Here is a 54,475-nt window from a genome sequence, read left to right on the forward strand (position 1 = left end):
CGCGGTGGGCGGGGCCCCCGGCCCCGCCACCGAAAGGGGTGAACCGGCGTAACTTTCCCGGCGGAACAGCGTTCTGTCGCGCCGGGGAGACCGAGGGTTACTCGGCGACGGGGTGGACCCAGGGGTTCGGGCGGCATTTGATGCCGTCGAGGTCCAGCGTCTTCGTCTGCTGCTGCATGACCGGCGCGAGCGTGCCCTCCGTGCGGCAGCTCTCGTGGTTGTGGCCGAGCCGGTGGCCGACCTCGTGGTTGATGAGCATCTGCCGGTACGAGAACAGCTTGTCCGGTCCGAAGGTGGCCGAACCCTGCGCCCAGCGGTAGGCGTTGATCATCACGCGCTCGGTGGCGGCCGAGTCGCAGGAGACGTTGTCCTCCATGGTGTCCAGGCCGGACTTGGCGCACCACTTGCCGGTGGTGCCGGGGCTGGCCAGCGTGATGACGAAGTCCGGGTCTCCCTCGGAGATCCGTTCGAAGGTCATGTCGCCGTCGTGCGCCCAGCTCCGGTCGTCGTTGAGGGTCTTCTGGACGGCCTGGGCGAACAACTGGGCGTCGAGCCCGAGGCCCTTCTCCACGTCGATCCGGTAGCGGTGGAGCGTTCCCTTGCCGGGCGCCCTGGCCGAGCCGGGCACGGTCTCGAACTCCCCCGAGCCGGTCAGCGCCGGCGACAGCGGATAGGGCTTGGCCATTTTCTGTTCATACGTAAGGGGCTTGACGGCCGCCGCCCCGGGCGAGGGGGTCGTACGGCTGTCCGAGCGGGAGGCGTCGTCCGCGTCGTCCCGGTCGACCCCCGCGGCCCGCGCGGCGCCGGTCCCCGAGGCGCTGTCGTGGGCGACCTGCCCGGCCACGGCGACCGCGAGCACGGCGGTCACCGCGGCCGCCGCGATCCCGGTCAGGGTGCGGCCCTTGCCGCCCCTGGCCGGGGCCGCCTCCTCGTCGCGCCGGGACTCCGGCTCACGGGGGTCCCGGTCGGTGACGGAGCGGTACGGGTCGTCGGCCACCGGTTCGGGCCGGGGCGGGGCGGGCGGTGCCGGCGGGCCGTCGAAGGCTTCGACGAACTCGCGCCGCGGGCCCGGTATCAGCGGCCGGGCGCCCGTGGCCTGCTGCTGGTGGTGCGGGGGGCGCGGGGCGCCGGGGCGCGCGCCGGACGCGGGCGCCTTGACGCCGGAGCCGACCGGGGCGCGCATGGGGCCCGCGCCCCAGCCGCCGCCCGGTTCGCGCTGCTCGGGGTGGCCGCCGCGCACCTCGGGCGCCCCCGCGAAGGGCGTGGGCCCCTCCTGCCGTCTGCGCCGTCCGGTGCCCGCGACGGGCCGGGCCGCCTCGCGCCCCGCTTCGTCCGGCTCCGCCTGCCCGGTCCCGGGCGCGCTGGGCGCAGGGCCCCTCCGGCTGTGTCGTCCCACGCCCTGGATCAGCTCCCGCCGCATTCGTCGAGCAATTCCCGGAACGCCTGGGCGACCGCCTCCGGGTACTCCATCATCGCCACGTGCCCGGCATCGGGCAGTGTCAGCAGGCGCGCGTCGCGGAAGGCCGCGGACGCCCTGCGGGCCATCCGGAACGAGACGAGCCGGTCCCGTCCGCCGTACACCAGCTGGGTCGGCGCGAGCACCCGCTCGGCCTGGCGCCACAGCCCGTGCTGTCCGCCCAGCGTGTACGCGTCGACGATGCCACGGGCGGAACGCGCCATGGCGTCCCAGAAGTACGGCAGCTCCAGCCGGCGCTCCATTTCGGCCACCGCGTCGCGGAAGCCGGCCTCGGAGACCCGTGCCGGATCGCCGTAACAGAGTGCCATGACTCCGCGGGTGCGGTCCTCCGCGGTCCAGTCCCGGGAGAGCCGGGCGAACAGGGAGGCGACGCCCGGCAGTGCGAGCAGCGCGGTCGGGGCGGCCGTGCGCTGGACCCGGATCTCCGGGAGCGCGGGCGAGATCAGCGTGAGCGTACGCACCAGGTCGGGGCGGACCGCGGCGACCCGGGTGGCGATCGCGCCGCCCATCGAGTTGCCGAACAGGTGGACGGGGCCGCGCTCCTGGGCGTCCAGCAGACGGATGACCGCCCGGGCGTGTCCGGTGACCGAGTAGTTCCCGTCGTCCGGGGGCGGCGAGTCGCCGAAGCCGGGCAGGTCGACCGCCTCGCAGTCGGCCAGGTCCTCCAGCAGCGGCATCAGGGCCGACCAGTTCTGCGAGGAGCCGCCGAGGCCGTGCACGAAGAGGGCGGGCGGCAGCCCGGGCCCCCGGGACGGCCGGGAACGGACGGTGAGCGTCAGCCCGGGCAGCTCGACGGAGCGAAGCCGCTCCCCCTCCGCGACCCTGACGGCGCTCACCGTGGGTGACACCGCTGCGGCGGCGGCGCGGACTCCCGGCAGCTCGGTCGAAGACATGCGGCAATGTTACGAGATGATCACACCGGGGTTCATGTGTTCGCCGTCACACGATCACATAGCGGCTTCCCGGGGTACCTCATAGGCTCGAACCGAGGAAGGGAGTCCACCATGACGGCCGACCCGAGGGACCCGGAGACCTTCGAGGGCGTCCAGCCGGACGAGCCCGACCAGGAGACGCCCGAGGCGGACGCCGCCGAGCAGCACGCCGACCTCCGCCCGGAGAGCGACGAACCGCTCACCGGCCTCGACCGCGACGGCGCCAGCGAAGCGGACGCGGCGGACCAGGCCCGCGTGGTGCCACAGGATGAGGACGATTACCGCTGATACGTCCCGCTCTGCCCACCCGGGCGGACACTCCGCGGGTTCCGCAGCCGTCCGGTCCGTGAAATTCTGCGTCCGCGCCGCGCATACCGGGGTTACCCAAAAGTACGATGTCGGTATGGCGCGGCACGTACGGAACGGCTGTGTCGGACCACGAATTTGGGAGGCGGCGTGACAGCCATCGAGCAGACCGAGGCGGCGCGCCCGCGGGGCACTCGCCTGCCCCGCCGCGCCCGACGCAATCAGCTGCTGGGAGCCGCGCAGGAGGTCTTCGTCGCGCAGGGCTACCACTCCGCGGCGATGGACGACATCGCGGAGCGCGCCGGGGTCAGCAAGCCGGTGCTCTACCAGCACTTCCCCGGCAAGCTGGAGCTCTACCTGGCCCTCCTCGACCAGCACTGCGAGTCGCTGCTCCAGTCCGTGCGTACGGCGCTGGCGTCGACCACGGACAACAAGCTGCGCGTGGCCGCGACGATGGACGCGTACTTCGCGTACGTGGAGGACGAGGGCGGCGCCTTCCGGCTGGTCTTCGAGTCCGACCTGACCAACGAGCCCGCCGTGCGCGAGCGCGTGGACCGGGTCTCGCTCCAGTGCGCCGAGGCGATCTCCGACGTGATCGCGGGCGACACGGGCCTGTCCAAGGACGAGTCCATGCTCCTCGCGGTGGGCCTCGGCGGGGTGTCCCAGGTGGTCGCCCGCTACTGGCTGTCGAGCCGGTCGGGCATTCCGCGCGACACCGCGGTCCAGCTGCTCACCTCGCTGGCCTGGCGCGGCATCGCCGGCTTCCCCCTGCACGGCATCGATCAGCACTGACCGGCCGGCGGCCCCCGTGTTCGCTGCGGGCGTGGCCGGGGGCGCCTGACGAATCCCTTCAGCGGGCTAATGTGTGCTGCGTACGGCGCGGTTCGCCGCGCAGGGACTGACCGTCGGAGGGACATAGCCGTGGAGGTCAAGATCGGGGTGCAGCACACGCCCCGGGAGATCGTTCTGGAGAGCGGGCTTTCCGCCGAAGAGGTCGAGAGCACGGTGTCCGAGGCTCTCGCCGGCAAGGCGCAGCTGCTCAGCCTCACGGACGAGAAGGGCCGCAAGGTCCTGGTGCCGGCCGACCGGATCGCCTACGTGGAGATCGGCGAGCCCAGCACCCGACGGGTGGGGTTCGGCGCGCTGTAAGGCGTACGAACGCGAGGAGCGGCCCGGCGGGACATCCCGCCGGGCCGCTCCTCATTCGGCGCCCGTCCGCGGCGTCCGCTGTGCGGCGGCTGGGCGAAGCCTGTGCGCGGGAGGGTTGTGAACGGTCGCTCACGGGTAGTACGAGCAGGACCGGAGCGCCCGTTCCGAATATCTGCGAGGTGATCGTCCGTGATCCTGGAGACCTTCAGCGCCGTCGTGCTCGGAGTGGCCCTCTCCTGGGCGGCGCTGCGCTCACTCCCCGGCCGGCTCCCGGCCCGTCGGGCCGTGTTCGGCACGGGGGCCCTCGGCGGCCTGTTCGGCGCGTCCCTGATGCACTCGGTGCTCGGCCCGGGCCACGCGGCGGCCGTCGTGGTGGGCGCCGTGCTGATCGCCGCGGTGACGGTGTCCCTGCTGATCCGGCCCCGCAGCCGCCGGCTGCGCCGGTCGGCCGCCGCCTGACCCTCCGGCCTCTTACGCGGCCAGGCCCAGGGCGGCCATGCGCTTGGTGTGCGCCTCGGTGATCCGGGAGAACATCCGGCCCACCTCCGCCAGGTCGAAGCCGTCCGCGACCCCGCCGACCAGCATGGTCGACAGCGCGTCGCGGTCCGCGACCACGCGCTGCGCCTGCGACAGCGCCTCGCCCATCAGCCGCCGCGCCCACAGCGCCAGCCGGCCGCCGACCCTCGGGTCCGCCTCGATCGCCGCGCGCACCTTCTCGACGGCGAAGTTGCCGTGGCCCGTGTCGTCCAGCACGGCCAGCACGAGCGACCGGGTGTCGGAGTCCAGCCGGACCGCGACCTCCCGGTAGAAGTCGCTGGCGATCGAGTCGCCGACGTACGCCTTGACCAGGCCCTCCAGCCAGTCCGAGGGGGCGGTCTGGCGGTGGAAGTCGTCCAGCGCCCGGGCGAAGGGCTCCATGGCGGCGGTCGGCTCGACCTCGATGGCGGTCAGCCGCTCCGTCAGCCGCTCGAAGTGGTGGAACTCGGCGGACGCCATCTTCGCCAGCTCCGCCTTGTCGGCCAGCGTCGGCGCCAGCTTGGCGTCCTCGGCCAGCCGCTCGAAGGCCGCGAGCTCCCCGTAGGCGAGGGCCCCCAGCAGGTCCACGACGGCGGCCCGGTACTGCGGCTGCGCGGACGCGGTGGCCCAGTCCTGGTCGGCGATTCTGGTCGTCGCGGGGGCTTCGTTGGCGTTGTCAGGCGTCTCCATGCAGCGCAGAATAGCCCGCCCGAGCGGCGGCGGAAGGGCCCGCCCGACGACCGACGTCACACCGTTCCGACGAATTCGCCCAACACAGATGCGCCGATCCGGGGTACAGTGGTAATGCGCTTACTGAGCACTTTGCATCTGCTCGTGGCGCGAAATTGAATGAGGATGCCCGGTCGGTGGCCCGATCGGCTCCGACCCGACAGCCCTCCACGCGGTGTGTGCACACGTACGACCGCAGATGAGGGGCCCCCTCAGCGGCACGAGCGCTCGAGCGACGGCAGTGGTCCCGCGCCACCCGGCCCATCCGCCGGATGACCAACCCCGGCACGGTACGACCCCCTTCGTTCGCCTCGGACCGCGTCTCACAGAAGAGGCAGCACCCTGACTACGTTCCGAGACCTCGGGATTCTCTCCGAGACCGCCGAGGCCCTTGAGGCCGTCGGCATCACGTCCCCCTTTCCCATCCAGGAGCTGACGCTCCCGGTCGCCCTCTCCGGCTCCGACGTCATCGGCCAGGCCAAGACCGGCACCGGCAAGACGCTCGGCTTCGGCCTCCCGCTCCTCGAGCGCGTCACCGTCCTCGCCGACGTCGAGGCGGGCCGCGCGAAGCCGGAGGAGCTGACCGACTCCCCGCAGGCCCTCATCGTCGTGCCCACCCGCGAGCTGTGCCAGCAGGTCACCAACGACCTGCTCACCGCCGGCAAGGTGCGCAACGTGCGGGTCCTCGCGATCTACGGCGGCCGGGCCTACGAGCCCCAGGTCGAGGCCCTGAAGAAGGGCGTCGACGTGATCGTCGGCACCCCCGGCCGGCTGCTCGACCTCGCGGGCCAGCGCAAGCTGGACCTGTCGAAGGTCCGCGCGCTCGTCCTCGACGAGGCCGACGAGATGCTGGACCTGGGCTTCCTGCCCGACGTCGAGCGCATCATCACGATGCTGCCGGCGAAGCGCCAGACCATGCTGTTCTCGGCCACCATGCCGGGCGCGGTGATCTCGCTCGCCCGCCGCTACATGTCCCAGCCGACGCACATCAACGCCACCTCGCCCGATGACGAGGGCACGACCGTCAAGAACACGGCGCAGTACGTCTACCGCGCCCACTCGATGGACAAGCCCGAGATGGTCGCGCGCATCCTGCAGGCCGAGGGCCGCGGGCTCGCGATGATCTTCTGCCGCACCAAGCGCACCGCGGCGGACATCGCCGAGCAGCTGGAGCGGCGCGGCTTCGCCTCCGGCGCGGTCCACGGCGACCTCGGCCAGGGCGCCCGCGAGCAGGCCCTGCGCGCCTTCCGCAACGGCAAGGTCGACGTGCTGGTCTGCACCGACGTCGCCGCCCGCGGTATCGACGTCGAGGGCGTGACGCACGTCATCAACTACCAGTCCCCCGAGGACGAGAAGACCTACCTGCACCGCATCGGCCGCACCGGCCGCGCCGGCGCCAAGGGCATCGCGATCACGCTGGTCGACTGGGACGACATCCCGCGCTGGCAGCTGATCAACAAGACCCTGGACCTCAGCTTCCCGGACCCGGTCGAGACGTACTCCACCTCCCCGCACCTCTACGAGGACCTGGACATCCCGGCCGGCACCAAGGGTGTCCTGCCGCGCGCCGAGCGCACCCGCGCCGGTCTCGGGGCCGAGGAGATCGAGGACCTGGGCGAGACCGGCGGCCGGGGCCGCAGGTCCGCCGCGCCGGCCGCCCGCGAGGAGCGGGCCCCGCGCACCCCGCGTCAGCGCCGTCGCACCCGTGGTGGCGCGTCGGTCGCCGAGGGCGCCGCGACCGTGCCCGCGCCGGCCGCCGAGGCCGAGGCGCCGGCCGACGCCCCGCGCACCCCGCGCCGCCGCCGGCGTACCCGTGTCAACGCGGCGGAGGCCGTCGCCGCCGAGGCCGCGGTCGCCGTGGCCGAGGCGCCCGCAGCCGAGGTGCCCGCGGCCGTGGTGGCCGAGCCGGAGGCCCCGGCCGCGCCGAAGAAGCGCACCCGGACCCGGGCCGCGAAGCCGAAGACGGAGGCGGTCGCCGCCGAGGTCGTCGCGGAGACCGCGGCCACCGAGGGCGAGGCCGCACCGCGTCGCCGCCGGGCCCGGGTGGCCAAGCCGGCGACCGAGGAGGCCACGGTCCAGAGCGCGCCGGTGGCCGAGCCGGAGGCGCCCGCCGTCACCCGGCCGCGCCGCCGTCGGGTGATCAAGCCGGTCGAGGACGAGGTCGACTTCCAGATCGCCCCGATCTCGGAGCCCGAGCCGGTGCGTCGTCGTACGCGCACGGCGTCCAAGCCGAAGACGGAGGCCGTGGCGGAGGCCACGACCGCCGAGGGCGAGGCCAAGCCGCGCCGGCGCCGGGCGCCGCGCGCCACCGCGAAGGCCGAGGGCTGAGCGGACCACGCATCACCTGACGGGCGGCCCCGGGGGATTTTCCCCCGGGGCCGCCCGCCGTACGCGGACGGGACCGGGCCGCCGTCTTACACGGACGAGATCAGGCCGCCCGTCGTACACGGAGTGGACAGGTCGCCCGTCGTACGCGGACGAGACAGGGCCACCCGTCGTACGCGGACAGGACCGGGCCGCCGTCTTACGCGGACGAGATCAGGCCGCCCCTCCTACGCGGACGAGACAGGGCCACCCCTCGTACACGGACAGGACCGGGCCGCCGTCTTACGCGGACGAGATCAGGCCGCCCCTCCTACGCGGACGAGACAGGACCGCCCCTCCTACGCGGACGAGACAGGGCCACCCCTCGTACACGGACAGGACGGGGCCGCCCCTCGTACGCGGACAGGACCGGGCCGCCCCTCCTACGCGGACGAGATAGGACCGCCCCTCCTACGCGGACGAGACAGGGCCACCTGTCGTACGCGGGCGGGCGGGACGTTTTAACCTCGTCCCATGAGCAGGCCACCCACGTTCACCCCGCCCTCCTGTGCCCGTGCCCGTGCGCTGCCCACCGCGCGCGGCGACTTCGCCGTGCTGGACGCGGCCCCCGCCGGGGCCCCGCGCGGCACCGCCCTGCTGGTGCCCGGGTACACCGGCAGCAAGGAGGACTTCATCGCGCTCCTCGAACCGCTCGCGGAGGCCGGATACCGTGCCGTCGCCATCGACGGGCGCGGGCAGTTCGAGAGCCCGGGGACGGACGGCCTCCAGGAGTACGCGCAGGAGGAGCTGGCCCGTGACGTGCTCGCGCAGACGGCCGCGCTCGGCGCCGGCGAGGGCGAGGTGCACCTGCTGGGGCACTCGCTCGGCGGGCAGCTCTGCCGGGCCGCGGTCCTGCTGGACGCGTCGCCGTTCCGCTCGCTGACCCTGATGTCCTCGGGGCCCGCCGAGGTGGTCGAGGCGCAACAGGTCAAGCTGAAGATCCTCGGTGACGCGCTGGCCACCATGACCATGAGCGACGTCTGGGACGCGATGCGCGCCTTCGACCCGCCGGCCGAGGCGGAGACGGGCGGCGAGGACCTGCGGCGGCGCTGGCTGCTCCACCGTCCGGCCCAGCTGATCGCGACGGGCCGTCAGCTGGCCGCCGAGCCGGACCGGGTGGCCGAACTCGCCGCGACCGGGCTGCCCGTCCACGTCATCTCCGGTGAGGTGGACGACGTCTGGCCGGTGCCGGTGCTGGACGAGATGGCGGTACGCCTGGGGGCGCGCCGGACCCGGATCGAGGGCGCCGAGCACTCCCCCAACACGGCCCGGCCGGAGGCGACCGCCGCCGCGCTCGCCTCCTTCTGGGACGGCCTGTAGCTCGTCGCCGTACCGGCGGGTCTCAGTACTGGGACTGGAGGTGCTGCCAGAAGCCGTCGCGCAGCGCCCGCCGCAGCGGGGGGTGGCCGCGCAGCGAGCGCTGGAGGAGGCGTTCGGCCTCGTGCAGCAGGTCCTGGTCGACCGAGCCCGGCAGGAAGGGGTGGCCGGGCAGCAGGTCGGCCAGGGATTCACGGCCGCGCGCGGCGAGCCAGGCCGCCGCGATCTGCGCGCCGACGAAGTGGACGTCCTCGCGCGAGGGTGCGGGGGCGTCCTCGTCGTACGTGGTGACGGGGCGTCTGGTCACGTACGGGCGGCAGAAGTCCAGGTCGAAGGTGCGCTGGCTGTCCACCTCCCAGAGCAGCGGCTCCGCCTGGTTGCGCCCCTCGCCCGCCTCGATGCCCCACAGGTGGACCCGGGCGCCGTAGCCCTGCGCGGCCTCGACGGCCGAGACCAGGTCCTCGTCGCCGCCGACGAGCGCGGCGTCGCTGATGGCCCGGTGGCGGGCGAGCGACTCCAGGTCGGTGCGGATGAGGGAGTCGACGCCCTTCTGCTGGTTGTTGGCGTTGAGGTTGCCGAGTCTGACCTTGACGTCCGGCAGTTCGGCGATGGTCTGCTGCTCGGTGGTGTGGATGCGGCGCCTGGCCCCGTCGTACCAGTACACGCGCAGCAGCCGGCTGTCCGCGAAGATGGTGCGGGCCTTGTCGATGAACGCCTCGATCAGCCCCTCGGCGTCGAGGTCGAAGGAGCGCCGGTCCTCGGTACCGGTGACGAGCAGCCCGGCGGCGGCGTACACGTATCCCGCGTCCACGAAGATCGCGTGGGTCGACGGTGTCTTCGAAACCTCGGCGAGTACGCGTTCGAGCAGGGCGTTGGTGCGGTCCAGCCGCTCGCCGATCTCCGCGTCGTTCATGCGCGTCCCGTCGCGCCCGTACGCCTGATTACCAACCGGTATTTAGACATCCGAAAAATTTCCTTAGCGTAGGGAATGATTGCAGGGGGCAAGTCGTTGTACCCGGTGTGGGGCGCTCGACAGACATGCCTGGCGCTCCTCATCCTTGCGGACGGGACACCGTCCTCCCAGTAGTTCTCCAGCAGGAGGATCAGACGAAGGGAAGCCCTATGCGCTTCGAGATCATGCGACTCGACGATGTCGACGGTACCGCCGTGGACAGCACCGTCGTGGACGCCGCCTCCGTCAAGCGGATCGTGCAGCAGGCCGCGGCCACGGGCCAGCGCATCTACATCCGCCCGGCCGAAAGTCCGGCTTCGTAACACCTTGCCGATGTGAGTTGCCGTCGTAACGAAGACGAAGCGCCCCCGCACGGAACGACCGTGCGGGGGCGCTGTTGCGTCCGGGTCCGGGTCAGGCGCCCTGGATGACCTGGGTGACGCCGTTGATGATCTGCTGCACGGCGATGGCCGACAGCATCATGCCGGCCAGCCTGGTGACGAGCACGACGCCGCCGTCCTTGATGACGCGGATGATCAGCAGCGAGTAGCGCATGGTCAGCCAGAGCACGACGTGCATGACGAGGATCGCCGACCAGACGGAGATCTGGCTCGCGACGCTGTCGGCGTGCTGCACGGCGAGGATCACCGAGACGATCGCGCCCGGACCGGCGAGCAGCGGCATGCCGAGCGGTACGAGGGCGACGTTGACGTCCTTGGTCTGTGTCGGCTCGTCGGTCTTGCCGGTGAGCAGATCGAGCGCGATGAGCAGCAGGAGCAGCCCGCCGGCGATCATCAGCGCCGGCACGGAGACGTGCAGGTAGTCCAGGATCTGCTGGCCGAGCACGCCGAAGACGGCGATGACGCCGAAGGCGACGGCGACCGCCTGGAGCGCCATCCGGCGCTGCGTCTTGGCGGGGCGGCCGGCGGTCAGGGCGAGGAAGATCGGGGTGATTCCGGGCGGATCCATAATCACAAAAAGGGTGAGAAAAAGGGATCCGAAGACAGCGACGTCGAACACGGGTGAGCCTTGTGGGGAGTGAGCGGGTGTGCGGCGGGTGGCCGCGGGGAAGTGACGCGCCCCGGGGCAGCCGGGCAGGCCGGACGGCGGGCGGGGTGCGGTGAAGGGGTTGAGCGGGGTACGCGGCGTCGTTACGCGGTGGCGCGTCCGCCGGCGCCCGGCACCGGGAAGGCTCCCGTGGCGCGCCGGGTGATCTCGCCGTAGATCTCGGGGTCGGTGGTGTACGCGCCGAGCTCCACGGTCTTGCGGCTGCCGTGGTAGTCGCTGGAGCCGGTCGTCAGCAGCCCGAGCTCGCGGGCGAGTGCGCGCAGCCGGGTCCGGGTCGGCTCGTCGTGGTCCATGTGGTCGACCTCGATGCCGTCGAGCCCGGCGGCGGCCAGCTCGGCGATCCGCGCCTCGGGCACCGTACGCCCGCGCTTGACGGCGGCCGGGTGGGCGAAGACGGTGACGCCCCCCGCGGCCTTGACGAGCCGGATCGCGTCGAAGGGGTCCAGCTCGTGCTTCTCCGCGTACGCGCGCCCGCCGTCACCGAGCCAGTCGGGCGTGAAGGCGTCGGACACGGTCGGGACGACGCCCAGCTCGACGAGGGCGGTGGCGACGTGCGGCCGGCCCACGGAGCCGTCGCCGGCGATGCGGGCGACCTGCTCCCAGGTGACGGGGACGCCCAGCTCCTGGAGTTTGCGGACCATGGCCCGGGCGCGCGGCACCCGGTCGTCGCGCACCAGCTCGCGCTCGCGGGCGAACTCCGGCTCGTCCGGGTCGAAGAGGTACGCCAGCATGTGCAGGCCCACGCCGTCGACGCGGCAGGACAGCTCGGCGCCCGGGACCAGCGTGAGCCCTTCGGGGAGCGCGGCGGCGGCCTCGGCGTGGCCGCGCACGGTGTCGTGGTCGGTGAGGGCGACGACGTCCAGGCCCGCGGCGGCGGCGTTGCGCACCAGCTCGGCGGGGGTGTCCGTGCCGTCCGACGCGGTGGAGTGGGTGTGCAGATCGATGCGCACGACGCAGACTCCAGTGCTCTCGGCCGGACGGGGGGACACTCCAGGGTAACCGGCGCGCGAGCTTGATCCGGCCGCCCGCCGTGGAGAACCGGCCGGAGGTCCGGCCGAAGGGCCGAAGGCGGTCAGGGGCCCGTCAGCAGGCGGGGGGTCAGGGCGCCGCAGGGCACCAGGTCGACCTCTCCCCCGGCGTCGCGCAGGTCGGTGAGCACCAGCTCGTCGTACATGAGCAGTCCGGACTGCTCGGGCCAGACGATGGCCCACAGCCACAGGCCGCGCGCCTCGCCCGCGAAGACGGCGCGGTCGGCGGGAGCGTGCCTGACGTGCCAGAGGGGGGTGGGGCGTCCGGCGGCGAGCACCTTGCAGTCCGGGGGGCCGTCCACGCGCAGCAGGGGCCCGGGGTCCGGTCCGTCGATGCCCGCGTATCGCGCGCCGAGCCCGACGCCCAGCTCCTCGGCGACGAGCAGCAGCTCACCCATGCCGCCGAGCGGCCCCGGTCCGGAGCAGGCGACGGCGGTGGCGCGTCCGCCGGTGCGGTCGTCGCCGGCGGACGCGACGCCGGTGAACAGCCAGCCGACCGGAAGCGGCCAGGGCATCCACACGGGGACCCGCGCCCGGTGCACCACCACGCCGAGCGCCTCGACGCTCGGCGGGACGACCGGCTGGAGCGGGTGCACGCTGCCGTGGACGTCGCACTGCCAGGTGTCGGCGAAGAGTCCGGGCGCCCTGACCCGGCCTCCGCACTTCGGGCAACTTGGTTCGCCCCTCATACCTTCCCACGGTCCTCTCCGGCCGCCGCCGCGTCAAGGACGATCACCCTTGCGCGCCGCGCCCAGGCCCCTCTACCCCCGTGCGCCCCGCGGCCACCGGGCCGCGACCCGGAATTTTAGATGTAACTTGCACTCATTAGCTTCTCTAACTTATTCTGTGCATAACACATCGAATCAATGGAGCCAGCGGAGAGGAAGAAGCCCATGCCGTCAGAGGCAGTAACGGGGGACGATCCGTTCAACCAGGAGCCGGTCAGCATCCTGCGCCAGCCCAAGGCGGTCTGGGCCACGGCGGGCGCGTCCGTCGTCGCCTTCATGGGCATCGGCCTGGTGGACCCGATCCTGCCGTCCATCGCCAAGGGGCTGGATGCGACACCCAGCCAGGTGTCCCTGCTCTTCACCTCTTACTTCCTGATCACCGCCGTCGCGATGCTGGTGACCGGTTTCGTCTCCAGCCGCATCGGCGGGCGCAAGACGCTGCTCGCCGGGCTGGCGCTCGTGGTGGTCTTCGCCGCGCTCTCCGGGACCTCCACGTCGGTCGGGGAGCTGGTCGGCTTCCGGGCCGGCTGGGGCCTGGGCAACGCGCTGTTCGTCTCGACCGCGCTCGCCGTCATCGTCGGCGCCGCGGCCGGCGGCAGCTCGGCGGCGATCCTGCTGTACGAGTCGGCGCTCGGCCTCGGCATGGCGTGCGGGCCGCTGCTCGGCGCCCTGCTCGGTGACGCCAGCTGGCGCTACCCGTTCTTCGGGACGGCCGCGCTGATGGCGATCGGCTTCGTCTGCATCACCGCCTTCCTGAAGGAGCAGCCCAAGCCGGCCCGTAAGACCTCACTGCTCGACCCGGTCAAGGCGCTCGGCCACGGCGGGCTCGCCTCCGTCGCGGCGTCCGCCTTCTTCTACAACTACGCGTTCTTCACGATCCTGGCGTTCACCCCGTTCGTGCTGAACATGACGCCGTACAAGTCCGGTGCCGTCTTCTTCGCCTGGGGCCTGCTGCTCGCGGTCTTCTCGGTGCTCGTCGCGCCCCGGCTGCAGCAGCGGTTCGGCTCGCTCAAGGTGCTCGGCGCCTCGCTGGTGCTGCTCGCCGCCGACCTGGTGGTCCTCGGCTACGGCAGCCACACCACGGCCATCGTCTGCACCATCGTGTCCGGCGCCCTGATCGGCATGAACAACACCGTGTACACCGAGCTGGCGCTCGGCGTCTCGGACGCGCCGCGCCCGGTGGCCAGCGCGGGCTACAACTTCGTCCGCTGGTTCGCCGCCGCCGCCGCGCCCTACCTGGCCCCGAAGATCGAGGAGTGGAGCAACATCCACATTCCGTTCGTGGTCGCCGCCGTCGCCGCGGTGTTCGGCGCGATCGTGGTCTGGGTACGCCGCTCCGCGCTCACCCACGAGGCGGAGGAGCTGGAGCCGAAGCACGCCACGGAGGACGGCGTCACGGTCTTCGCCGGCTGAGCCGTCAGTCCAGAGTCACGGAAGGTCGCAGGGGATCGCGCAGGTCGGTCCCCTGCGACAGCCATTTCTCCTGGAGCTCCTGCGCACCCCGGACCCGCTTCCAGGCGGCCTCGTTGGGGGTCATCGGCAGCAGCGGCAGAAAGCGCACCGGCTCCAAGGGGGCATCCAGTTCCAGATCCGCCACCAGCCCCCCGCTCTCCGCGACGAGCACCGAGGTGAACGGCGCGCCCGGCCACAGCGGTTCGCCGACGTCGAGCGAGGCTCCGGGCGCCACGACCAGGCCCTCCACCTGGGGCGAGGCCGCGAGCACCGCGAGCTTGCGCAGCACCTGGTCGGTGTCGGCCAGGCCGCCGCGTACCGACAGGACCAGCTCGGCGCGCGGGCCCTTCAGCGGATCGGCCACGACGGCCGTCGGGTCGGACATCGGCTGGGCGGACATGCCGAGCGTGGCGTACCGCACGATGTCGCCGTCGATGAACCTGAGCACCTCGATCCGGTCCGTCCCGAGAAACGTCACTGCCGCACGCGCGTCCGGTTCACCCAGGGCCGTCCGCAGACGCGCCTCGACCAGAGCAAGAATTTCTGCCATGCCGCGAGCATAGGTCGCGTATGGAACGGGCAAAGTAAGGGATTGGCCCTGTACCGGCTGCTAGCCTGGGGTGTCGGCCGGGACAGCACGCTGAAGCGTCGCTCTCAGTCCCGGCGCTACGTCATCCCCCACGGGGGACCGGCAGGAGGAGGTGGGGCTGCGGTGGATCCGAGTCGATCGTGCAGTACCAACCGCTCTTCCGCCGGACGCCCCTCCGTGTGATCTGACACCCGGTCGGGGCCCTGGCATGTCGCACGACGGAAGAGCACGTCTTTTTGCCTGTCTGTAGCGAACGCCGTCGTCGTGCCGCCGCGGTGCCGCCCGCTTTGCGGATGTGAGTCCACGTCCCCATTCCGGGCTGTTCCACGCCCCCCGACGACGGCCCTCCGTGAAGGAGCCAGCCATGTCGATGATCCGTGACCTGCGCGCCGTCGTGCGCCCCTCCCTTCGCAAGACCACCCCCCTGCACAACAGCTACGACGCCACCCGCGACCCGTCCGCCTCCAGCGCGGTGGTCGACTGCGCGGTCTACCGCGACGGCCGCCGGCTCGCCGAGGCGGACGGCACCTGCCGCACCGCCCGCGAGGCGATGCTCCGGGTCCGGGAGAAGGGCGGCTTCGCCTGGATCGGGCTGCACGAGCCGACCGAGGAGGAATTCGCGGGCATCGCCCGGGAGTTCGGGCTGCACCCGCTGGCCGTGGAGGACGCGGTCCACGCCCACCAGCGCCCGAAGCTGGAGCGCTACGACGACACGCTGTTCACCGTCTTCAAGACCATCCACTACGTCGAGCACGCCGAACTGACCGCGACCAGCGAGGTCGTGGAGACCGGCGAGGTCATGTGCTTCACCGGCCGGGACTTCGTCATCACCGTGCGGCACGGCGGCCACGGCTCGCTGCGCGCCCTGCGCCACCGCCTGGAGGACGACCCCGAGCTGCTGGCCAAGGGCCCCTCCGCCGTGCTGCACTCCATCGCCGACCACGTGGTCGACGGCTACATCGCGGTGGCGGGCGCGGTGCAGGACGACATCGACGAGGTGGAGATCGAGGTGTTCTCCACGCCGGACAAGGGAAGCGCGCGCGGCTCGGACGCCGGGCGTATCTACCAGCTCAAGCGCGAGGTGCTGGAGTTCAAGCGGGCCGTCTCCCCGCTGCTGCGCCCGATGCAGCTGCTGAGCGAACGGCCCATGCGGCTGATCGACCCCGACATCCAGAAGTACTTCCGGGACGTCGCCGACCACCTGGTGCGGGTCCAGGAAGAGGTCATCGGCTTCGACGAACTGCTGAACTCCATCCTCCAGGCCAACCTGGCGCAGGCGACCGTCGCGCAGAACGAGGACATGCGCAAGATCACGTCCTGGGCGGCGATCGTCGCCGTGCCGACGATGATCTGCGGGGTCTACGGCATGAACTTCAAGCACATGCCGGAGCTGGGCTGGACGTACGGCTATCCGATGGTCATGGGCTTCATCGGCGTGGTCTGCTTCTCCATCCACCGCATGCTCAAGCGCAACGGCTGGCTCTGAGCTTCCCCGTACGCCGACGTTCTAAGCTTCGGCCCATGACTGCTGCTGACACGCTGCTCGGGACGGCCCTCGTCGAGGAGGCCACGAAGAAGTCGGGCCTCGTCTGGGTGCGTGGCACCGGCGCGGCGCGGGCGCTGTGGCACGTGTGGCACGAGGGCGCCGCCCACCTCGTCGGCGACGGCCCCGGCGAGCAGCCGCTCCCGGCCGGGCTCACCGAGGGCGCCACGGCCGAGGTCACCGTCCGCAGCAAGGACAAGGGCGGTCGCATCGTCGCCTGGCCGGCCGCGGTCACCGTGCTCGCCCCGCGCTCCGAGGAGTGGGAGGCCGCCGTCGCCGAGCTGAAGGGCAAGCGGCTGAACGCGCCGGACGCGGAGCGGATGACGGAGCGCTGGGCGCGCGAGTGCCGGGTCGTCCGGCTCACGCCCCTCGGCGCGCGCACCGAGCTGCCGCAGACCTCCGGGGCGGCGGCGCCGCTGCCGACGACGGCGACGACCCGGCGGCCGGTCCCGGCGGGCCTGCCGCGCCTGCTGAAGCGCTCACTGCGCGCGTAGGCGCCTGCTAGGACGCGGTCGTCGGGAGCTGCTTGCCGTAGTCGACGGTCTCGTCCTTCGCGGGGGCCTTCAGCGCGAAGTCCTTGCCCCAGTCGGCGAGCGTGATCACGCCCCCGCCGCCGCCCCGGGCGAAGCGCAGCGGATACGGCTTGCCCTCCAGCGCCACGTCGAGCGCGCCGCCCGCGCCCTCACCGCCCATGATCCGGACCGTGCGCACCCCGGCGACCTCGTCGCGGTCGCCCTTGGTGAGCTCGCCGTGCAGCGTGAGCATCCCGTCGAGCAGCACCTTCTTGTCGGTGAAGCCGCTCAGCTGCTTGTACGTGGGATCGCCCTCGGGGACCTTGACGTACTTGCCCTCCAGCTTGCCGGCCGCCGCCGCGCCGTCCTCGCCGGTGTCCGCCTCGCCCTTCTCGTCGTGGCTCCAGAAGCCGGCGTCCGCCTTGAGGTAGAGCTCGTCACCGATCCGCAGCAGCGTGAAGGTGCTGTTCTTCGAGGTGACCGAGCCCGCGCCGCCCTTGTTCTTGAGCCGCATGTCGATCTTGTAGGTGCCGCCCTTGCTGACCAGCGTCCCGGCGAGCCGCACCGCGTCGGCGGAGTCCGCCGCGGCCTGTGCCTTCTTCTCGATCTCCGGCGCGGAGAGCTTCCCGGCGCCGTTGGTCCCCTCGTCCGGGTCCTCGCTCCCGCACGCGGTCAGCGCCGCGGTCAGCCCCGCGCAGAGCGCGACGGCGAGGGAGGCGTTCCGGCGGCGTGCCCGTACGGCCGGGGCGGAAGAGGTCACAGGCGCACTGCCTCTCGTATCCATGGTGGGGGGTGGCAGACGGCAGCGTACCCGGGTGGCCTACGCCATCGGACCCGGAGCCGTACGGACGGCCAGCCGGGGCGGTCCGCGAGCGTACGGGCTAGCCTGATCACGTCATAACAGGGCGATAACTGTCGGAAGCGGGCGGCCACGGGCGGCCCGGAGGCGAGCGAGGAGGTGCGGGGATGACACCGGTGACGCCCCGGGTGTTCGTCTCGCACCTGTCGGGTGTGCCGGTCTTCGACCCCAACGGCGACCAGGTGGGGCGCGTCCGCGACCTGGTCGCGATGCTCCGCGTCGGCGGCCGTCCGCCCCGGCTGCTCGGCATGGTGGTCGAGGTGGTGAGCCGGCGGCGGATCTTCCTGCCGATGACCCGGGTGACGGGCGTGGAGTCGGGGCAGGTGATCACCACGGGCGTGGTCAACATGCGGCGCTTCGAACAGCGGCCCACCGAACGCCTGGTGCTCGGTGAGTTCCTCGACCGCCGGGTGCGCCTGGTGGAGACGGACGAGGAGGTCACCATCCTGGACGTGGCCATCCAGCAGCTGCCCGCCCGCCGGGACTGGGAGATCGACAAGTACTTCGTCCGCAAGGGCCGGGGCGGGGCGCTGCGCCGCAAGGGCGAGACGCTGACCGTCGAGTGGTCGGCGGTGAAAGGTTTCTCGCTGGAGGAACACGGGCAGGGCGCCGAGTCCCTGGTGGCCACCTTCGAGCGGCTGCGCCCCGCCGACGTCGCCAACGCGCTGCACCACCTGACGCCGAAGCGCCGGGCGGAGGTCGCGGCCGCGCTGGACGACGACCGGCTCGCCGACGTCCTGGAGGAGCTGCCCGAGGACGACCAGGTGGAGATCATCGGGAAGCTCCAGGAGGAGCGCGCCGCGGACGTCCTGGAGGCGATGGACCCGGACGACGCGGCCGACCTGCTCTCCGAGCTGCCCGAGGAGGACAAGGAGCGGCTGCTGACGCTGATGCGCCCGGGCGACGCGGCGGACGTGCGGCGGCTGATGTCGTACGAGGAGCGCACCGCGGGCGGCCTCATGACGACGGAGCCGGTCATCCTGCGCCCGGACGCCACGGTCGCCGACGCGCTCGCCCGGGTGCGCCAGTCGGACCTGTCACCGGCGCTCGCCGCGCAGGTGTACGTGTGCCGGTCGCCGGACGAGACGCCGACGGGCAAGTACCTGGGCACCGTGCACTTCCAGCGGCTGCTGCGCGACCCGCCGTTCACCCTGGTCAGCTCGCTCCTGGACAGCGACCTGGTGCCGCTGCCGCCGGACACCCCGCTGTCGGTGGTGACCAGCTATCTGGCGGCGTACAACCTGGTGTCGGTGCCGGTGGTGGACGAGAGCGGTTCGCTGCTGGGCGCGGTGACCGTGGACGACGTGCTGGACCACCTGCTGCCCGACGACTGGCGGGAGACGGACTTCCAGGGCCGTGAGGGGGTGCTCCGTGACCGGTGACGACCGCGCCCGCGCGTCGAACGGCTCGACGGCGCTGACCCGTACGCCGAGGAACCGGCTCGATCAGCCGAAGGCCCCGCGCCGGCGGCTGCTGCCGGAGTACGACCCCGAGGCGTTCGGCCGGTTCTCGGAGCGCATCGCACGCTTCCTGGGGACCGGCCGGTTCATCGTCTGGATGACGCTGATCATCATCGTGTGGGTGGCGTGGAACATCTTCGCGCCCCCGCACCTGAGGTTCGACGAGTATCCGTTCATCTTCCTGACCCTGATGCTCTCGCTCCAGGCGTCGTACGCGGCTCCGCTCATCCTGCTCGCGCAGAACCGGCAGGACGACCGGGACCGGGTCACGCACGAACAGGACCGCAAGCAGAACGAGCGCTCCATCGCCGACACCGAGTACCTGACCAGGGAGATCGCGGCCCTGCGGATGGGCCTCGGCGAGGTCGCCACCCGGGACTGGATCCGCTCCGAGCTGGAGGACCTGGTGAAGGACCTGGACGACCGCCGGGCGCTGCTCACGGCCGAGAGTGACGAAGACCGCTGAGAATGTTACTCACGTGTAGGTACGCACCGCCGTAACATCGTCCGTATGGCTACGGAAGACGCGGTGCTTGAGGCACTGGCGACAGTGAACGACCCCGAGATCCACCGCCCGATCACCGAGCTCGGCATGGTGAAATCGGTCGACATCGACGCTGACGGTGTGGTCGCTGTCACGGTGTACCTCACCGTCTCCGGCTGTCCGATGCGCGAGACGATCACCCGTAACGTCACCGACGCGGTGGCCGGTGTCGAGGGCGTCTCGCGGGTCGAGGTCACCCTCGACGTGATGAGCGACGAGCAGCGCAAGGACCTCGCAGCCTCGCTGCGCGGCGGCACGGCGGAGCGCGAGGTGCCGTTCGCGAAGCCCGGCTCGCTGACCCGGGTGTACGCGGTCGCCTCCGGCAAGGGCGGCGTCGGAAAGTCCTCGGTGACGGTGAACCTGGCCGCCGCGATGGCGGCCGAAGGGCTCAAGGTCGGCGTCGTGGACGCGGACATCTACGGTCACAGCGTCCCCCGGATGCTCGGCGTGGACGGCAGTCCGACCCAGGTCGAGAACATGATCATGCCGCCGTCCTCGCACGGTGTGAAGGTCATCTCCATCGGCATGTTCACCCCGGGCAACGCACCGGTGGTCTGGCGCGGCCCGATGCTGCACCGCGCCCTCCAGCAGTTCCTGGCCGACGTCTTCTGGGGCGACCTGGACGTCCTGCTGCTCGACCTGCCGCCGGGCACCGGTGACATCGCGATCTCGGTCGCACAGCTCGTGCCGAACGCGGAGATCCTGGTCGTCACGACCCCGCAGCAGGCCGCCGCCGAGGTGGCCGAGCGGGCCGGTTCGATCGCCGTGCAGACCCACCAGAAGATCGTCGGCGTCGTCGAGAACATGTCCGGCATGCCGTGCCCGCACTGCGACGAGATGGTCGACGTCTTCGGCTCGGGCGGCGGCGCCAAGGTCGCCGAGGGGCTGACGAAGACGATCGGCGCCGAGGTGCCGGTGCTGGGCGCGATCCCGATCGACGTGCGGCTGCGTGAGGGCGGCGACGAGGGCAAGCCCGTCGTGCTCTCCGACCCCGACTCCCCCGCCGGCAAGGCGCTGCGCACCATCGCGGGCAAGCTGAGCGGCCGTCAGCGCGGCCTGTCCGGCATGTCGCTGGGCATCACCCCGCGCAACAAGTTCTGACACCGGGCGGGACGAGGGGAAGGCCGGGGCCCGAGGGCCCCGGCCTTCCCCTTCGTCGCATGCGTTACGCGTACGCCTCGATGTCCTTGACCACCGAGAAGCCCAGCCCGTACGCGCTCATCCCGCGCCCGTAGGCGCCGATGTGCACCCCGCCGGGCGCGGAACCGGCCAGCACCCAGCCGAATTCGGACTCGCGGTAGTGGAAGGGGACCGGGACGCCGTCGACCGGCAGGGACAGCGCCGACCAGGCGGGGCCCTCCAGATCGTCGGCGAGCTCGAACGCCGTCTCCGTCTGCTGGTCCAGCCAGTCGTCGCGCAGGCTGTGGTCGAGCTGCGGGGGCCAGGTGCAGGACAGCAGCCCGGAGCCGGCCAGCCAGGCCGCGGAGGACACCGTCGTCGCCTCCAGGACCCCGGTGCCGTCACCACTGCGCCGTACGGGGCTGCTGGCGACGGTGACCACGACCGCGAAGCGCTGCTTCTCGGCGCCCGAGTCACCCCGGACCAGCGGCTCGTCGCCGTGCCCGATGGAGCCGTGCTGCACCTCGCCGTCGGCGGCGGTGCCCAGCGGCATCAGCCGGCGCGGACCGGTGAACGCCTCGTCCAGCGCGTACCAGGGGAACGGGGCCTTCAGATAGCCGTCGGCCAACACGAGCCGGGCCGCCGGGACCGCCTCCACCGTCTCCGGCGCGTCCTGTGCGCCCACCCGACTCGTCGTCTCCATCAGCCCGGCCGCCTCCTCGATCCGTAGGGTCCGGAGCGGCCCGCCCCCCGCGGGCGTCCTCACAACCGGACAGATGGAGAATAGCCATACCGTCCGGACGACCCGGGATTGGCAGCCCTCAGGTGGCGTCCGCGTCGAACGGCGGCGGGGTGTCCTTCGGCGGCTGCTCGCTCTTCTTGAGCAGGTCCGGAGCGCTCTTCGAGCCATTCGCGGCCGTGACCGATGCACCGCCCGACACGCCGGACTTCGCCTCGACGGACGCGGCGGAGCGCCCGTTCACCGCGTCGGTGACCTCGGTGATCTCCTTGCGCAGGTCGAAGCTCTCGCGGATCTCCTTCAGCCCCAGGTCGTCGTTGCCGTCCATCAGCTGCTTGCGGACGAACGTCTTGGGGTTGAGGTCCTCGAACTCGAAGTCCTTGAACTCCGGGCCCAGCTCCGTGCGGATGTCCTCCTTGGCGCTCTCGGAGAACTCACGGATCTTGCGGATGAAGCGGGAGGCGTCCTGGACGACCTTGGGGAGCTTGTCCGGGCCGAAGACGAGCACGCCGAGAATCGCGAGCGTCAGCAGCTCGAGTGCACCTATGTCGTTGAACACCTTGCGGCTCCTCGTATTCTCCGCGACCAGCTCGGATGAGGTCCGGACATCCAACACGGTACCCGCCGAATCTGTCCGGACGGTAGCTTCCCGTGGCGGTCACGTGCCGGTTGCCGAGCCCAGCGTCAAAGTTATGGACAGGTCTTTACCACCGCGGGACACGGTCAGCTCCAGCCGGTCGCCGGGCCGGTGCGAGCGGATCTTGACGATGAGCTCCTCACCGCTGTGCACCCGCTTGCCGTCCACCTCGGTGATGACGTCGTCCGCCTCGATGCCGGCCTTGTCGGCCGGGCCGCCCGCCGTGACGGGCGAGGAGCCCTGCACGCTCCCGCCGACCTTGGCCCCGTCGCCGTTGTACTTCATGTCGAGCGTGACACCGATCACGGGGTGGGTCGCCCTGCCGGTGTTGATCAGCTGCTCGGCGACGAGCTTGCCCTGGTTGATCGGGATGGCGAAACCGAGCCCGATGGACCCGGCCTGGCCGCCCTCGCCGGCCGAGCCGCTGTCGGCGGCGCGGATGGCGCTGTTGATGCCGATGACATGGGCGTCGGTGTCCACCAGCGGACCGCCGGAGTTGCCCGGGTTGATCGGGGCGTCGGTCTGGAGGGCGTTGACGTAGCTGACGTCGCTGCCGTCGCCCTTCTCGCCGCCCGCGGTGATCGGCCGGTCCTTGGCGCTGATGATGCCGGAGGTGACGGTGTTGGACAGGTCGAACGGGGCGCCGATGGCGACGACCGGGTCGCCGACCCGGACGTTGTCGGAGTTGCCCAGCGGCAGCGGCTTCAGCCCGGAGACGCCGCTGACCTTCACCACGGCCAGGTCGTAGCCGCTGTCCTTGCCGACGACCTCGGCGGTCGCGGTCTCGCCCCCGCTGAACGTGACGGTGATCTCGCCGGACGAACCGGCCGGGGCGACCACGTGGTTGTTGGTGAGGATGTGGCCCCGGTCGTCGAGGACGAAGCCGGTGCCGGTGCCGGACTCGGTGGCGCCGCTGACGTGCAGGGTGACCACGCTGGGCAGGGCGCTGGCCGCGATCCCGGCCACGCTGTCCGGGGCCCGGCCGCCGCCGTCCCGCTCGTCCTGGGGCAGTTCGACGCTGGTGAGGCCGCCGTTGCGTTCTATGTACGCGCCTATGCCGCCGCCGATGCCGCCGGCGACCAGGGCGAGGAGCAGCGCGCCGATCAGCGTCGCGCCGCGCCGGTTCCTCCGGCGGCCGTCCGGGAGCGGGGGCCCCGGCTGGGTGATGAGCGGCTGCCGGGGCGCGCCCCAGGGGTCGTAGCTCTGCCACTGCGGAGCCGGGGGGTGGGCGGCCGGCGGCTGCGGGAGCGGGAACCCGGCATCCTCTCCGCCCGGCATCCCCGCGCCGTTCGTCCCCGCGTACGGCGGGGGTACGGGGGTGCCGTGCGCGGGCGTCGGGCGCTGTACGGGAGGGGCGGGCGCCCATGGGCCGGGGCCACCGTAGGGCGGGGTGCCGTACGGGTCCGGCTCGTGCAGGGGCCGGGGTGCGGGGGCGTCGTGGGGTGCGGGGGCGTCGTGCGGTGCGTCGGGCACCGCGGGCGCCTCGGGGGCTTCGTGGGCACCGGGCGTCACGGCTGTGCCGTGGGCTTCGTGGGCACCGGGCGTCACGGCTGTGTCGTGGGCTTCGTGGGCACTTGGTGTCCCGCCGGGCTCGTGGGCCTCGGGCGCCCCGGGTGTTGCCGGGGGCGCGGTCGCCGTGGGCGGCTCAGCCGGCACGGGCGCCTGGGTCTGCCCGGCCGGCTGGGCAGGCGCGGGTCCCGTGGCCTCGCCGGCCGTGGCCGGCCCCGGCGTGGGCCGGCTCCACCACTTCGCCTTGGGCTCGGTCGGCTTCCCGTCGTCCATGTTCTCCCCGCAACTGCCGCAACCGGCCCTCCGCACGCCCCCGCGGGGGCGTCCCTCCCGAAATCCTGCCGGAATTCAACCAGGTTTGGGCCGGGGCCGCTCAGCCCGTACGGGGCGCGGGATCAGCGACGGGGTGAGAGGGGCAGTCCGTGGTCGGCGGAAGCCGGTTTCGCGGCGGCGGAGGTGGGCGGCAGGGAGGGCTGCGGGGCGGGGGCGGGCGGGACCGGAGCGAGCCCGCCGCCCAGGGTGCGGCCCAGCGGCGAACCGGCCCCGCCGGGGCGTATCGCGGAGCTGTGGGCGCCGAGGCCCAGCCCGTACGGACTGCCGGAGAGGCGGCCGGTGCCCAGCAGCGACGGGACGGCGAACCCGGCCGATACGGCGTTGACCGCGAGGGCGGACGGGCGGTCCGCCTGGCCGGACGTGGTGCGCGCGCCCTGGCCCGGGCCGTTGCGCCGGCCCGACAGGAAGGAGCCGCCGGTCCGGGCGTCGGCGCCGACCGGGGCCACGCTGTTGCCCGAGCCGGAGGCGCGGGCCGGGGTCTCGCCGGTGGTGGTCGGGAGGGCGCCACCGAGCGCGATGGCGGCCAGCGAGACGGCGCTGGCGGCGGCGAAGGCGAACCTGCGGCCCCGCCACGGCGAGCGGTCGCCCTCGCGCCCCACCTCGTGGATGCGGAAGCCCGCTCCGGCCGAGGGCAGCGCGGCGGCCCCGCCGTGCGCGGCGGGGAGGTAGCCGAAGCCGTCCAGGGGGCCGGGGGCGGTGGTGAGGTCCGCCCGGCCGCCCGGTGGGCGCGTCCCCGGGAAGAGTCCGTCACCGAACCGCCCGGACGCGCCCTCGGGTCTTCCCTGCCGGTCGTCGTCCCCTCTGGGCGTTCCGCCCGGAAGTCCTTGGAGGCGGGCGAGGAAGCCTTCGGAGGGCGAGGGCTGGGCGGCCTGCGCGAACACGCTCTTCAGTCGGCGCTGGGCCGCCGCCTCGGCCGCGCACTTGGCGCAGGTGGCGAGATGGGCGAGCACCCGGTCACGGGCGTCATGCTTCAGCTCGCCGTCGACGAGCGCGGCGAGGCGGTCCCCCAGGTGTTGTTCCGCGGGGGTCGGATCCGTACCACTCACGCCGTGCCGCCCTCCCCTGCCAGGAGGACGCCGGCACCCGCCAGCGAGCGCTGCTCGGCGCGCGCCTCGGGCGAGCGGTGGCGCAGCGCCTTGCGCAGGTGGGAGCGCCCGCGGTGGATGCGGCTGCGCACGGTGCCCAGCTTCACGCCGAGCGTCGCCGCGATCTCCTCGTACGAAAGGCCCTCGATGTCGCAGAGGACGACGGCGGCCCGGAATTCGGGCGCGAGGGTGTCCAGCGCCTGCTGGACGTCGGCGTCGAAGTGGGTGTCGTTGAAGACCTGCTGGGGCGAGGGCTCACGGCTGGGCAGCCGCTCGGCCGCGTCGTCCCCCAGGGAGTCGAAGCGGATGCGCTGCTTGCGGCGGACCATGTCCAGGAAGAGGTTGGTCGTGATGCGGTGCAGCCAGCCCTCGAAGGTGCCGGGCGTGTAGGTCGACAGCGAACGGAAGACCCGGACGAAGACCTCCTGCGTGAGGTCCTCCGCGTCGTGCTGGTTTCCCGTCAGCCGGTAGGCGAGGCGGTAGACGCGGCCGCTGTGCGTGCTGACGATCTCTTCCCATGTGGGCGGGGTCCACGCCTGGGATTCCGCATCGGAGGCGAAGGTCGCGGTCGGTGCGGAGTCTTTGGAAGAACGGTCAGCGATGTCGGTCACGGATTTCGGCTCACCCGCCGACCTGAGAAAGCGCCGCAGCACTCCTCCCCGATCCACAGGCGCAGCCGCACCTCCCCTATCGGCTCTGGTGGTGTCCAGTGGAGCCCCTACCATAACCACCTCGCCCGTTAGCTCCGGATAAGCCTTTTTCCAGCTGGGGCCGGGGATGTCCCCGGAAGCTCACCCGTGCCACGGACCCGTCCGGCGGGCCTCGTTCCCGGGCTTCTCCCCACCTTTGGACAACGCCCGGTCCCATCTGCGGGTTCCCGGGTCCAGCGGATACAGTCACCGTTGCGCCAACTAAGGGGACAGGAGAGGGTCATTACCGCCAACCGGCAGACGAGCTGGGCGTTCGCCGACGCCTTTGTCGCCGAGGACGAAGCACTGCGCTGGGCCCGGGACCGGGCCCGCGAGGCAGGGCTCCGCTCGGTCTCGCCAGGCACCGGGGCCGCCCTGCGCCTGCTCGCTGCCACCACGGACGCCAAGGCCGTGGCGGAAATCGGTACGGGCACCGGCGTGTCCGGTATCTATCTGCTGCACGGGATGCGGCCCGACGGGGTGCTGACCACGGTCGACCCGGAGCCCGAGCGCCAGCAGTTCGCCCGGGAGGCGTTCCGCGCGGCCGGCTTCGCGGCCAACCGGTCCCGCTTCATCCCCGGGCGCGCCCTCGATGTCCTCCCCCGCCTCGCGGACGGCGGCTACGACCTCGTGTTCTGCGACGGCGACCGGATGGAGAGCCTGGACTGTCTCGCTGAATCGTTGCGCCTGCTGCGACCCGGCGGTCTCGTCTGCTTCGAGGGCGTCTTCGCGGACGGCCGTACGGTCGACTCGGCGGCCCAGCCCGCGGAGGTGCTGCGCGTACGGGAGCTGCTGCGCGCGGTCCGCGAGAGCCAGGAGCTGATGGCGACGCTGCTGCCGGTGGGCGACGGCCTGCTCTGCGCTGTCCGGCGCGGCTGAGTGGCGTACGCGCCCCGGCTCCGGACGCACCGCTGCCCCGGCACGGGAACCATGCCGGGGCAGCGGTGAAGTTATGAGCGTCTGCTCAGCCGACGACCTGCTTGAGGGCGTCACCGAGGGCATCCGCCTCGTCCGGCGTCAGCTCCACGACAAGCCGACCGCCGCCTTCGAGCGGAACTCGCATGACGATGCCCCGCCCCTCCTTTGTCACCTCGAGCGGGCCGTCGCCCGTCCGCGGCTTCATGGCCGCCATGCTCGTTCCCCTTCCTGAAACCAGCTCATCGCAACCGGCGGCCCCATGACAGGCGCTGCCTCACCGGCATCGAACACAGTGCTTCCACGCCATTATCCCGCATCACTGACCCCGATGACCAACATCGCTCTGCATCTCTTGGGCAACGCGCTCGCTCAAAACCACCCAATTCGGGGACCTCACTGGGATACTCCGGCCCCCTGGGCCTCTCCTCGGCGTGGAAATGTTTGACGCAGGTCACATGTCCGCCTCCGGCGAAGTCGGCCATGCTTGCCTGGACACGCAGGTGCACGACACACAAAGGGGACCCCTCTCATGGCCGATCACAACGACGTGGTGCGGTACGGCGTCAGCGACGGGCTCGCGACCATCACGATCAACCGCCCCGACGCGATGAACGCCATGAACACCGCCGCGAAGGCCGCCCTGCGCGACGCCCTGCGGTCCGCCGCCGCCGACACCGGTGTACGGGCGGTGCTGCTCACCGCGGCCGGCGAGCGCGCCTTCTGTGTCGGGCAGGACCTCAAGGAGCACCTGTCGAAGCTGGCGGAGACCGAGGCGGCGGGCGAGGGCAACGCGCTCAGCACCGTGCGGGAGCACTACAACCCCATCGTGCGGGCGCTCACGGAGATGCCGAAGCCGGTCGTGGCCGGGATCAACGGCGCCGCGGCCGGCGCGGGCTTCGGCTTCGCGCTCGCCTGCGACTACCGGGTGGCGGCCGACACCGCCTCCTTCAACACCTCGTTCGCCGGGGTCGCCCTCACCGCCGACTCGGGCGTCTCCTGGACGCTGCCCCGGCTCATCGGCCAGAGCCGCGCCGCCGACCTGCTGCTCTTCCCGCGCTCGATCTCCGCGCGGGAAGCCCACGAGCTGGGCATCGTCAACAAGCTGGTGCCCGCCGCCGAATTGGCCGCCGAGGCGGCGGCCGTGGCCCGCGCCCTGGCGGACGGGCCGACCGTCGCCTACGCGGCGATCAAGGAGTCGCTCGCCTTCGGCGCCGGTCACACCCTGGCCGAGGCCCTGGAGAAGGAGGACGAACTCCAGACGAAGGCGGGGGTGTCCGAGGACCACGGGATCGCGGTGCGGGCCTTCCTCGCGAAGGAGAAGCCGGAGTATCTGGGGCGGTAGGGCGGCAGGCCCCGGGGGCTACGGCGGGGTGGGGCGGGAGACGCAGTCGGCGAGGTGGTCGTCCACCAGGCCGCACGCCTGCATCAGGGCGTAGGCCGTGGTCGGTCCGATGAACCGCAGCCCCCGCTTCTTCAGCTCCTTGGCCAGGGCCGTGGACTCGGGGGTGACCGCAGGCACGTCCCCGAGGGTCTTCGGGGCCGGGCGGCTCAGCGGATCGGGGGCGTACGACCAGATCAGCTCGTCCAGCTCGCCGGCGCCCCAGCCGGCCAGCACCCGGGCGTTGGCCATGGTCGCGTCGACCTTCGCGCGGTTGCGGATGATCCCCTCGTCGGCCAGCAGCCGCTCGCGGTCCGCGTCCGTGAACTCCGCGACCGCCGGAATGCTGAACGCGGCGAACGCGCTGCGGAAGCCCTCACGGCGACGCAGGATCGTCAGCCAGGAGAGGCCCGACTGGAACGCCTCCAGGGACAGCCGCTCGAACAGCGCGTCGTCCCCGTGGACCGGACGGCCCCACTCCGTGTCGTGGTACCAGAGGTAGTCCTCGGTGGACAGGCCCCAGGGGCAGCGCAGTCCGCCGTCCGCCGCCGCCACGGCTCCGCCGGTCATCGGCCGGTCTCCTCGTCGTCGCGGGCCGGCCGTTCGTCCGCCGGGGCGGCGGTCTCGGGCGCCTGCCAGGGACGGGGCGGCGCGCCGTCCCCCTCCTTGAGCAGGTCGGGGCCGCCCGTCCTGGTCGCCTGCGCGCCGGCGAGCGCCGACTCCAGCTCGGCGATCCGCGCGTCCCGCTCGGCGAGCTCGGCGTCGAGCCGGCCGAGGGCGTCGTCCACATCCGCCATCCGGTAGCCCCGGAGGCCCACGGGGAGCCGCAGCGCCTCGACGTCCGCCCGGCCGACCGGGCGCGACGCGGGCAGCGGGTCCGTCAGCTGCTCGGGCGCCACGTCCTGCAGGACGGCGCTCCTGCCTCCACCGACCACCGCGAGGGTGACCGCGGCAACCACCACCACCATCGCCAGCAGCAAGAACAAGAACACGCGTATCTCCCCGGGAGCGGAATTCGTCCGGGTCCGATCGTGCCATGCGGCACTGACGGCCGGGGGCGTCCCGTCGGTCAGGGCCGGAAAGACCGCGGCGTCCGGTGCGGTGCGCGGCAAGGCGGGGAAGGCCCTCGTCGCGGAGCGATTAGGGTGTTCCGGCAACGCGGCGGGGGCTGGGATCTCCCCTGCTCGCACGCGGTTGCGGGCTCGGGGAAGTGCCGGGCGTCGCGGGCCCGGCCCTGACCGACGGGGCGCCCCGGGCCGGCTGTCGGTCCGGCAGGTGCCTGCCTGGCGGATTCACAGGAAGGGACACGGATGGCAAGCGGTGTGCTCCGGCTGGGGCGGCGTGAATTCGGGCCGCACGAGCAGGTGATCATGGCGATCGTGAACCGCACCCCGGACTCCTTCTACGACCGGGGCGCCACCTTCCAGGACGAGCCGGCACTCGCGCGGGTCGAGCGGGCCGTGGCCGACGGCGCGGCGATCATCGACATCGGCGGCGTCAAGGCCGGCCCCGGCGAGGAGGTCACCGCCGAGGAGGAGGCCCGCCGCACGGTCGGGTTCGTCGCGGAGGTGCGCCGGCGCCACCCGGACGTGGTCATCAGCGTCGACACCTGGCGCCACGAGGTCGGCCAGGCGGTCTGCGAGGCGGGGGCGGATCTCCTGAACGACGCGTGGGGCGGGGTGGACCCGAAGCTCGCGGAGGTCGCCGCGCGCTACGGGGCGGGGCTGGTCTGCACCCACGCGGGCGGGGCGGAGCCCCGGACCCGGCCGCACCGGGTGGGGTACGAGGACGTCATGGCCGACATCCTGCGGGTGACCGGGGGGCTGGCCGAGCGGGCGGTGTCCCTGGGGGTCCGGCGCGACGGGATCATGATCGACCCCGGTCACGACTTCGGGAAGAACACCCGGCACTCGCTGGAGGCGACGCGCCGGCTCGGCGAGATGGCGGAGACGGGGTGGCCGGTGCTGGTCTCGCTCTCCAACAAGGACTTCGTGGGCGAGACGCTGGACCGGCCGGTGAAGGAGCGGTTGCTGGGGACACTGGCGACGACGGCGGTGTCGGCGTGGCTGGGGGCGCGGGTGTACCGGGTGCACGAGGTGGCCGAGACGCGGGATGTCCTCGACATGGTGGCGTCCATCGCCGGGTGGCGGCGGCCGGCGGTCGCGCGGCGGGGGCTGGCGTAGGGAACCGGCCCCTCCGGCCGGCCCCTCCGGCGACCGGGGCGCGGGGGTACGGGGGCAGCGCGCCCGTGGGTCAGCGCCCCCCGTGGGGCAACACCCCCGTGGGTCAGCGCCCCCGTTGGGCAACACCCCCGCGGGCCAGCTCCCCCGCGGGTCAGCGCCCCACTTCCTTCGTCACCAACGCCACCGCCTCGTCCACGTCGTCGGTGACGTGGAACAGCAGGAGGTCCGTCTCCGAGGCCTTGCCCTGCGCCACCACCGTGTCCCGGAGCCAGTCCACCAGGCCGCCCCAGTAGGCCGAGCCGAAGAGGACGATGGGGAAGCGGGTGACCTTGCCCGTCTGGACCAGGGTCAGGGCCTCGAAGAGTTCGTCCAGGGTGCCCAGGCCGCCGGGCAGGACGACGAAGCCCTGGGCGTACTTGACGAACATCGTCTTGCGGACGAAGAAATAGCGGAAGTTGACGCCGATGTCGACGTGCGGGTTCAGTCCGGACTCGAAGGGCAGCTCGATGCCGAGCCCGACCGAGATGCCGCTCGCCTCGCGCGCGCCCCGGTTCGCCGCCTCCATGGCGCCCGGGCCGCCCCCGGTGATGACCGCGAAGCCCGCGTCGACCAGCGCCCGGCCGATCCGTACGCCCGCCTCGTACTCCGGCGCACCGGCGGGCGTGCGGGCCGAGCCGAAGACGCTGATGGCGCTCGGCAGTTCGGCGAGCGCGCCGAAGCCCTCGACGAACTCCGACTGGATGCGCATCACCCGCCACGGGTCGGTGTGCACCCACTCGGAGTCGTCCTCGGAGTCCAGCAGCCGCTGATCGGTCGTGCCGGGCTGCACCTGGTCCCTGCGGCGCAGTACGGGCCCGAGGCGCTGCTCCTCGGGCCGCACCGCGCCCTCCGGGATTTCCGCCCCCTCGGGAATGCGCGCGTCCTCGCGGTTGCCCATGACCTGCTCCCTCCGCCGACGTCGGGGGCGCCCTGCGACGCCCCCGTCCCCCGCCAGCGTAGATCGCCACGGGTTACGGACAGGGGAATCCGGGAGGTCAGGTCGTGGGTCAGGCGGTGAGCCAGGAGCGCAGGCGCTCCTCGCAGTGGGTGATGCGCTCGGTCCTGACGTGCTCGTCGCGCTTGTGGGCGAGGACCGGGTCGCCGGGGCCGTAGTTGACCGCGGGGACGCCGAGAGGGCCGAAGCGGGCCACGTCCGTCCAGCCGAACTTCGGCCGGGCGACGCCGCCGACCGCGTCCATGAACGCCTTGGCCGCCGGGTGCGAGAGGCCGGGCATCGCCGCGCCGGAGTGGTCGTCGACCGTGAACTCCGCGACACCGCAGTCCGCGAAGACCTCGCGGACGTGGGCCAGGGCCTCTTCCTGGCCGAGGTCGGGGGCGTAGCGGTAGTTGACGACGACCGTGCAGGCGTCGGGGATGACGTTGTTGGCGACGCCGCCCTCGATGCGCACCGCGTTGAGGCCCTCGTGGTATTCGAGGCCGTCGATCACCGGCCGCCGGGGCTCGTACGCGGCGAGGCGGGCGAGGACCGGGGCGGCGGCGTGGATGGCGTTGGACCCCATCCAGCTGCGCGCGGAGTGGGCCCGCTCGCCCTCCAGGTGGAGGAAGACCCGCAGGGTGCCCTGGCAGCCGCCCTCGACCTCGCCGTTCGAGCCCTCCAGCAGGATGGCGAAGTCGCCCTTCAGCCAGTCCGGGCGGGCCTCGGCGATGCGGCCGAGGCCGTTGAGGTGGGCGGCGACCTCCTCCTGGTCGTAGAAGACGAAGGTGAGGTCGCGGTTGGGCTCGGGCACGGTGGCGGCGATGCGCAGCTGGACGGCGACGCCGGACTTCATGTCGGAGGTGCCGCAGCCCCAGAGGAGGCCGTCCGCGTCGAGCCGGGAGGGCACGTTGTCCGCGATCGGCACGGTGTCGATGTGCCCGGCCAGGATGACGCGTTCGGCACGGCCGAGATCCGTCCTGGCCACGACGTTGTTCCCGTACCGCTCGACGGTCAGGTGCGGCAGCGCGCGCAGCGCCGTCTCGATGGCGTCGGCGAGGTCCTTCTCCTCCCCGCTGACCGAGGGGAAGTCCACCAGCGCGGCGGTGAGGGCGGGCCCGTCAAGGGTGAGGTCAAGCGTGCTTTCGGCCATGGATGGGAGCCTAATCCCTCGCGTACGGTTGCCTTGTGACCAGGACCGATTCCGCTGCTCCCCGGCGTCCCGGCCGCAGCCGCCGGCTGCGGGTCGTGGCGGCCGTCGGTGTGCTCGCGGCGGTGGCCGGTTATCTGATGGTTCAGTACGTTTCGGGCGGGCGCGGGTCGGACCAGTGCACGGTGCGGTCGGCGGACGGTTCGTACCGGCTGACGCCCGAGCAGGCCGCGAACGCCGCGACGATCTCCGCCGTCGGCACCCGGCGCGGGATGCCGGAGCGCGCGGTGACCATCGCGCTGGCCACGGCGTTGCAGGAGTCCGCGCTGCACAACCTCGACCACGGCGACCGGGACTCGCTCGGGCTGTTCCAGCAGCGGCCCTCGCAGGGCTGGGGCACCGCGCGCCAGATCATGGACCCGGTCTACTCGGCCGGGAAGTTCTACCAGCACCTGGCGAAGGTGCCGGGCTATTCGCGGCTGCCGCTGACCGAGGCGGCGCAGCGCGTCCAGCGCAGCGGTTTCCCGCAGGCCTACGCGAAGCACGAGCCGGACGCGACACTGCTGGCCGCCGCGCTGACCGGCCGCACCCCGGCCGCGCTGGACTGCGAGCCGCCGCGGACCACCGCCGGGACGGGCGACGCGGCGAAGGTGCGGGCGGCCCTGGTGAGCGCCTTCGGCAAGGGCGTCCTGCCGGCCGGCACCGGCACGTCGGGCCCCTCGGCCCCGGGCACGCTCACGGTCCCGGTGCGGGCGGACCGCCGCGCCGACCGGGACGGCGTCCCGCGGCGCGGCTGGGAGCTGGCGCACTGGGCGGTGGCCCAGTCCGAGGCGCTGGGCATCGACGAGGTCGCGTACGGGGGCCGGGTCTGGGCGGCCGGCTCCGGCTGGCGCACGGAACGCGAGGCGTCGAAGCGCGAGGCGTCGGACACCGACGAGGTACGGCTCCGCCTGGTGAGCTGAGAGCGCTCACGGGCACCCGCGCACGGGTGCGGGCCATCGCCCGTACGGGCGTACCGTCGTGCGCCCCCCGGCGCCCCCCGAAGGCCGGTCGGGGGCCGGTCGCGCGCCCGCTTCGAGCCTTGCGGCGCAAGGGGAGTGACGGTTCGCCGGGGGGCGGCGGAGCGCACCCTTTGCCCGGGTTCCTCCGCTGAGGATTATCCGACGCATTGCTCAGTCTTTACGTCACCGCACCGCAACCTCACCCGCCCCCACGACGGTTGTCAGGTCGTCCGGCTCACGGACAGCCCGAATTCCCCTCCCGTCGAAGGAGCATCATGTCCCTCCCCCTGACCCGCCGGATCGCCCGTACCGCGCTGCTGATCGCGGCGGGTGCGGCCCCCGTGGTCGGTGCGGCCGGTGCCGCGGGTGCCGCGGAGCTCACGCAGGCCCCGGACCTCGGCGGTCTCACCAGCGTCGAGGGTTCCGGTCTCGGCAAGACCGTCTCGGGCGCCGCCAAGCCGGTGTCGGGTGCCGCGAGCGAGACCGGCGGCAAGCTCGTCGGCACCGCGCTGCCGGTGGCGGGCAAGACGCTCACCGATGTCGGCGGCAAGGCCGCCCCCGCCGCGAAGAAGGTCTCCGGCGCCGCGAAGGGCGGGGCCACCGGCACCGTCTCCAAGGCGGCCAAGGGCGGCCTGCCCACCGACGCGCTCACCCGGAGCCTGCCGATCGGCTGACGCCCGCCCATGGGTGAGGGCCCCCGGGGACGCGTGTTCCCGGGGGCCCTCATGTACGCCGGTGGTTCAGCCGAGGCGCTTGACCGCCGCCGCCACGCGCTCGTCGGTGGCCGTGAACGCCACGCGGACGAAGCGGTCGCCGGCCGGTCCGTAGAAGTCGCCCGGCGCGACGAGGATGCCCAGCTCCGCCAGGTACGCCACGGTGTCCCAGCAGGGCTCGTCGCGGGTGGCCCAGAGGTACAGGCTCGCCTCGCTGTGCTCGATGCGGAAGCCGTGGGCCTCCAGGGCGGTGCGCAGGGCGGTGCGCCGGTCCGCGTACCGGGCGCGCTGCTCGGCCACGTGCGTGTCGTCGCCGAGCGCGGCGACGGTCGCGGCCTGGACGGGCGCGGGCGTCATCATGCCGCCGTGCTTGCGGATCTGCAGCAGCTCGCCGAGCACGGCCGCGTCGCCCGCGATGAACGCGGCGCGGTAGCCCGCGAGGTTGGACCTCTTCGACAGCGAGTGGACGGCGACGATGCCCTCGTACGTACCGCCGCAAACGTCGGGGTGCAGCACGGAGACCGGCTCCGCTTCCCAGCCCAGCTCCAGGTAGCACTCGTCGCTGAAGACCAGCACGCCGTGCTCGCGGGCCCAGGCGACGATGCGGACCAGCTCGTCCTTGGCGAGAACACGGCCGGTCGGGTTGGACGGCGAGTTGAGCCAGAGGAGCTTCAGGCCGGCCGGGTCGAGCTCGGCCGGGTCGTCGTAGACCACCGGCTCGGCGCCGCAGAGCCGGGCGCCGACCTCGTACGTCGGGTAGGCGAGGCGCGGGTAGGCGACCTTGTCGCCCGGGCCCAGGCCCAGCTGGGTCGGCAGCCAGGCCACCAGCTCCTTGGAACCGACGACGGGCAGCACGTTCTCGTGGGCGACCGAGACCGCGCCGAGCCGCCGCTCCACCCAGCCGGTGAGCGCGTCGCGCAGCGCGGCGGTCCCCCACACCGTCGGATAGCCGGGGCTGTCCGCCGCCGCGACGAGCGCCTCCCGGATCAGCTCGGGCACCGGGTCGACGGGGGTGCCGACGGACAGGTCCACGATCCCGTCCGGGTGGGCCTCGGCCGTCGACTTGTAGGGCGCCAGCTTGTCCCAGGGGAAGACCGGGAGGCGGGAGGAGACTGCGGACACGGCTCTCTGCTTTCTCGTACGGAGTTCACGCGGGCGGCCCGGCGGGCGCGGGAAACACCGCGGCCCCGCACGGCGGCGAGCCGTACGGGACCGGGGAGGCGCACGTGCCGGGGCGCGGTTACTGGTTCTGCGGCGGCAGCGCGGCGATGAACGCGTGGTCGCGCTCGATCAGGCCGAGCTTGGAGGCACCACCCGGCGAACCGAGGTCGTCGAAGAACTCGACGTTCGCCTTGTAGTAGTCCTTCCACTCGTCCGGGGTGTCGTCCTCGTAGAAGATCGCTTCCACCGGGCAGACCGGCTCGCAGGCTCCACAGTCGACGCACTCGTCCGGGTGGATGTACAAGGACCGCTGGCCCTCGTAGATGCAGTCGACGGGGCACTCTTCGATGCAGGCCTTGTCCTTGACGTCGACACAAGGCTGCGCGATGACGTAGGTCACGCTGTCGTTCCTCCTCGGTAGGGCGTTGGCTCTCGCGCGGGAGCGCGGCGTCGTCGATGCCCGCACCTAGTATCTCCGTTCGCGGGCACGATCCGAACAGGAGGGGCGGACAGAGCTGTGGAATTCACCATCGGCGGACGGCTGGAGGTCCGAATTGCACCGGCTGACGTGGGCAAACGGGTATCAGTCCGGCGTTTGACCGGAGACGGCCCGGACGGGACGAAATTCACCGACACGGTCGGCGTTCTCACATCATGGAACGACGGTGTGCTGTGCGTCACACCCAGGAGCGGCCAGTCGGTGCGCATCGCGGAGTCCCGCCTCGTGGCGGGCAAGGTCGTGCCGTCCGCCCCGGCCCGGCGGCGCGGCCCCGCCGCCTCCTTCGCCGAACTCGCCCGGGTGACCGCGCGCGCCTGGCAGCCCGTGGAGAGCGAACCGCTGGGCGACTGGCTGCTGCGCGCCTCCGCGGGCTTCACCCGCCGCGCCAACTCCGTGCTGCCGCTCGGCGACCCGGGCGTTCCGCTCGGCGTCGCGCTCGGACGCGTCCGTGAGTGGTACGCGGAGCGGGGGCTGCCCGCGTACGTGCAGACCGCGACGGGTGCCGAGGGCGCGCAGGAGGAGCTGTGCGCGGCGCTGGAGGAGCACGGCTGGCGGCGCGAGGTGACGGCGGAGGTGCGGATCGCGGCGCTCGCCCCGGTCGGCGATCTGCCCGCCGAGGTGTCCCGGGTCCGGCTCGACCGTACGGCCGGTGCGGCGTGGCTCGCCCGCTACCAGCGCGTCGGGCAGCCGGGACCGGAGGTGACGGCGGTGCTGCACGGCGGCCCCTCGGTGTGGTTCGCGACCGTGCCCGGCGGGGACGGCGAGGCGCCCGCCGCGATCGGGCGGTGCGTGGTGGACGGACGGTGGGCCGGCTTCATGGCCGTCGAGGTGGCCCCCGAGCACCGCCGCCGGGGCCTGGCGACCGCGGTGATGACGGCGCTGGCCCGGCAGGCGATGGACGAGGGCGCGTCCGCCGCCTGGCTCCAGGTGGAGGCGGACAACGGGGGCGCCCGCGCGCTGTACGACGGGATGGGCTTCGCGACGCACCACCGCTACCACCACTTCCGGCCGGTGTGACCGGTGGTTCCCGGGATGAACGACCGCGAGGAGCGGCGCCGGCGGTTCGCGGAGGAGGCCAGGGCCGAGCGGCCCGACCTGGCGCTGCTGTGCCTGCTGGTGGCGGCGGAGGCGGATCCGGCGCTGGACGCGCACGGCGTCGACGAGGCCCAGATCGAGCTGGACCGGCTCGCCGGGCTGCTCCCCTACGGGCTGCGCGGGGCCCACGCCTGGGCGTCGGCGCTGGCCGAACTGCTCGGTGAGCGGTGCGGGTTCGAGGGCTCGGCAGCGGATTACCAGCGCCTGGAGTCGTCCCTGCTGCACGAGGTGCTGCGGCGGCGGCGCGGGCTGCCGATCCTGCTGTCGGTGGTGTGGATCGAGGTCGCCCGCCGGGCGGGCGCCCCGGTCTACGGGGTGGCTCTGCCGGGTCATTTCGTGGTCGGCTTCGGCGACCCGGGCGAGCGGGTGCTCGCCGATCCGTTCGCCGGGGGACGGCCGCTGACGGACCAGGACGCGGAGCTGCTGGTGACGAGTGCGACCGGGGAGCGGTGGGAGCCGTCGTCGCTGGAGCCGGCGCGGCCGCTGGAGGTCGTGCTGCGGGTCCTGAACAACATCCGGGCCTGGGCCGCGGCCCGCCCGGAGCACACGGCCGTGGCGCTGTGGGCCGCCGAGCTGTCGCTGCTGCTGCCGTCGCACCCGGCGAGGCTGCGCTACGAGCACGCCCAGCTGCTGGTGCGCGCGGGCGAGTTCCTGCGCGGTGCGGCCGAGATGGAGGAGTACGCGCGGGTCGTGGAGGGCGTGGAACCTGCCGTGGCGGAGGCGGTGCGCAACAGTGCGCGGGCGGCGCGGGCGCTCCTGAACTGACGGGGCGGGAGGCGGGGCGCGGCGCCCAAACCTCGTGCGGCGCGGCATGCCGTCCATCGGGTGATTATCCGTTCTCCGCCACTCGATGGGCCCAGGCCGTAGCCCCAATGCGGCGCTCTCCGATGGCGCGCTCCCGGGTTCGGACTGACGGTGGATCACGTAGCCGCTGCGTCACCAGGAGCCGACACGCCGTCACTCCTCGCAGGGGCGACGAAAGGAAATGTGTACAGATGCGCTCTGCCCGCACGCTGTTCGCTTCGGCCGCCGTCACGGCGGTCCTCACCATCACCGCTCCCTCGGCCTACGCGATGACCGTCGCCGCCGACCAGCACCAGGGCGGCTCGTCCGCCTCCGACCGCGAGCACGACAACTCCGACGGCGAATGGAAGAAGGACAAGCCGCACGGCGGCATGCACACCGGCGGCGGCGCGCTGTCGAAGACCGTCACGAAGGAGTGGCAGCCGGGCGACGAGGGCGGCAAGTACAAGGACGAGGAGAAGCCGCACGGCGGCGTCCACACCGGCGGCGGCGCACTCGCGCAGACCGTCGCCAAGGAGTGGCAGCCCGGTGACGAGGGCGGCAAGTACAGCAAGGACGACGAGGAGAAGCCGCACGGCGGCGTCCACACCGGCGGCGGCGCGCTCGCGCAGACCGTCGCCAAGGAGTGGCAGCCGGGCGACGAGGGCGGCAAGTACGAGGACGAGGAGAAGCCGCACGGCGGCATGCACACGGGTGGCGGTGCGATGGCGATGACCGGCAGCGGTCTGGCGGCCGGTTCGCTGCTGCTGCTCGGTGGCGCCGGCGTCGCCGCTTACCGGCTCCGCCGCCGTCAGGCGTCCGGCGGTGCGATGGCCTGACCGGCCCGCGGGTCCTCTGTCGTCGCGGTCGCCGTCCCTCCGGGGGCCGGCGACCGCGGCGCCCGCGTTTTCCCCGGTCCTCCCCCTCGTACCGCCCCCGTACGGACGAAAGGCACGTGCTCCATGGCCGCCCCGCAGACCACCGAGACCCCCTCTCCCGGGGCCGCGTCCCGCACCGGCTCGCTCGGCCGGGCCCTGTTCTGGCCCCTCGCGACGGCCGGTCTCGGCATGACCCTGATCTACCACTCCATCGGTTCGCCGGCCGACGACAAGGCGCCCGCCCCGCCCCCGGCCGCCGCGTCCCCGTCGGCCGGGGCCTCCGCGAAGGCGGCCCCGAGCGAGCAGCTCTCGCTGCCGCGCTCGGTGCCGACGCGGCTGCGGATTCCGGCGATCGCGGTGGACGCGCCGTTCACCCCGCTCTCCATCGGCCCTTCGGGGCGGCTCGACGCGCCTCCGCCGAACGACAAGAACCTGGTCGGCTGGTTCAAGGACGGTGCGACGCCCGGCGAGCTGGGGACGTCGATCGTGGCGGGCCACGTGGACACCACGACCGGTCCGGCCGTCTTCCTCCAGCTGCGTTTCCTGAAACCCGGGGCGACCGTCGACATCACCCGCGCCGACGGTTCGGTGGCCACCTTCGCCGTGGACACCGTGGAGACGTTCAGCAAGGCGGACTTCCCCGACGACAAGGTGTACGCCGACACCCCGGACGCGCAGGTGCGGCTCATCACCTGCGGCGGCGCGTACGACCGGAAGGCCAAGGACTACGAGGACAACGTCGTGGTCTTCGCGCACCTGGACTCGGTGAAGAAGGGGTGAGCGGCGGCCTTCCCCCGCGTACGGGCGGGAAAACCGGATGCGGGCGGGTGCGGGGCGTTGTTAGCGTCGGAGCCGTGCAGCGTGCCGCCATGAACACGACGACGCCGGAGAGTGTCCCGGCGCGCTGACCGCTGACCAGCCGACAAGCCCCGGGGCGAGAGCCCCGGGGCTTGTCCGTGGGGTCGCTCGCCCTTCCCACGCGAGGAGACCCCCATGCACGACCACCGCAGACTCGGCCGCGAGCTGGAGCTGTTCGACACCGACCCGCTGATCGGCGCGGGGCTCCCCTACTGGCTGCCGGACGGCGCGGAGCTGCGGCACACCCTGGAGGAGTACATCCGGGGCGCCGAGCGGCGGGCGGGCTACCGCCATGTGTACTCGCCGGTGCTCGGCAAACGGGAGCTGTACGAGCGCTCGGGGCACTGGGCGCACTACAGCGACGACATGTTCCCGCCGATGGACCTGGGCGAGGGGCAGGAGCTGGTGCTGCGGCCCAGCCTGTGCCCGCACCACGCGGTGATCTACCGCTCCCGGGCGCACAGCTACCGCGAACTGCCGCTGCGGATGGCGGAGCTGGGCGGGATGTACCGCTCGGAGCTGTCCGGGGTGCTCGGCGGGCTGACCCGGGTGCGTTCCATCCAGCTGAACGACGCGCACATCTTCTGCACCGTGGAGCAGGTCGCCGACGAGGCACGCGGCGCGCTGGGCATGATCCTGCGGGCGTACGAGGCACTGGGCGTCCGCGCGGCCCGCTTCCGGCTGTCGCTGCCGGGGCCGGGCGGCAAGTACGTCGCCGCGCCCGGGCTGTGGCGGCGCTCCACCGCGCTGCTGACCGAGGTGCTGGAGGCGTCGGGGCTGCCGTACGAGGCGGCGGAGGGCGAGGCCGCGTTCTACGGGCCGAAGATCGACGTCCAGGTCGAGGACGCTGCGGGCCGCGAGTTCACCCTGTCCACCGTGCAGGTCGACTTCCACCAGCCGGAGCGCTTCGACCTCCACTACACCGGGGCCGACGGGGCCAAGCACCGCCCCGTCATGGTGCACCGCTCCATCATCGGCAGCGTCGAACGGGCCGTGGCCCACCTCATCGAGCAGCACGGCGGCGCCTTCCCGGCCTGGCTCGCCCCGGAACAGCTGGCCGTCCTGCCGGTCTCCGACGCCGAACTCCCGGACGCGGAGGCGCTGGCCGGGCGGTGCGCGGAGCTGGGGCTGCGCGCGGGGGTCCGCGGCCGTGAGCGCGGCAGCCTGGGCGCCCGTGTCCGGGAAGCCAGGCTGGTGCCGTACCAGGTGGTGATCGGCGCGGCGGAGGCGGCCGACGGGCTCGTCGCACTCCGCCTGCGCGACGGCCGCCGGCTCGCCCCCATGCCGGCCGGCGACGCGCTGTCCCGGATCGCGGCGCTGACCGCCGCGCACAGCACCGCGCTGTGGGACGAGGAGGCGGGGGCGTAACGGCTTCGGCGCTCACGGCGCGGCCGGTGCCGCCTCCGTGCCGGCCGCGTCGCTCGCGCGGCCGGGGCCCAGCGCCCCGGCCAGCAGCGCCGCCACGGCCACCAGCGCCAGGACCACGGTCATCGTGAGCCGCAGGCCGATGTGGTCGGCGAGGAAGCCGAGGGCGGGCGGGCCGACCAGGAAGGCGCCGTAGCCCGCCGTGGAGACCGCGGCCACCCGGGCGGCGGCGTCCGTGGGGTGGTCGCCCGCGGCGGAGACCGTGACCGGGAAGCCGAGCGAGGCGCCGAGCCCCCACAGCACCGTGGCGGCGCCCGCCATCACGGGGCTCGGGGCGACGATCACCACCGCCAGGCCCAGTGCGGCGGTCAGGCCGCTGACCCGGACCACCAGCGCCCGGCCGAACCGCTCCAGGAAGGGGCCGCCGGCCATCCGGCCCAGGGTCATCGAGGCGGCGAAGACCAGGAAGGTCAGCGAACCCGCCGTGGGGCTCACGTCGTAGCCGTCGACCATGAGCAGCGGCAGCCAGTCGTTGGCCGCGCCCTCCGCGAAGGCCATCGCCAGCACGATGACGCCGATCAGGACGAGCCGCCGGTCGCGCCAGACGTGCATCTGGCCGAGGAAGCCGGCGCCCCGCTCGGGCCCGGCGGCCGGTGCGTCCTCCTTCCCCGTGCCGTGCGGGAGGGCCAGGACCGCCCGGGTGCCGGCCGCGGCTATCAGGAGCGCGACGAGTGTCAGGTGCCAGCCGACGGGGAACGCGGCGGCCGTCAGCACCATGCCGAGGAGCGCCCCGACGACGGTTCCCAGGCTGAAACATCCGTGCAGCACGGGCAGGACGGGCCGGCCGATGACGGTCTCGACGGCGGCGCCCTCGATGTTGAACGCCACCTCGCTCATCCCCATGCCGCCGCCGAACAGGGCCAGGCCCGCGAAGACCACGGCGGCGAGCGACAGGGCGGTGCCGGCCGCGACGACGAGCAGCCCGGCGACGATCAGGGTGACGCCGGCCAGGATCGTCCCCCGGCCCCCTCGGCGCCGCACCATCGGACCGGACGTCATGACACCGGCCATCGAACCGGTGGAGAGCCCGAACAGCACCAGGCCCATCGCACCGGTGGACACGTCGAGCCCGTCGCGGACGGCCGGGGTGCGCGCGACCCAGGAGGCCATGCCCGTACCCGCGGCGAGCATGAAGAGGAAGAGGGCGGCACGCCAGCGGCGTGTGGCGGCATCCATACAGCAGGGCCTCGTCAGACGGTCGGAAAAACGGCGGACGCACGAGCGTACGTTCGTACGCCTTGGAGTGTACGCTCGTACCCATGACGGACTACTTCGCGGGTGATCCGCGGACGAACCACGAGCGGATGCTCGCCGGAGACCTCTACATCGCGGACGACCCGCAGATCGTCGAGGCCCAGAAGCGGGCCGTGCGGCTGGCCGCCCGCTATCTCGCGGCCTACACCGAGGACCCGGACGCGGCGCAGCCCGTCGTCGCCGAACTCCTCGGCGGGCTCGGCGCGGGGGCGCACATCCGGCCGCCGCTGTACGTCGACTACGGCTCGTACATCACGGTCGGCGCGGACACGTTCATCAACTACAACCTCACCGCCCTGGACGTCGCGCCGATCACCATCGGCCGCGACTGCCAGATCGGGCCGAACGTCCAGCTGCTCACGCCCACGCACCCGGTGGAGCCGGAGCCCCGCCGGGACAAGCTGGAGGCGGCGCGGCCCATCACGATCGGCGACAATGTCTGGCTCGGCGGCGGGGCGATCGTGCTGGCCGGGGTGACCATCGGGGACAACAGCGTCATCGGCGCGGGTGCCGTCGTCACCAAGGACGTCCCCGCCAACGTGGTCGCCGTGGGCAATCCGGCCCGGGTGATCCGTTCGATCTAGACGAGAGACAGGGACCCAGGTGGCGACCGGACGGAACGACCCCGAGCGGCGGGAGCGCATCATCACCGCCGCGCTCGACCTGATCGCGGCCGAGGGGGTCGCCGGGACCTCGCACCGCAAGGTCGCCGCCCGTGCCGGGGTGCCGCTCGGTTCGATGACGTACCACTTCGCCGGCATGGACGAGCTGCTGCGGGAGGCGTTCACCCGCTTCTCCAGCGGCATCGTCGCCGTCTTCGAGGAGCGCCTGGGCGCCGCCGCCACGCAGGACGAGGCGCGCGAGGCGGTCGCCGATCTGGTCCATCATCTGTCCGGCGGCAATCAGCGCGAACTGGTCCTCACGCACGAGCTGTACACCCTCGCCGCCCGCAAGCCCGCCTACCGCGAACTGACCCGCGAGTGGATGCGCCGCAGCCGGGTCGCCCTGGAGTGGCACTTCGACCCGGCGACGGCCCGTCAGCTCGACGCGCTGATCGAGGGCCTTTCCATCCACCGCGCGCTGGAAACCGAACCGCACGACCGCGCCCTGACCGTCGAGGCGATCGCCCGCGTCACGCGCGCCTGAGGCGCCCACAGCTCCTGGCCGGCACCCCACCTGACCAAGGTGCCGGCCAGGTCACCTCTCACGCACCGGCCGCCCGGGCCAGCAGACACACCTGGGGCCACCTCGCCCCCGGCGTGGTCAGCCGGGCGGTGACGGCGAATCCGGCCTCTTCCAGTTGTCCGGCGACCCGGTCGGGGGACAGCAGGTGGATGGCGTACGCGAGACCGCCGGCGCGCTTCTGCGAGACGTAGGGCTCCCCGTTCCCGGCGTGGAACCCCAGCAGCAGCCGGCCGCCGGGGGCCAGGACGCGGCGGAACTCCGCGAAGAGGACCGGGAGCCGGTCCGGCGGCGTGTGCAGGACGGACCACCAGGCGACGATCCCGCCGAGGCCTGCGTCCGGCAGCGCGAGCGCGTCCATCGATCCGGTCTCGAAGCGCAGGTCCGGGTGGCGGCGGCGGGCGGCGTCCACCATGCGCGGCGACACGTCCACGCCGTGGACGCTGAGCCCGAGTCCGGCCAGATGGGCCGTCACATGGCCCGGGCCGCAGCCGAGATCGGCGACGGGGAGCGCACCGTCCGCGTGGACCTCCTCCGCGAACGCGCCGATCAGCGCGCGCCCCGGCACGTCCTCGGCGAAGAGGCCGGGGACGCGTGCGGCGTAGTCCTCGGCGACGGTGTCGTAGTAGGCGCGGGTCGCGTCGAGTCCGGTCATCCGTACGACCCTAAGGGACGGTTGCGGCGGCCGGGGCCGGGTACCCCGCGCTGCCGGGCGGGCACCGCCGATCGCCTCGCGGCAGTCACTGCTCGTCGCGCACGGCAGACCGACGCGGGGCTCCGGCGGACGGGGCCCTCCGCGAGAACGCCCGCCGCGTCCGGCGGGGCGGGCGTCGCCGGGTCAGGGCCGGCCGCCCGCCATCAGGGCTTCGAGTCCGGCCAGCCCCTCCAGGATGAACGCGCCCAGGCCGCGCGCCCCGACGGTGTCGATCCAGCGCTCGAAGGCGACCTTGAAGACGGCGATCCCCGCCTCGGCCGCGAGACTGGCCGCCGGTTCGCCGACGCCGCGCGCCCGCAGGGCCTCCCCCATCGCCGCGGCCAGCGAGGCGAGCTTCACCAGTTCGCGCTCCCGGAGCTCCGCGTTGGCCGTGATGATCCGCTGCCGTTGCCGGGCCTGCTCGTGGCGATCGTCGAACACGGCCGCCGCCGCCTGGAGCGCCGCCGCCACCGCGCCCATCGGGGACGCGGCCGGGGGAGCCCCGGCGAGGCCGCTCACCAGGCGTTCCCGGAGCAGGGCGGAGCCGGCGAACAGCACCTCGCGCTTGTCCGCGTAGTGCCGGAAGAACGTGCGTTCCGTGAGCCCGGCCCGCTTGGCGATCTCGGTGACGGTCGTCTGCTCGTAACCCCGCTCGCCGTACAGCTCCATGGCGGCCCGCTCCAGCCTGCCGCGCGCGTCCGGCTCCCATCGACCCATACGGCGAGTCTATGGGATGACAGTGACTGACATCAGGAGTACGGTGATGACAGTCGCTGACATCAAGGGTCGGCCGGATGTCCGGGCTGCCCGGTTCGCCGGCCTGTTCCAGGAGGTTTTCCCATGCGTGTATTCATCACCGGCGCGTCCGGCTGGATCGGTTCCGCGGTCGTTCCCGAGCTCATCGCGGCAGGTCACCGGGTCGTCGGACTGGCCCGCTCGGACGCCTCGGCCGAGGCCCTGGCCGCCGCCGGGGCCGAGGTGCGGCGCGGGTCGCTGGACGACCTGGACGTGCTGCGCGAGGCCGCCGCCGAGGCGGACGGGGTGCTCCACCTCGCGTTCAAGCACGACATCGCGTTCTCCGGGGACTTCCAGGGCGCCACCGACGCGGACCGGAAGGCCATCGACGCCTTCGGGGACGCGCTCGCCGGCTCCGGCAAGCCCTTCGTCATCGCGTCCGGACTCCTCGGGCTCGCCCCGGGCCGGGTCGCGACCGAGGACGACGGGCAGAGCTCCGCCCCGGACGCGCCCGCCGGGGGCCCGGGCGGCCGCCAGGACAACGCGCGGGCGACGATCGCGCTCGCCTCCCGGAACGTCCGCTCGTCCGTCGTCCGGCTGCCCCCGACGGTCCACGGCGACGGGGACCAGGGCTTCGTGGCCGGCCTCGTCGCCATCGCCCGCGCCAAGGGCGTCTCCGGCCACGTCGGCGACGGCTCCCAGCGCTGGCCGGCCGTCCACCGCGCGGACGCCGCCCACCTGTTCCGGCTGGCCCTGGAGCAGGCCCCCGCCGGCTCCACGCTGCACGCGGCGGCCGAGGAGGGCGTCGCGCTGCGGCCCGTCGCCGAGACCATCGGCCGCCACCTCGGCGTCCCCACGGCCTCCGTCGCGCCCGAGGACGCGGCCGGCCACTTCGGCTGGCTGGCCGGCATGGTGAGCCTCGACTCGCCCGCGTCCAGCGCCCTGACCCGCGACCGCTTCGGCTGGAAGCCGGCCGGGCCCGGGCTCGTCGAGGACCTGGACGAGGGTCACTACTTCCGCGCGCCGGGAGCGTAGCGCGCGGCCCCGCCGCCTCACTGGTCGCGGCGGTGCACCGCGCACACCGCCACGGCCCCCGCGATCAGCGCCCACAGGACGTAGACGGTCCACGCACCCGCCTCCGACCACGGGTGGAGCTCGGCCGGGGGCTGCGGGAGGGCGCCGCCCGCCAGGCGGTCCCAGGCGCTGAACGGCAGGGTGTGCCGGAGCACCGCCGTCAGGTGGCGCCGGTCGCTGAGGACCATCGGGAGCAGGAGCAGGACCACCACGCACGCCACGACCGACGCCCCCGTGTGCCGGATCACCGTGCCGAGCGCGAGGCCCGTGAGCGCGGCGACCGGGGCCAGCAGCGCGGACGCGGCGAGGACCTGGAGCGTTCCCGGGTCGCCGAGGGAGACCGAGGCGCCGCGTCCGGACAGTATCGCGCTGGTCGAGGCGTAGGAGGCCGCGCCGACGAGCACGCCGAAGGCCGTGGTGACGGCGGCGAGCACGAGGGCCTTGGCGGCCATCACCGAGCGCCGGGCGGGCACGGCCGTGAACGTCGTGCGGATGAGCCCGGTCCCGTACTCGCCGGTGACCGACACGGCGCCGATCGCGGCCAGGGCCAGGACGAGCACCAGGGCGGAGTTGTCGGTGAAGGCGTCGACGAGTGCCAGGCGGTGGCTGACGAAGAACTCCTGGCTGCCCTGGTCGTACTGGTACCAGTACTTGTAGTGGTCGTAGGCCGCACCGGCGTTGAACGCGACGACGGCCAGTGCGGCCAGCGCGTACAGCCAGGGTGTCGAGCGCAGCGACCACGTCTTCAGCCACTCGGCGGCGATCAGGTCGGTGAAGCGCGCGCGGGTCTCGACGCGCGTGACGGGGGCGGCGGTCGCCGTGGTCATCGGGGGTCTCCTGCCGGGTACTGGACGCTGTCCGCGGTGAGTTCCATGAACGCCTCCTCCAGCGAGGCGCCGAGGGTGGTCAGTTCGTGGAGCAGCACCCGGTGGCGCAGGGCGAGTTCGCCGATGCGCTCGGCGGGGAGCCCGGTCACCGTGAGCCGGTCGCCGTCCGCGGCCACCGAGGCGCCTTCGGCGGTCAGCAGCGGTGTCAGGTCCGCCGTGTCCGGGGTGCGTACGGTGACGCTGCGGCGGGCGGAGCGGGCGGCGAACGCGCTCAGGCTCTCGGCCGCGACGAGCGCGCCGCGCCCGATGACGACGAGCCGGTCGGCGGTGTGCTCCATCTCGGTCATCAGGTGGCTGGAGACGAAGACGGTACGGCCTTCGGCGGCGAGCCGGCGGAAGAGCCCGCGCACCCACAGCACGCCTTCCGGGTCGAGGCCGTTGAGGGGTTCGTCGAAGAGCAGGACGGGCGGGTCGCCGAGCAGGGCCGTGGCGATGCCGAGGCGCTGGCGCATCCCGAGCGAGAAGCCGCCGACGCGGCGGCGGGCCGCTGCCGCGAGGCCCACCTCTTCGAGCACCCCGTCGACCCGTGCGCGGGGGATGCCGTTGCTCCGGGCCAGCACGGCGAGGTGGGCGCGGGCGGTCCGGCCGCCGTGGACGTCGCCCGCGTCGAGCAGGGCGCCGACGTGGCGCAGTCCGCGCGGGTGGTCGCGGAAGGGGCGGCCCCGGACGGTGGCCGTTCCGGCGGTCGGCTCGACCAGGCCCAGGAGCATGCGCAGGGTGGTGGTCTTCCCCGCCCCGTTGGGCCCGAGGAAGCCGGTCACCTCGCCCGGCCGCACGGTGAAGGTCAGATCGTCCACGGCGGTGGCGCCGCCGTATCGCTTGGTCAGTCCGTTGGCTTCGATCACGGACCCCACCCTGCGGGCCGCGACCGGGCTGTGTCGTCGGACCGTCGCTGACATCCCGGGGCGCCGCTCTGCACCCGTGGGTGTACAACCGCGGTCCGATGCAAGGGGGTTCGGCGCTGGGTACGCTCGGCGCATGTCCAGCTCACCGATCCTGCCCCTGCTCGGACGCGTCCCACCGGGCGCGTGGGTGGCGGCGGCCTGGTGCGGGGGCATGGTGCTCACGCTGCTCATGCGGGTCCGGCTGCCCGGCGAGCAGCGGGCGTCGGTCCTGCCCGGCGTCCTGTTCTACCGCTGGGACGGCCTGCTGACCCATCTGCTGTCCACGGCCCTGCTCCTGGCCGGCTGCCGGTGGCTCACCCGGCGCCCGCTGAGCGCCATGGCCCTGCTGCTCGCCGCCTCCGCGCTCGCCACCATGCCGCTCGGGGTGGCGGAGATCCCCCTGGCGCAGTTCCTGGCCGTCGATGTCGCTTTGTACTTCACGGCCGCCGCCCGCCCGCTGCGCACGGGCGTCCTCGCCCTCGTCCTGTCGGTCGTCGTCCTGGTCGCCTACGTGAGCTACCGGGTGCTCGCGGGATGGGGCGCCGGTGTGTCGGCGGAGCTGGCCGTCGCCCTGACGGCGGTCGTCGCCTGGCTTGTGGGCCGCTCGGTGTACGAGAGCCGCAGGCACGACGCCGACCTGACGGCCCGGGCCACGGACCGGGCGCTCGTCGCCGAACGGCTGCGCATCGCCCGCGAGATGCACGACGTGGTGGCCCACAGCGTCGGCATCATCGCCCTCCAGGCGGGCGCGGCGGCCAGGGTCGTGCACACCCAGCCGGACGCGGCCCGGGAGGCGATGAGCGCGGTGGAGGCAGCCGGCCGGGAGACGCTGTCGGGGCTGCGCAGGATGCTGGGCGCACTGCGGGAGACCGGGCCCGGCCAGGACCCGGCGGGGCGCGAGGACGCGCCGCTGCGCCCCGCCGAGGGCCTCGCCGACATCGACCGGCTCGCCCGGGCCACGACCGCCGCCGGGGTCCGGGTCGAGGTGGAGTGGCGGGGGGAACGGCGTGCGCTGCCGCCGGAGTTGGAGCTGTCGGCGTTCCGGATCGTCCAGGAGTCGGTGACCAACGTGGTGCGCCATGCGGAGACCGACGCCTGCCGGGTCCGCGTCGAATACGGCGAGGAGGAGCTGACCGTCGAGATCACGGACCGGGGCCGGGGCGGGACGCGCGCCCCGGGGCGCGGTGCGGCCCCCGGCTTCGGCCTGGCCGGGATGCGGGAGCGGGTGGCGCTGCTGCACGGCGAGTTCGCCGCCGCCCCGGCTCCGGACGGAGGCTTCCGGGTCACCGCCCGTCTGCCGGTGCCCGCGCCGGACCGCACGCGGAAGCCGGTGCCCGCGCCGCCGGAACAGACGCAGGAACGTACCCGGGAGCCCGCGCCCGCGCCCCCGGACCGTACACGGAAGCCGGCGCCCGCGCCCCCGGACCGTACGCGGGGGCCCGCGCCCGCGCCCCCGGAGCAGACGTCGGAGCCGGTGCGGGGAGCGGCCTCATGAGCGGCGGCGGGCGCCCCGGCGCGCCCGGGGACGGCGCCCAGGACGCGGGCGGCGAGGCGGCCGGCCCTCCCCCGGTCCGCGTCCTGCTCGCGGACGACCAGCCGCTGGTGCGGACCGCGTTGCGGATGGTCATGGCGGACACCCCGGACATCGAGGTGGTCGGCGAGGCGGGGACGGGCGAGGAGGCGGTCCGGCTGACCGCCTCACTCGCGCCGGACGTCGTCGTGATGGACATCCGGATGCCCGGCATGGACGGCATCGAGGCCACCTCGCGGATCGCCGCGCAGGGCGGCGAGGCGCATGTCGTGGTCCTGACGACGTTCGATGACGACGACTACGTGTACGGGGCGCTGCGCGCCGGTGCGGCCGGGTTCCTGGTCAAGGACATGGCGCTGGACGACATCCTGGCGGCGGTCCGGGTGGTGGCCTCCGGCGACGCCCTGCTCGCGCCGAGCGTCACCCGGCGGCTGATCAAGGAGTTCGCGGCCCGTCCCGCGTCCGCCCCGGCCGCCCCGGCCCCGCTCTCCGCGATCACCGAGCGGGAGCGGGAGGTGCTGGTGCTGGTCGGCAGCGGGCTCTCCAACGCGGAGATCGCGGAGCGCCTGGTCATCAGTGTGGCCACGGCGAAGACCTATCTGACCCGGCTGCTCGCCAAGCTGGGGGCGCGCGACCGGGTGCAGCTGGTCATCATCGCGTACGAGGCGGGGCTGGTGTCCCCGGGGCGGTGACGGCGGGGCGGCCGGACGGCGGAGCGCCCCCGCCCGCCCTACAACCAGCCCTTCTCGCGCGCCACGCGGACCGCCTCGGCCCGGTTGCGGGCGGCCAGCTTCTGGATCGCCATGGAGAGGTAGTTGCGGACGGTGCCCTGGGAGAGGTGAAGGGCGGCGGCGATCTCCGCGTTGGTCGAGCCGTCCGAGGCGGTGCGCAGGACCTCGCGTTCGCGGTCGGTCAGCGGGTTCGCGCCGTCGGCGAGGGCGGCGGCGGCGAGGCCGGGGTCGATGACGCGTTCGCCGGCGAGCACCTTGCGTACCGCTTCGGCCAGCTGGGCCGCCGGGGCGTCCTTGACCAGGAAGGCGTCGGCGCCCGACTCCATGGCGCGGCGCAGATAGCCGGGCCGGCCGAACGTCGTGACGACCACGACCTTCACGTCCGGCAGGGCCTCACGGAGCCGGCCGGCCGCCTCGATGCCGGTCATGCCGGGCATCTCGATGTCCAGGAGGGCCACGTCGACGGAGTGCTCCCGGGCCGCCGCCAGGACCTCGTCGCCCCGCGCGACCTGGGCGACCACCTCGATGTCCGGTTCCAGGCCGAGGAGCGCCGCCAGGGCCTCGCGCACCATGGACTGGTCCTCCGCGAGGAGGAGTCTGATCATGCTCATTCCGCGGATCCTAGGCCGGATGCGAACGGGACGCTGAGGACCATGGTGAAGCCTTTGCCCGAACGGGGCTGCGTGGCCCGGGTGATGAGGGTGCCGTCCACCGAGGCGAGGCGTTCGGTGAGGCCGGTGAGGCCGTTGCCGGGCGTGGTCTTGGCGGTGCCCCGGCCGTCGTCGGCGACGGTCAGTTCGAGCACCCGCCCGTCCAGGGTCTGACGGGGGGCCAGGGTCACCGTGCAGCGGTGCGCGCCACTGTGGCGTACGACGTTGGTGATCGCCTCGCGCAGCCCCCAGGCGAGCACCTCCTCCGTCTTCTCGGGCAGCCCGTCGGGGATGTCGGCCGGGACGTCGGCGTCGACCCCGGCGGCGGCCAGCGCGGTGCGGGCCCCGGCCAGTTCGCCGGGGAGGGTCGGCCGGCGGTATCCGGTGACGGCACTGCGTACGTCCACCAGGGCCTGGCGGCTGACCTGTTCGATGTCCGCGACCTGGGCGGCAGCCAGCTCGGGCCGGTCGGGAAGCATCCGGCCGGCCAGCTCGCTCTTGAGGGTGATCAGCGAGAGGGAGTGGCCCAGCAGGTCGTGCAGGTCGCGGGCGAGGCGCAGGCGCTCCTCGTTGGCGGCGAGCTGCGCGACGGTGGCCCGGGCCTGGCGCAGCTCGATCGTGGTGCGGACCAGCTGCCGTACGCCCGTCATCGCGAAGCCGCCCAGCAGGGCGGGGAAGACCAGGGCGGTGACGGTCTCACGCGCGTCCTCCAGGGTCGCGCCGACGCCCACCATGACGGCGGTGACGACCGGTACCAGCCACCGCGCGGTCCGCAGCGGCATCGTGGCACCGGCCGACACCGCCACGTACACGAAGAGGACCAGCCAGGGCGTGCCGAACGTCAGCGCCAGCAGCATCGCCAGGGCCCCGAGGAAGGCGATCGACGCCCGTACCCGGAAGAGGTCGGGCGCCTTCGAGGTGTGCCGGAAGACCAGGACCAGGTAGGAGCCGACGAAGACCAGCAGCCCGAGGACGCCGAGCGCGGTCGCCCACGGGGTGTGGTTGCCGTCGGCGAGGTCCTTGACCGGCGCGCTCATGAAGGCGAGCCAGATGCCGATCCACAGCAGCTTGATCCCGGCCTGCCGGGCGGCCGCGGGCGGCTTCCCGGGCCCCGCCGGCGTCTCGTCGTCGTTCACGCCTTCAAGGTGTCCTTCCGGTAGAGCCAGGCCGCGCCGCCCGCGAAGAGCAGGAAGTAGGCACAGAGGACGGCGACGTCCTTGGCGTGCGGCGCGCCGCCCGTCTCGACGGCCTGGCCGAGTGCAGCGTACGCGTGGGTGGGAAGCCACTCGGAGATGTTCTGGAGCCACTGCGGGAAGGTCGCGCTGGGCATCCAGAGGCCGCCGAGGACGGAGAGCCCGAAGTAGATGATCATCGTGACCGGGCGGACCGCGTCCCCGCTGGTGACGTAACCGATGGCGACGCCGAGCGCGGCGAAGACCAGGGAGCCGGCCCAGATGACTGCGGTCAGCGCGAACCACTGCCAGAGGTCGAAGCGGACGTGTTTGACGGAGGCGGCGACGAGGAAGACCACGACGATGCACGGCAGGGTGACGATGGCGGCACCGGCGATCTTCGCCAGGACGTAGCCCCGGCCGGGCAGCGCGGTCAGCCGCAGCTGGCGCACCCAGCCCTTCTCGCGTTCCTTGGCGATGCGCTCGCTGTTGCCCATGAGGACGGCGGTCAGCGCGCCGAAGGAGGCCATGGAGACCATGAAGAAGGACTGGAGGGTCAGATCGGTGTGCGGGATCGTGGCGGTGTCGTTCTGGGTGCCGGAGATCAGCAGGTAGATCACCGACGGGTAGATGACCGAGAAGAACATGAACTTCTTGTTCCGCAGGGTGCGGGTGACTTCGAGCCGGATGAGGGCCCCGGAAAAGAGATTCAGCACGGCTTCTTGGCCTCCTCGGCCTCGGTGATGGCGACGAAGGCCTGCTCCAGGCCGAGTCCGGCGACTTCCAGCTCGCGCGGGTACAGACCGAGGCCGTAGAGGGCGTGCACGGTCGCGTCGGCGTTGTGCGACTGGATGCGCACCCGCCTGCCGGTGATGTCGAGCGAGGCGAGGAACGGCAGGGCGCGCAGGGCGGCCCGGTCGATCGCGCCCTCCAGTTCGAAGGAGATCCGGCGGGCCCCGGCCCTCGCCTTGATCTCGGCGGCGGTGCCGTCGGCGAGGAGGCGGCCCTTGTGCAGGACCAGGACCCGGTCGGCGATCGCGTCGGCCTCTTCGAGGTAGTGGGTGGCGAACAGGACGGTACGGCCTTGCTCGGCCTGTTCGCGCATGGTGGCCCAGAACGCCTGGCGGGCGGTGACGTCCATGCCGGTCGTCGGCTCGTCGAGGACGATGAGGTCGTTGGCGCCGGCGGTGGCCAGCGCGAACCGCACGCGCTGCTCCTGGCCGCCGGAGAGCTTGTTGACCATCCGGCCGGCGATCGAAGCGATGCCCGCCCGGGCCAGCACCTCGCCGACCGGGTGGGGGCGCGGATGCAGGTCGCAGGCGAGCAGGACCAGTTCCTCGACGGTCACGTCCTCCATCAGGCCGCCGCTCTGCAGCATGGCGCCGACCCGGCCGGCCCTGATGGCCTCCTGCGGGGTGGTGCCGAAGAGGCTGACCGTGCCGGAGTCGGCGGTGCGCAGGCCGAGGAGCAGGTCGAGGGTGGAGGACTTGCCGGCTCCGTTGGGGCCGAGGAGCGCCACGGTCTCGCCGGGATGCAGGTCCAGGGTGAGCCCGTCGACGGCGCGTACGTCCCCGTAGACCTTGCTGACCCGGTCGAAGCTGACCACCGCGGTGCTCGTCGCGGTCGCTCCGGTGGCTGTCGTCGTCATGCGTCCAGCCTGGCCTGCCCGGGGTGCGCGCGGCAGGGTCAGCGGTCGTGTATCCGGGATGACAGATGTCATGCCGCCGGGGGTGACGGGTGTACGGGGGCCGGGTGCGGGGAAGCCGCCGCCCCGCCGGGGTGCGGTTCCGCCCGCTTGCGCCGCCGCCCCCGGCCGGGGTCCGGTCGGGGGCGGGAGGCACGGGGCGCGGGGCGCGGAACGGGTCAGCCGTTGCCGTCGAGGTCGATCGTGACCGTGCGCTCGGCGGGGGTCTTCCCCAGCAGCGCGCCCTTCATGGCGTAGGCCACGTCGTCCGCGCTGAGCTGGTGCTTCTTGCCGTCGCCCTTGGTGATCATGATGCCGTCGAAGACCCCGGCGCAGAGCCGGTCGATGGCCTCCTTGTCGTAGACGTCGACCAGCTTCCCGTCGACCGCCTTCATCGACAGGATCTGCGGCAGCGACTTCGCCGGGCCGAAGGGGATCTCCTTGCCGCCGGCCCTGATGACGACCAGCCCGGACATCGCGGGCTCCGCGAACTCCTTCATCGCCCGGTCCAGTTCGGCCTGGCTGATGGTGGGTTCCCTGGTGACGACGGGCAGTTGGACGGTCCTGGCGCTGCCGGTCTCGACCTGGGCGCGGTAGGCGTCCCGGACGGCGCCCATCGACTTGTTCACGTCGATCGCCTTGCCGGGCTTGCCCGGCACCGCGACGGCCCGGCCCGGCTCGAACTTGATGGTGCCGTCCTTCACGCTGCCCGAGGCGCCGGCCAGGTCCTGGAGCGCGACGCCCAGCTTCTCCTCGTCCACCGGGAAGACCGGCTCGACGGTCCGCTCGCCGCCGAAGAGCGAGCCGATCACGGAGACCGGGTTGTAGTCGCTGCCGGCCGCGGCGCGCACGGTGGCCTGGCTGTCCAGGGAGAGCCCGGCCTTGTCCGGCGCGAGTTCCGTCTCCTTGCCGTCCACGGTCAGCTTGAGCGGGGTCGCGGCACGCTTGGCGAGCGCGGCGTCCAGCTTCTCGACGCCGTCCTCCTTCGTGCCGCCGCCGATGTCGACGCCGAGGACCGTGGTGCCCTTGGGCACGTCGGAGTGGTTCATCAGGAGTCCGGCGCCGTACGCGACACCGAGCAGGCAGACCACCGCGGCGCCGAGCAGGACCAGCTTCGAGCGGCCCTTCTTGGCGGGCGCCGCGGGCGCCGGCTTCGGCGCGGGGCGGGCCTCGGCCGGCTTCGGCGCCGCGCTCCCGGGCCCGCCCGGACCACCGGGTCCGGTGCCCGTCGGGCCGCCCGGGACGTTCCGGTCGCCGGGCACGACGGGGATGCCGCTGTTCAGCGTGTCACCGGAGACGTTGCCGCCGGGGCCGCCCGGGGGCGGGGCGAACTGCGGGGTGAGGAT

The 54,475-nt window shown here is 73.2% G+C and carries 58 protein-coding genes and 1 pseudogene (1 of these 59 cut by a window edge); 28 read left to right on the forward strand and 31 right to left on the reverse strand.

The annotated features are described in order from the left end of the window. Window positions 1-97 precede the first annotated feature (97 nt). Both FKN01_RS26940 and FKN01_RS26945 read right to left on the reverse strand, forming a co-directional pair. Entirely contained in the window at window positions 98-1,420 is a 1,323-nt protein-coding gene (locus FKN01_RS26940; protein WP_143625031.1) for a DUF3152 domain-containing protein, read from the reverse strand. Further along, on the reverse strand, window positions 1,405-2,370 hold the full coding sequence (locus FKN01_RS26945) for an alpha/beta fold hydrolase (RefSeq protein WP_143625033.1): 966 nt from the start codon (window positions 2,368-2,370) through the stop codon (window positions 1,405-1,407). The genes FKN01_RS26940 and FKN01_RS26945 overlap by 16 nt, the downstream gene beginning before the upstream one ends. A gap of 111 nt (window positions 2,371-2,481) precedes the next feature. Between FKN01_RS26945 and FKN01_RS26950 the strand changes: the two genes are divergently transcribed. From FKN01_RS26950 to FKN01_RS26970, 4 genes are all read left to right on the forward strand, one after another. Further along, entirely contained in the window at window positions 2,482-2,697 is a 216-nt protein-coding gene (locus tag FKN01_RS26950; protein WP_143625035.1) for a hypothetical protein, read from the forward strand. Window positions 2,698-2,865: 168 nt separating this feature from the next. Continuing rightward, the gene (locus tag FKN01_RS26960) at window positions 2,866-3,507 is read left to right on the forward strand and encodes a TetR/AcrR family transcriptional regulator (RefSeq protein WP_143625039.1); all 642 of its coding nucleotides are present in this window, start codon (window positions 2,866-2,868) and stop codon (window positions 3,505-3,507) included. 129 nt (window positions 3,508-3,636) lie between these two features. Then, window positions 3,637-3,864, forward strand: a complete 228-nt coding sequence (locus tag FKN01_RS26965; RefSeq protein ID WP_185993000.1) for a DUF3107 domain-containing protein — start codon at window positions 3,637-3,639, stop codon at window positions 3,862-3,864. 189 nt (window positions 3,865-4,053) lie between these two features. After that, window positions 4,054-4,323 (forward strand): hypothetical protein, encoded by a 270-nt coding sequence (locus FKN01_RS26970; protein WP_143625043.1) that lies wholly within the window; start codon window positions 4,054-4,056, stop codon window positions 4,321-4,323. 12 nt (window positions 4,324-4,335) lie between these two features. On the opposite strand, the gene FKN01_RS26975 is transcribed toward FKN01_RS26970, so the two are convergent. Then, window positions 4,336-5,070, reverse strand: a complete 735-nt coding sequence (locus tag FKN01_RS26975; protein ID WP_143625044.1) for a ferritin-like fold-containing protein — start codon at window positions 5,068-5,070, stop codon at window positions 4,336-4,338. Window positions 5,071-5,541: 471 nt separating this feature from the next. Between FKN01_RS26975 and FKN01_RS26980 the strand changes: the two genes are divergently transcribed. Further along, entirely contained in the window at window positions 5,542-7,437 is a 1,896-nt protein-coding gene (locus tag FKN01_RS26980) for a DEAD/DEAH box helicase (protein ID WP_143625046.1), read from the forward strand. 510 nt (window positions 7,438-7,947) lie between these two features. Then, entirely contained in the window at window positions 7,948-8,793 is an 846-nt protein-coding gene (locus FKN01_RS26985) for an alpha/beta fold hydrolase (protein WP_143625048.1), read from the forward strand. A 22-nt stretch (window positions 8,794-8,815) separates the two neighbouring features. Here FKN01_RS26985 and FKN01_RS26990 read toward each other — a convergent pair whose 3' ends face one another. Then, a complete protein-coding gene (locus FKN01_RS26990) occupies window positions 8,816-9,703 on the reverse strand; it encodes an NYN domain-containing protein (RefSeq protein ID WP_143625050.1) in 888 nt (295 codons plus the stop codon). Between the two features lie 209 nt (window positions 9,704-9,912). Between FKN01_RS26990 and FKN01_RS32650 the strand changes: the two genes are divergently transcribed. After that, window positions 9,913-10,065 (forward strand): hypothetical protein, encoded by a 153-nt coding sequence (locus FKN01_RS32650; RefSeq protein WP_018105503.1) that lies wholly within the window; start codon window positions 9,913-9,915, stop codon window positions 10,063-10,065. A gap of 91 nt (window positions 10,066-10,156) precedes the next feature. Here the strand turns inward: FKN01_RS32650 and FKN01_RS26995 are convergent, their stop codons facing one another. From FKN01_RS26995 to FKN01_RS27005, 3 genes are all read right to left on the reverse strand, one after another. Next, a complete protein-coding gene (locus FKN01_RS26995; RefSeq protein ID WP_143625052.1) occupies window positions 10,157-10,762 on the reverse strand; it encodes a MarC family protein in 606 nt (201 codons plus the stop codon). A gap of 131 nt (window positions 10,763-10,893) precedes the next feature. Further along, window positions 10,894-11,760: a PHP domain-containing protein gene (locus tag FKN01_RS27000; protein ID WP_143625054.1), complete on the reverse strand. Its 867-nt coding sequence runs from the start codon at window positions 11,758-11,760 to the stop codon at window positions 10,894-10,896. Between the two features lie 122 nt (window positions 11,761-11,882). Then, window positions 11,883-12,527, reverse strand: a complete 645-nt coding sequence (locus FKN01_RS27005) for a DUF6758 family protein (RefSeq protein WP_143625056.1) — start codon at window positions 12,525-12,527, stop codon at window positions 11,883-11,885. A gap of 204 nt (window positions 12,528-12,731) precedes the next feature. Between FKN01_RS27005 and FKN01_RS27010 the strand changes: the two genes are divergently transcribed. Continuing rightward, the gene (locus FKN01_RS27010) at window positions 12,732-13,979 is read left to right on the forward strand and encodes an MFS transporter (protein ID WP_143625058.1); all 1,248 of its coding nucleotides are present in this window, start codon (window positions 12,732-12,734) and stop codon (window positions 13,977-13,979) included. A 4-nt stretch (window positions 13,980-13,983) separates the two neighbouring features. Here the strand turns inward: FKN01_RS27010 and FKN01_RS27015 are convergent, their stop codons facing one another. Beyond that, window positions 13,984-14,568 carry a suppressor of fused domain protein gene (locus FKN01_RS27015; RefSeq protein ID WP_143625060.1) on the reverse strand — a complete coding sequence of 195 codons (585 nt, stop codon included), beginning with the start codon at window positions 14,566-14,568 and terminating at the stop codon, window positions 13,984-13,986. A 403-nt stretch (window positions 14,569-14,971) separates the two neighbouring features. Here FKN01_RS27015 and FKN01_RS27025 point away from each other — a divergent pair, with 403 nt between their 5' ends. Next, window positions 14,972-16,093, forward strand: a complete 1,122-nt coding sequence (locus FKN01_RS27025) for a magnesium and cobalt transport protein CorA (protein ID WP_143625062.1) — start codon at window positions 14,972-14,974, stop codon at window positions 16,091-16,093. A gap of 35 nt (window positions 16,094-16,128) precedes the next feature. After that, window positions 16,129-16,644, forward strand: coding sequence for a hypothetical protein (locus FKN01_RS27030; protein WP_143625064.1), 516 nt, complete (start codon window positions 16,129-16,131; stop codon window positions 16,642-16,644). Between the two features lie 7 nt (window positions 16,645-16,651). Here FKN01_RS27030 and FKN01_RS27035 read toward each other — a convergent pair whose 3' ends face one another. Further along, window positions 16,652-17,422, reverse strand: coding sequence for a hypothetical protein (locus tag FKN01_RS27035; protein ID WP_143625066.1), 771 nt, complete (start codon window positions 17,420-17,422; stop codon window positions 16,652-16,654). 206 nt (window positions 17,423-17,628) lie between these two features. On the opposite strand from FKN01_RS27035, the gene FKN01_RS27040 reads away from it, so the two are divergent. Genes FKN01_RS27040 through FKN01_RS27050 form a run of 3 tightly spaced genes read left to right on the forward strand, consistent with a single transcriptional unit; the run spans window position 17,629 to window position 20,626 of the window. After that, window positions 17,629-18,903 carry a magnesium transporter MgtE N-terminal domain-containing protein gene (locus FKN01_RS27040; protein WP_143625068.1) on the forward strand — a complete coding sequence of 425 codons (1,275 nt, stop codon included), beginning with the start codon at window positions 17,629-17,631 and terminating at the stop codon, window positions 18,901-18,903. After that, entirely contained in the window at window positions 18,893-19,447 is a 555-nt protein-coding gene (locus tag FKN01_RS27045; RefSeq protein ID WP_143625070.1) for a DUF1003 domain-containing protein, read from the forward strand. The genes FKN01_RS27040 and FKN01_RS27045 overlap by 11 nt, the downstream gene beginning before the upstream one ends. Window positions 19,448-19,492: 45 nt before the next feature. Beyond that, a complete protein-coding gene (locus FKN01_RS27050) occupies window positions 19,493-20,626 on the forward strand; it encodes an Mrp/NBP35 family ATP-binding protein (RefSeq protein WP_143625072.1) in 1,134 nt (377 codons plus the stop codon). A gap of 64 nt (window positions 20,627-20,690) precedes the next feature. Here the strand turns inward: FKN01_RS27050 and FKN01_RS27055 are convergent, their stop codons facing one another. The 5 genes from FKN01_RS27055 to sigE form a co-directional block, all read right to left on the reverse strand. Beyond that, a complete protein-coding gene (locus FKN01_RS27055; protein ID WP_143625074.1) occupies window positions 20,691-21,347 on the reverse strand; it encodes a hypothetical protein in 657 nt (218 codons plus the stop codon). Between the two features lie 118 nt (window positions 21,348-21,465). Next, complete coding sequence (locus FKN01_RS27060; RefSeq protein ID WP_143625076.1) at window positions 21,466-21,942, reverse strand: sec-independent translocase; 477 nt, start codon at window positions 21,940-21,942, stop codon at window positions 21,466-21,468. A gap of 99 nt (window positions 21,943-22,041) precedes the next feature. Beyond that, entirely contained in the window at window positions 22,042-23,802 is a 1,761-nt protein-coding gene (locus FKN01_RS27065; protein ID WP_143625078.1) for a S1C family serine protease, read from the reverse strand. A 122-nt stretch (window positions 23,803-23,924) separates the two neighbouring features. Further along, entirely contained in the window at window positions 23,925-24,908 is a 984-nt protein-coding gene (locus FKN01_RS27070; protein ID WP_143625080.1) for a zf-HC2 domain-containing protein, read from the reverse strand. Continuing rightward, on the reverse strand, window positions 24,905-25,672 hold the full coding sequence (gene sigE, locus FKN01_RS27075; RefSeq protein ID WP_185993001.1) for an RNA polymerase sigma factor SigE: 768 nt from the start codon (window positions 25,670-25,672) through the stop codon (window positions 24,905-24,907). The genes FKN01_RS27070 and sigE overlap by 4 nt, the downstream gene beginning before the upstream one ends. A gap of 177 nt (window positions 25,673-25,849) precedes the next feature. Here sigE and FKN01_RS27080 point away from each other — a divergent pair, with 177 nt between their 5' ends. After that, window positions 25,850-26,515 carry an O-methyltransferase gene (locus FKN01_RS27080; RefSeq protein WP_018105486.1) on the forward strand — a complete coding sequence of 222 codons (666 nt, stop codon included), beginning with the start codon at window positions 25,850-25,852 and terminating at the stop codon, window positions 26,513-26,515. 85 nt (window positions 26,516-26,600) lie between these two features. Here the strand turns inward: FKN01_RS27080 and FKN01_RS27085 are convergent, their stop codons facing one another. Next, the gene (locus tag FKN01_RS27085; RefSeq protein WP_018105485.1) at window positions 26,601-26,768 is read right to left on the reverse strand and encodes a DUF3117 domain-containing protein; all 168 of its coding nucleotides are present in this window, start codon (window positions 26,766-26,768) and stop codon (window positions 26,601-26,603) included. Between the two features lie 315 nt (window positions 26,769-27,083). On the opposite strand from FKN01_RS27085, the gene FKN01_RS27090 reads away from it, so the two are divergent. Next, the gene (locus tag FKN01_RS27090; RefSeq protein WP_143625085.1) at window positions 27,084-27,896 is read left to right on the forward strand and encodes an enoyl-CoA hydratase/isomerase family protein; all 813 of its coding nucleotides are present in this window, start codon (window positions 27,084-27,086) and stop codon (window positions 27,894-27,896) included. Window positions 27,897-27,914: 18 nt separating this feature from the next. On the opposite strand, the gene FKN01_RS27095 is transcribed toward FKN01_RS27090, so the two are convergent. Both FKN01_RS27095 and FKN01_RS27100 read right to left on the reverse strand, forming a co-directional pair. Beyond that, window positions 27,915-28,502, reverse strand: a complete 588-nt coding sequence (locus FKN01_RS27095) for a DNA-3-methyladenine glycosylase I (protein WP_143625087.1) — start codon at window positions 28,500-28,502, stop codon at window positions 27,915-27,917. Then, the gene (locus FKN01_RS27100; RefSeq protein WP_143625089.1) at window positions 28,499-28,924 is read right to left on the reverse strand and encodes a hypothetical protein; all 426 of its coding nucleotides are present in this window, start codon (window positions 28,922-28,924) and stop codon (window positions 28,499-28,501) included. The genes FKN01_RS27095 and FKN01_RS27100 overlap by 4 nt, the downstream gene beginning before the upstream one ends. A 330-nt stretch (window positions 28,925-29,254) precedes the next feature. Between FKN01_RS27100 and folP the strand changes: the two genes are divergently transcribed. Further along, complete coding sequence (gene folP, locus FKN01_RS27105; RefSeq protein WP_143625142.1) at window positions 29,255-30,115, forward strand: dihydropteroate synthase; 861 nt, start codon at window positions 29,255-29,257, stop codon at window positions 30,113-30,115. A 151-nt stretch (window positions 30,116-30,266) separates the two neighbouring features. Here the strand turns inward: folP and FKN01_RS27110 are convergent, their stop codons facing one another. Continuing rightward, window positions 30,267-31,052 carry a TIGR00730 family Rossman fold protein gene (locus tag FKN01_RS27110; RefSeq protein ID WP_143625091.1) on the reverse strand — a complete coding sequence of 262 codons (786 nt, stop codon included), beginning with the start codon at window positions 31,050-31,052 and terminating at the stop codon, window positions 30,267-30,269. A 109-nt stretch (window positions 31,053-31,161) separates the two neighbouring features. Next, entirely contained in the window at window positions 31,162-32,241 is a 1,080-nt protein-coding gene (gene dapE / locus FKN01_RS27115; protein ID WP_143625093.1) for a succinyl-diaminopimelate desuccinylase, read from the reverse strand. A gap of 95 nt (window positions 32,242-32,336) precedes the next feature. Here dapE and FKN01_RS27120 point away from each other — a divergent pair, with 95 nt between their 5' ends. Then, window positions 32,337-33,200 carry a hypothetical protein gene (locus FKN01_RS27120; protein WP_143625144.1) on the forward strand — a complete coding sequence of 288 codons (864 nt, stop codon included), beginning with the start codon at window positions 32,337-32,339 and terminating at the stop codon, window positions 33,198-33,200. Window positions 33,201-33,514: 314 nt separating this feature from the next. Next, complete coding sequence (locus tag FKN01_RS27125; protein WP_143625095.1) at window positions 33,515-33,913, forward strand: ATP-binding protein; 399 nt, start codon at window positions 33,515-33,517, stop codon at window positions 33,911-33,913. A 66-nt stretch (window positions 33,914-33,979) separates the two neighbouring features. On the opposite strand, the gene FKN01_RS27130 is transcribed toward FKN01_RS27125, so the two are convergent. Then, window positions 33,980-35,074: a bifunctional succinyldiaminopimelate transaminase/glutamate-prephenate aminotransferase gene (locus FKN01_RS27130; protein WP_143625097.1), complete on the reverse strand. Its 1,095-nt coding sequence runs from the start codon at window positions 35,072-35,074 to the stop codon at window positions 33,980-33,982. A gap of 118 nt (window positions 35,075-35,192) precedes the next feature. Further along, window positions 35,193-35,513 (reverse strand): ferredoxin, encoded by a 321-nt coding sequence (gene fdxA, locus FKN01_RS27135; RefSeq protein WP_018105475.1) that lies wholly within the window; start codon window positions 35,511-35,513, stop codon window positions 35,193-35,195. A 117-nt stretch (window positions 35,514-35,630) separates the two neighbouring features. Here fdxA and FKN01_RS27140 point away from each other — a divergent pair, with 117 nt between their 5' ends. The 5 genes and pseudogenes from FKN01_RS27140 to thrS all read left to right on the forward strand — a co-directional run. Next, on the forward strand, window positions 35,631-36,629 hold the full coding sequence (locus FKN01_RS27140) for a GNAT family N-acetyltransferase (protein ID WP_143625099.1): 999 nt from the start codon (window positions 35,631-35,633) through the stop codon (window positions 36,627-36,629). Between the two features lie 15 nt (window positions 36,630-36,644). Continuing rightward, entirely contained in the window at window positions 36,645-37,472 is an 828-nt protein-coding gene (locus FKN01_RS27145; RefSeq protein WP_143625101.1) for a transglutaminase-like domain-containing protein, read from the forward strand. Between the two features lie 230 nt (window positions 37,473-37,702). After that, on the forward strand, window positions 37,703-38,329 hold the full coding sequence (locus tag FKN01_RS27150) for a hypothetical protein (protein ID WP_143625103.1): 627 nt from the start codon (window positions 37,703-37,705) through the stop codon (window positions 38,327-38,329). Window positions 38,330-38,452: 123 nt separating this feature from the next. Beyond that, entirely contained in the window at window positions 38,453-39,148 is a 696-nt protein-coding gene (locus tag FKN01_RS27155; RefSeq protein ID WP_143625105.1) for a class F sortase, read from the forward strand. A gap of 207 nt (window positions 39,149-39,355) precedes the next feature. After that, window positions 39,356-40,594 (forward strand): annotated as a pseudogene (gene thrS / locus FKN01_RS27160) (threonine--tRNA ligase); the annotation flags it as partial. A 12-nt stretch (window positions 40,595-40,606) separates the two neighbouring features. On the opposite strand, the gene FKN01_RS27165 reads toward thrS, so the two are convergent. Further along, complete coding sequence (locus tag FKN01_RS27165; protein WP_398933265.1) at window positions 40,607-41,845, reverse strand: MFS transporter; 1,239 nt, start codon at window positions 41,843-41,845, stop codon at window positions 40,607-40,609. A 65-nt stretch (window positions 41,846-41,910) separates the two neighbouring features. Between FKN01_RS27165 and FKN01_RS27170 the strand changes: the two genes are divergently transcribed. After that, complete coding sequence (locus FKN01_RS27170; RefSeq protein WP_143625111.1) at window positions 41,911-42,489, forward strand: sugar O-acetyltransferase; 579 nt, start codon at window positions 41,911-41,913, stop codon at window positions 42,487-42,489. Window positions 42,490-42,508: 19 nt separating this feature from the next. Further along, window positions 42,509-43,051: a TetR/AcrR family transcriptional regulator gene (locus tag FKN01_RS27175; RefSeq protein WP_143625113.1), complete on the forward strand. Its 543-nt coding sequence runs from the start codon at window positions 42,509-42,511 to the stop codon at window positions 43,049-43,051. A 58-nt stretch (window positions 43,052-43,109) separates the two neighbouring features. On the opposite strand, the gene FKN01_RS27180 is transcribed toward FKN01_RS27175, so the two are convergent. Together FKN01_RS27180 and FKN01_RS27185 are read right to left on the reverse strand one after the other, a co-directional pair. Further along, complete coding sequence (locus FKN01_RS27180) at window positions 43,110-43,742, reverse strand: class I SAM-dependent methyltransferase (RefSeq protein ID WP_143625115.1); 633 nt, start codon at window positions 43,740-43,742, stop codon at window positions 43,110-43,112. 183 nt (window positions 43,743-43,925) lie between these two features. Next, window positions 43,926-44,498, reverse strand: a complete 573-nt coding sequence (locus FKN01_RS27185; protein ID WP_221939381.1) for a TetR/AcrR family transcriptional regulator — start codon at window positions 44,496-44,498, stop codon at window positions 43,926-43,928. A gap of 123 nt (window positions 44,499-44,621) precedes the next feature. Between FKN01_RS27185 and FKN01_RS27190 the strand changes: the two genes are divergently transcribed. Then, entirely contained in the window at window positions 44,622-45,551 is a 930-nt protein-coding gene (locus FKN01_RS27190) for an SDR family oxidoreductase (RefSeq protein ID WP_143625118.1), read from the forward strand. 17 nt (window positions 45,552-45,568) lie between these two features. Here the strand turns inward: FKN01_RS27190 and FKN01_RS27195 are convergent, their stop codons facing one another. After that, entirely contained in the window at window positions 45,569-46,417 is an 849-nt protein-coding gene (locus tag FKN01_RS27195) for an ABC transporter permease subunit (protein WP_143625120.1), read from the reverse strand. Next, window positions 46,414-47,322 carry an ABC transporter ATP-binding protein gene (locus FKN01_RS27200; protein ID WP_143625122.1) on the reverse strand — a complete coding sequence of 303 codons (909 nt, stop codon included), beginning with the start codon at window positions 47,320-47,322 and terminating at the stop codon, window positions 46,414-46,416. Before FKN01_RS27200 ends, FKN01_RS27195 begins: the two co-directional genes overlap by 4 nt. A gap of 133 nt (window positions 47,323-47,455) precedes the next feature. On the opposite strand from FKN01_RS27200, the gene FKN01_RS27205 reads away from it, so the two are divergent. Together FKN01_RS27205 and FKN01_RS27210 are read left to right on the forward strand one after the other, a co-directional pair. Further along, window positions 47,456-48,856, forward strand: coding sequence for a sensor histidine kinase (locus tag FKN01_RS27205; protein WP_143625124.1), 1,401 nt, complete (start codon window positions 47,456-47,458; stop codon window positions 48,854-48,856). Continuing rightward, the gene (locus FKN01_RS27210; protein ID WP_313906178.1) at window positions 48,853-49,584 is read left to right on the forward strand and encodes a response regulator transcription factor; all 732 of its coding nucleotides are present in this window, start codon (window positions 48,853-48,855) and stop codon (window positions 49,582-49,584) included. The genes FKN01_RS27205 and FKN01_RS27210 overlap by 4 nt, the downstream gene beginning before the upstream one ends. A 38-nt stretch (window positions 49,585-49,622) precedes the next feature. Here the strand turns inward: FKN01_RS27210 and FKN01_RS27215 are convergent, their stop codons facing one another. From FKN01_RS27215 to FKN01_RS32655, 5 genes are all read right to left on the reverse strand, one after another. After that, window positions 49,623-50,234, reverse strand: coding sequence for a response regulator transcription factor (locus FKN01_RS27215; RefSeq protein ID WP_143625126.1), 612 nt, complete (start codon window positions 50,232-50,234; stop codon window positions 49,623-49,625). Beyond that, window positions 50,231-51,409 (reverse strand): sensor histidine kinase, encoded by a 1,179-nt coding sequence (locus tag FKN01_RS27220; RefSeq protein ID WP_143625128.1) that lies wholly within the window; start codon window positions 51,407-51,409, stop codon window positions 50,231-50,233. Before FKN01_RS27220 ends, FKN01_RS27215 begins: the two co-directional genes overlap by 4 nt. Continuing rightward, window positions 51,406-52,092 (reverse strand): ABC transporter permease, encoded by a 687-nt coding sequence (locus FKN01_RS27225; protein WP_260697025.1) that lies wholly within the window; start codon window positions 52,090-52,092, stop codon window positions 51,406-51,408. Before FKN01_RS27225 ends, FKN01_RS27220 begins: the two co-directional genes overlap by 4 nt. A gap of 62 nt (window positions 52,093-52,154) precedes the next feature. Continuing rightward, entirely contained in the window at window positions 52,155-53,093 is a 939-nt protein-coding gene (locus FKN01_RS27230) for an ABC transporter ATP-binding protein (RefSeq protein ID WP_143625132.1), read from the reverse strand. A gap of 215 nt (window positions 53,094-53,308) precedes the next feature. Beyond that, window positions 53,309-54,475 carry the 3' portion of a peptidoglycan binding domain-containing protein gene (locus tag FKN01_RS32655; RefSeq protein ID WP_313906179.1) on the reverse strand. Its footprint extends 732 nt past the window's final position, so the window shows 1,167 of its 1,899 coding nt (coding positions 733-1,899); the start codon falls outside the window, past its right edge; it ends in the stop codon at window positions 53,309-53,311.

Origin of the sequence: Streptomyces sp. 130, assembly GCF_007096885.1 — a bacterium.
Taxonomy (GTDB): domain Bacteria; phylum Actinomycetota; class Actinomycetes; order Streptomycetales; family Streptomycetaceae; genus Streptomyces.

What these genes read in the sequence shown, in the direction of transcription:
- FKN01_RS27050 (WP_143625072.1), top strand. Translation starts at nt 19,493, where the DNA reads ATGGCTACGGAAGACGCGGTGCTTGAGGCACTGGCGACAGTGAACGAC.
- FKN01_RS27010 (WP_143625058.1), top strand. Translation starts at nt 12,732, where the DNA reads ATGCCGTCAGAGGCAGTAACGGGGGACGATCCGTTCAACCAGGAGCCG.
- FKN01_RS27090 (WP_143625085.1), top strand. Translation starts at nt 27,084, where the DNA reads ATGGCCGATCACAACGACGTGGTGCGGTACGGCGTCAGCGACGGGCTC.
- FKN01_RS27195 (WP_143625120.1), bottom strand. Translation starts at nt 46,417, where the DNA reads ATGACCACGGCGACCGCCGCCCCCGTCACGCGCGTCGAGACCCGCGCG.
- FKN01_RS26975 (WP_143625044.1), bottom strand. Translation starts at nt 5,070, where the DNA reads ATGGAGACGCCTGACAACGCCAACGAAGCCCCCGCGACGACCAGAATC.
- FKN01_RS26940 (WP_143625031.1), bottom strand. Translation starts at nt 1,420, where the DNA reads ATGCGGCGGGAGCTGATCCAGGGCGTGGGACGACACAGCCGGAGGGGC.
- FKN01_RS32650 (WP_018105503.1), top strand. Translation starts at nt 9,913, where the DNA reads ATGCGCTTCGAGATCATGCGACTCGACGATGTCGACGGTACCGCCGTG.
- FKN01_RS27030 (WP_143625064.1), top strand. Translation starts at nt 16,129, where the DNA reads ATGACTGCTGCTGACACGCTGCTCGGGACGGCCCTCGTCGAGGAGGCC.
- FKN01_RS27180 (WP_143625115.1), bottom strand. Translation starts at nt 43,742, where the DNA reads ATGACCGGACTCGACGCGACCCGCGCCTACTACGACACCGTCGCCGAG.
- FKN01_RS27230 (WP_143625132.1), bottom strand. Translation starts at nt 53,093, where the DNA reads ATGACGACGACAGCCACCGGAGCGACCGCGACGAGCACCGCGGTGGTC.
- FKN01_RS27145 (WP_143625101.1), top strand. Translation starts at nt 36,645, where the DNA reads ATGAACGACCGCGAGGAGCGGCGCCGGCGGTTCGCGGAGGAGGCCAGG.
- FKN01_RS26945 (WP_143625033.1), bottom strand. Translation starts at nt 2,370, where the DNA reads ATGTCTTCGACCGAGCTGCCGGGAGTCCGCGCCGCCGCCGCAGCGGTG.
- FKN01_RS27065 (WP_143625078.1), bottom strand. Translation starts at nt 23,802, where the DNA reads ATGGACGACGGGAAGCCGACCGAGCCCAAGGCGAAGTGGTGGAGCCGG.
- FKN01_RS27155 (WP_143625105.1), top strand. Translation starts at nt 38,453, where the DNA reads ATGGCCGCCCCGCAGACCACCGAGACCCCCTCTCCCGGGGCCGCGTCC.
- sigE (WP_185993001.1), bottom strand. Translation starts at nt 25,672, where the DNA reads ATGGTAGGGGCTCCACTGGACACCACCAGAGCCGATAGGGGAGGTGCG.
- FKN01_RS27185 (WP_221939381.1), bottom strand. Translation starts at nt 44,498, where the DNA reads ATGGGTCGATGGGAGCCGGACGCGCGCGGCAGGCTGGAGCGGGCCGCC.
- FKN01_RS27040 (WP_143625068.1), top strand. Translation starts at nt 17,629, where the DNA reads ATGACACCGGTGACGCCCCGGGTGTTCGTCTCGCACCTGTCGGGTGTG.
- FKN01_RS26985 (WP_143625048.1), top strand. Translation starts at nt 7,948, where the DNA reads ATGAGCAGGCCACCCACGTTCACCCCGCCCTCCTGTGCCCGTGCCCGT.
- FKN01_RS27015 (WP_143625060.1), bottom strand. Translation starts at nt 14,568, where the DNA reads ATGGCAGAAATTCTTGCTCTGGTCGAGGCGCGTCTGCGGACGGCCCTG.
- FKN01_RS27170 (WP_143625111.1), top strand. Translation starts at nt 41,911, where the DNA reads ATGACGGACTACTTCGCGGGTGATCCGCGGACGAACCACGAGCGGATG.
- FKN01_RS27110 (WP_143625091.1), bottom strand. Translation starts at nt 31,052, where the DNA reads ATGGGCAACCGCGAGGACGCGCGCATTCCCGAGGGGGCGGAAATCCCG.
- FKN01_RS27055 (WP_143625074.1), bottom strand. Translation starts at nt 21,347, where the DNA reads ATGGAGACGACGAGTCGGGTGGGCGCACAGGACGCGCCGGAGACGGTG.
- FKN01_RS27005 (WP_143625056.1), bottom strand. Translation starts at nt 12,527, where the DNA reads ATGAGGGGCGAACCAAGTTGCCCGAAGTGCGGAGGCCGGGTCAGGGCG.
- FKN01_RS27025 (WP_143625062.1), top strand. Translation starts at nt 14,972, where the DNA reads ATGTCGATGATCCGTGACCTGCGCGCCGTCGTGCGCCCCTCCCTTCGC.
- FKN01_RS27190 (WP_143625118.1), top strand. Translation starts at nt 44,622, where the DNA reads ATGCGTGTATTCATCACCGGCGCGTCCGGCTGGATCGGTTCCGCGGTC.
- FKN01_RS27150 (WP_143625103.1), top strand. Translation starts at nt 37,703, where the DNA reads ATGCGCTCTGCCCGCACGCTGTTCGCTTCGGCCGCCGTCACGGCGGTC.
- FKN01_RS27095 (WP_143625087.1), bottom strand. Translation starts at nt 28,502, where the DNA reads ATGACCGGCGGAGCCGTGGCGGCGGCGGACGGCGGACTGCGCTGCCCC.
- FKN01_RS26990 (WP_143625050.1), bottom strand. Translation starts at nt 9,703, where the DNA reads ATGAACGACGCGGAGATCGGCGAGCGGCTGGACCGCACCAACGCCCTG.
- dapE (WP_143625093.1), bottom strand. Translation starts at nt 32,241, where the DNA reads ATGGCCGAAAGCACGCTTGACCTCACCCTTGACGGGCCCGCCCTCACC.
- FKN01_RS27085 (WP_018105485.1), bottom strand. Translation starts at nt 26,768, where the DNA reads ATGGCGGCCATGAAGCCGCGGACGGGCGACGGCCCGCTCGAGGTGACA.
- FKN01_RS27215 (WP_143625126.1), bottom strand. Translation starts at nt 50,234, where the DNA reads ATGAGCATGATCAGACTCCTCCTCGCGGAGGACCAGTCCATGGTGCGC.
- FKN01_RS26950 (WP_143625035.1), top strand. Translation starts at nt 2,482, where the DNA reads ATGACGGCCGACCCGAGGGACCCGGAGACCTTCGAGGGCGTCCAGCCG.
- FKN01_RS27210 (WP_313906178.1), top strand. Translation starts at nt 48,853, where the DNA reads ATGAGCGGCGGCGGGCGCCCCGGCGCGCCCGGGGACGGCGCCCAGGAC.
- FKN01_RS27205 (WP_143625124.1), top strand. Translation starts at nt 47,456, where the DNA reads ATGTCCAGCTCACCGATCCTGCCCCTGCTCGGACGCGTCCCACCGGGC.
- FKN01_RS27225 (WP_260697025.1), bottom strand. Translation starts at nt 52,092, where the DNA reads ATGTTCTTCTCGGTCATCTACCCGTCGGTGATCTACCTGCTGATCTCC.
- FKN01_RS27125 (WP_143625095.1), top strand. Translation starts at nt 33,515, where the DNA reads ATGTCCCTCCCCCTGACCCGCCGGATCGCCCGTACCGCGCTGCTGATC.